Source organism: Proteus sp. G4415 (genome assembly GCF_963896075.1).
Taxonomy (GTDB): Bacteria; Pseudomonadota; Gammaproteobacteria; order Enterobacterales; family Enterobacteriaceae; genus Proteus; species Proteus mirabilis.
The window spans coordinates 1-57,671 of record NZ_CAWQOK010000135.1 but is presented as its reverse complement, the minus strand read 5'-3'; the positions used below and the strand labels follow the sequence as shown (position 1 = coordinate 57,671).

Genomic DNA, 57,671 nt, shown 5'->3' with positions numbered 1-57,671 from the left:
TTTTTCTTTAAATTTTAATATTCCACTAACAAATAGCTCTCAATCCTATCATTGGGTAAGCAATCAATTTGATTATCATCCAAACAATAAAGGTTATATAAATAGTACGACTATAGGTGGAAGTTTATTAGAACACTATCGCTTAGGCTATTCTATTAATTATCGACGGGATTTTAGCCACCCAAATGCTGGCTATCATACTTCAGTAAATACTCAGTATAAGGGGAGATATCAATCTTATTCTATTAATACAACTAAATCGTCTAATAATAAAACCAATTTAAGATTAGGGATTAATGGTGCAATAGTGTTACATCAAAGTGGAGTAACTTTGGCACCTGACTTAGGTAATACTTTTGCTATTGTAAATACGAATGGCATTGCCGGAATTAAAACTAATCGTTCTTCACAAGCCATTACAGACAATAACGGTAATTTAATATTACCGCACATCATGCCATATCGTAAAAATACTATTGGACTAAACATAAATTCGTTACCTGAGTTTAGTAATACTAAAACTCAAAGTAAAATCATCGTACCTACTTTAGGAGCGGTAGCAAAAATCAATTTCCCTATAAATAGGGGCTATAATGTTTTATTTACCTCAAATACACCAATTCCTTTTGCTGCCAATGTAATGGCATTTGATGATAATAATAATCTCATTTCTAGTGATTCTGTCTATGACCACAATAGAATATTCCTCTCCGGAATAAAAGAAAGCGGAACGGTACAAGTAAAATGGGGAGATACAGAGGAGCAACAATGTTTCTTCCATTATAACGTAAAAAATGAAAGTAAAAATAATTCAATTATTAAGAAACAAATTTATTGCCAATAATGAATAATTTTTATTCTTGAATATTTATGTAAGGTGTTTCTATGAAATCAATAAATATAACATTTTTAATTCCTCTACTATTACTATACTTCCCTTTTATTGCTTTATCTGATAATAGAAGAGGTAGTTTACCAGCGCCAATAAGTTGTAGCTTTGACATACCTAATAGCACTAAAGTTAGAAGTATACGTCCTGATTCTTTCCCTAGCAATTATGCAGGAACCTTAGCTAATGACAGATATTCTAAAAGAATTGCTATAGTTTTTAGTCTTTGTTCAGAAAAGAATACTAAAATAACTTTACGTATTGATAATACAAATATTGATTTTAATAATGGTTACCTTATCAACGATGTAACAGGCTCTGAAGCAAGTGATAATGTGACATTCCAATTAATTGATGATGAAAATAATCCTATTGATTTAAATCAGAAAAATACATTCACTAAAACTATTGATGAAAGTGGTACTGCTTATTTTAATTTCTTTATAAATTATGTCAAAAAAGATAATCTTCGCGCAAAGCCAGGGTATATATCTTCTCGTATTACGTTCATTGTGGAAGCAAAAGATCAGATTGTTGAAAATGATAATGAATTTGCGGGTGTAGAAAACAGAGTACTGTAGTGATAATAAGTATTATCACTATATCAACGCTATGAGAATAATTTAGTCTCTCTTTTATCGCTACTTGGGTAGTGGATATTATTTCTTAACCCACTGCCCATTAATTCCTTTAACAAACTCACCTGAATTGGCTCTTGCCACTAATTTTTCACCCGCTAAACGGGCAACAGATTCAGGAGTCACTTGATTGGTTTTAGCAATTTCAGCATATTTGGCTTTTCTGGCTTGATTGATTTCATTCACCAATATTTGAGCTTGCTTATGGTTTGGTTGTACTAACTCAACATAACCACTAAAAGTTTCCCCTACTAAGCCTTGCGCGCGCGCCTCATCAAGTGTTAAAGCAACGGCATTTGAACTAATCAATGCTGTGATTAATGCAAAACTAAAGAGATATTTTTTATAATTCATTATTCACCCCAGCGTTAGAATATAGCACTATTGTTTTTCAGCAAGTCTTCAACTTGGCGATCTATTTTGACATTAATTTCATGTTCAATCTTAACGTTCATATTAATGTTTATCGGTTTTTCCGGGGTAGCAACCTCTAATCGAATACATCCGGTAAGTGCTGATATGCCGATAGTGAAAATAACAAATAAAGATAATCTTTTTAAAAATAATAACATCATTCTGACTCACTCCCTAAATCGGATAGGCTCTTTTCTAACCACTCTTCCAATTGCGAACCAAATCGCAAGCTGCGCCATAACTGAAAAATATTTTCTTGATGGCGATAATTAAGATTTACTTGTCGCCGTTTGTCTTCTAATGGATTTTTCCCTTGGATTTCCGCTTCAAGCACTAATTCACCTAGGTTGCTTAAATTAACCCGCGTCCAAGAGCGACTAATCTCTAAATATCGTAACCATGCCATAGCGACACCGGCTGTCATATTGCTATCATCAATAGAGTCAACAAAATCTTTATCAAGCCTGAGGGTTAAGTACGATGAATTAGCCAGCCACCCATCTTTCACTATCCACTGATTATTATTGATAAAGAAAGGCAATTCGCCACTGACTTTACCTGATGCGGCAAATTGGGTCACCTTCAATAAAGTGAAAAGCCGACTTAACTCTAGATTGTCTAATGAGATAATCGCCGCTTCATGCTGTGGTAATGCTAATTTAGCCATAGAAATAGTGCCATCAAGCATAGCAACCTTGACATTAGATAAGACTAAAGGTTTTGCTTCTGTAATAGGGTAAAATCCTTGCAGATCGGCGGTAATGTCTGTCATTTCAAATAAATTATTGACGCGCTTAATCCGTAATTGCACTGGCTGCTTTACACCTAGTTGCCATTCATCACCGTTTAAACGCCAAGGTAAAATAAAATCGAGTCCTTCTAATACGCCATCTTTTAGCCACATGCTGCCTTGCTTAACTACTAAATGTCCACCAGCAACTAAACCTTGTTGAGGGGCAATAGAAAAGTCAGCTTGTGTATAAAATTCGCCATTATCTAATGTGATGCCTAATTTTTCTGGCAATAAAGATTGAAAGGCATTGATTGGTTGTGCAGGCCAACGCATCTGCCCTCTTAGCCTTTCACCATCCCAACGTGTATTAATCGTTATCGGTCCAATATTTGGCTTGGCATTGAGCTCGCCTTTCATATTAAAACGAAAAGGAGATTGACCTTTTACACTGGCAATAAAGTCAGCTCTATCTAAGAATCCCCCCGCAGGAAAATCGATTCGTTGACTGGTTAACTTCAATTTTCCTTCAAATAATGGGTTTTTATCGTCTCTTAACCAACGAAATGGCGTTAAGAGCGTCAATCTGGGTGCTAACATACTGGTATGCTGATAAGTTAAAACATCAAATCCGGTATTTAATGTCTCAAAACTCACCATGTTATCTACCCAAGAGCCAGTTCCAGCGATATCCCAACGCGCTTTTAATGGCAATAAATTGCCCTCTCCCCAATAACGCCATTGCCAATTGCCCTGATCAGGTAAGAAATCGGTCGAACGTCCAGCAAAATGGACCCGATAATCTCCCCAAATAGTATCTTCAGCTAACACAATCGCATTTAGGTGACCATTAAATCCTTTGGAAGATAATGTTGAGCCAGCCAGTGGTAAACGAGCATCTTTTACCGTCAGCGTTTCTGTTAATTGCCCTTTAAAGCGTAATAGTGAACCGGGCTGAAATTCGATAGTAGGATCTGTCAACATACCAGTCACTTTAACGGGAAGTTGTGCACTGGCTTGCATGAGATCTTTATTTACAATGCCTGTCAATTGAATAGGTATATCAGCATCTAACCAGTTAATCGCCGTTTCAGGTATCGTCATCACTAAATTCCCTTTCCCTGCATGCCCTTGCGTCATAACATTTAAGCGCGCAGTTAAGCGTAACCCCGTTAATCCTTGCTGCCACTGGGCAATGTTGATATTCACACCACCACGTAAGGGTTGATCAAGCCCAAACCATTCCCAACGCCCTTTTTCTATCGTGATATTTTCTGCAGTTACATTCCAAGGCAACACAGCTAACGCTTGCCCTCCACCTTGTTCAGCAATAGAAATGGTACCGCTATTCCCTTGCCATTGAGCAATAAAGACTAATGGGTAAGCATAATGGGATGTTAACAATGTTGTGCTGATAGAACCATTTTCTGGTAATGAATCAACATTAAGGGGTAACGCGATTTCAGCCGCCAGCTCTATCTGATTATCGTCAGGTAAATTAATCTTTAATTGTTTAATATCTAACCATTGATTATCACGGATCAGCGCTTGTATCTGCGTATTATCTCCCTGATAGCTGATTAATCGCCCATTTGTATCACTTTTAAGCTGAAAATGGCCGTTATAGCGCTGATTATCCATTAAAGAAACATGATTAATATCAACCGATAAGTGAGGAATAGTAGCTAATAACGCATGAATATCGAGAGGAACTGTTGCGGTTTCTTTTTTATCTGCAAAAGATAATTGTGAAAAACACCCTTCGTTAATAGTAAGTTGTTGACTATTAAATGATAGGCTATCAATTTGCTGTTTTTGATAGTTAAACGTAAATTGCTGCACATTAGCCAAGGTACAGCTATCACTTTTTAATGCGATATCATCAATAAAAACACCCCATTGTTGTAACCTTGGTTGTGTTAAAGAGAGTGAAACACCTTCAGGTAAATAGCTTTTAGCCACAACAGGTAACCAACGTGGAATGGTGAGCCACAAGGTCGTGCTAACTGCGCCGACACCCAGTAGTATCATCCCTGTCCATTTGATTGTTTTCTTTAACAACACCTCATTTTCCTTTTGATCACATTAACCACATTCCGAACATCCACTTTACCCATTAAATTGTTTATAATAATAGTATTAAATGCTTCTCTATTGGGGTTGGATAATTCTTGTTTTCTCACTCTCAAAATAAATTTTAATCGATAATAAGCGAGTACAGGATGAAAATTGTTTCCTATAGTACTAAACATTATGACCGCAAACACATGGAATGGGTCAATCAGCATAATGGATATCATTATGATATCGAATATTTTGACTTTAATTTGACTGAACAAACAGCAAAAAATGCCGTCGGCGCAGATGCAGTCTGTATCTTTGTTAATGATGATGCTAATCGTGCGGTATTACAAGAGCTTGCCAGTCTCAACATCCATATCCTTGCACTGCGTTGTGCGGGATTTAATAATGTTGACCTTAAGGCAGCGGCCGAATTAGGGATCACCGTAGTGCGTGTGCCGGCTTATTCCCCAGAAGCGATTGCTGAGCATACTGTTGGGATGATGCTCTCGTTAAATCGTCGTATTCACAGAGCCTACCAGCGTACCCGTGATGCAAACTTTTCCTTAGAAGGCTTAACTGGCTTTAATATGCATAATCGCACTGCAGGGATTATCGGTACGGGGAAAATTGGTCTAGCGACTTTACGCATACTAAAAGGCTTTGGTATGAAGCTATTGGCCTATGATCCTTATCCAAACCAAGCTGTATTAGATTTGGGTGCGGAATATGTTGACTTAGCGACTCTTTACGCAAATTCACATGTTATTTCGTTGCATTGCCCATTAACCGCAGAAAATCATCATTTATTAAATGAAAGTGCTTTTTCGCAAATGAAAGATGGCGTAATGATCATCAACACTAGCCGTGGGGCCTTAATTGATTCTGCAGCTGCTATTAATGCCTTAAAACAAGGTAAAATTGGCGCATTAGGCATGGATGTCTACGAAAATGAGCGCGATTTATTTTTTGAAGATAAATCAAATGATGTTATTCAAGATGACGTGTTCCGTCGCCTTTCCTCTTGCCATAACGTATTGTTTACCGGGCACCAAGCATTCTTAACTGAAGAAGCGTTAATTAGTATTAGTGAAACGACATTGCACAATATTAAAGAGGTTGCTGCAGGTATAACATCACCTAACGAAGTGAAAGCCTAAGTCTCTAAAAAACCCCTGTTAGTCACCTTTGAGTGGCTAAAGGGGTTTTATCTTATTCGTCTTGGTTAATGAATTAACAACATATTTATCTTCTTAGGTACATTTTTATCAAGCGTAAACCAACCCTTTTATGCATGCCTAGTATTTTCTTTCTCATCTACTTTAAATTGACAGACTAAGTTGGCAAGCTGATGAGCTTCATCATCCATATTGGCAGTAATAGTGGCAGACTCTTCCACAAGTGCCGCATTTTGTTGAGTCACGGTATCCATCTCACTTACGGCCATAGCAATTTGATTAATCCCCATACTTTGTTCATTAGAGGCTAAGGCAATCTGTTGCATAAAATCATTAACTTGACTAATGGTGGTCACAATTTCCGACATGGAGCGTCCTGCTTCGCTCACTTGTTGTGATCCAACCTGTACTTTATTTACCGAATGGGTAATAAGTTCATTGATCTCTTTGGCTGCCTCTGCACTACGACTAGCTAAGTTACGCACTTCGGCTGCAACAACGGTAAATCCGCGACCTTGTTCACCCGCTCTAGCCGCTTCAACCGCGGCATTCAATGAGAGAATATTGGTTTGATTGGCAATACTGTTAATGATGTCATTAATATCTGAGATCTTTTTTGCACTTTCAGAAATCGATGACATGGTTTCGATAACATTATCCATCACCTTTTCGCCGTTTTGTGCTGACGTTGTCGCTCTTAATGCCAACTGGCTAGCTTGGCGTGAGTTATCGGCATTTTTTTCAACCGTGGTTTTGATTTGCTCCATGCTTGCAACGGTTTGTTGTAGCGCACTAGCCTGCTCTTCAGTACGTGAGGAGAGGTCAGTATTACCTGTTGCTATTTCACTTGCACTGACGCTAATGGTGTTTACTGCATTTTTTACCGAAGCAATCATTTGACTTAATGAAACTTTCATTTTATTCATTTCATTAAATAGCTTACCAAATTCATTGTTACCGTGATTTTCCACTCGCATACTTAAATCGCCTTGGCTCATTTTACTAAAAATATTAATAAGCACTTTAATATTGCCGATAAAGCTATGAGAGAACCAACGTAAGATAATGATAAAGAGCATAATGACAATAATCGCTGTGACTAACGCCATTAGCATAATGCGCTGTTGTGAGGTTTTCGCAATATCAATATAATTATTCTCAATACCATTGGCGACGGCATAATATGTCATGGTGATCTCGTTGAGTTCATCCATTTTTTGACTAGCAGAGTGCGTAGTCAATTGTCCTTTACGTAATTTAGCTAAGGCATCGGTAAATATATCTAAAAGCTCATCAAAGCGTTTCGTCATATCATCAGCAACCTGACGCCCTTCCATGGTTAACTTTTCAGCATCCGCCCAACGGTGGATCTCTTCACGAGTGATTTTTATATATTCTTGAGTTTGATGAAGGTATTTAGCAGAAGGTTTTTCATTCACTCTTAACTGCCCATCCAAGCCATTAATATTCGCTCTGATCACCGCCATTTGATAACGCGCTTTTCCCATCAGCAACATTTGCTGACTTAAGTTATTTGATGAAACAAAGTTATGATAAGAGCGTGTTGAAGCATCATAACTAAAGTAAATAATGCTCATAATAAGTACAAATAAAATAGCCAGCATAACTTTAACGGTTTTTTCTATACTGATGTTTTTAAACATAATCATATTCCAGCAAAATATACAGCTTTGATTTTTCTGTATATTTGTAAGATATCAGAATGCACTCTTTAGTAAAAAAGAGTGCATTCCCTAGTGTTAACAAAATAAATTAAAGATTATTTTTTAGATTATAGAGACAGGTAAGAGACTGCTCACATTGATAATGTCGGTCATTTTTATCAAAAACTTTAGAGCATAGTGAAATCTATTTTTTATTTTTGAAATAAACATTTCATTTCACTGTCCACTAAGCAATTCGTTACATAATATTCCATTAGCATTATGATTTGATTGATAAAAAATTAAATGATTAATTATCTTTTAGAATGAACAGGATAGATTTTAAAGCATGACCAATTTATCATACAATATCAGTATTTATTTTATAAATTAAACTAATCATACTTTTTTATTTAAACAGAAAGAATTGTTGTTACTTTCTTAAAAAATAATGCTATTGCTTAATATTGTAGACATTAGGTTATTTAACTCAAATAGATTAACGATATTAAGAAAGATTACTTATTCTATTTTTAATTATTTTTTAGTTAGTTCAATTAAACTTATCTCTTTATTCAATCGCTATGTTTTGCTATTCAATAATACAGTGATAATTGAACAGAATTATTTGTTGATTGTTAATCTTTTGCACAATGCTTAGAGGTATTTTAATACCTCTTTATACCCTATGTTGATGACGCTGTGGTGATGCTTGTTTTACCCCGATTAAAAAATCAGCAAAAATAGCTTTAAAGTCACTACATGCCTCTTTCGGCAATGACGCTTCATTTTTTAGATTGATAGCAATATGAGTAATAAAACCATAAATTAAATTCACCACAATAGCCGGTGAATAAGCACAGATCTGTTTTTCAGCAAAGAGAATATCAACACAGTGTTGGATACGAGGAATAAGAATGTTGGCGTCAATCTCTTCCCACTCTTTCCAACCTAATACCGAGATAACTTCTTGTAAGGGAATTAACTCGTTTTTACACTGATAAATATGGTCAACACAAAGAGAGAAGAGCGCCGTTAGCTCTTGCCATTTATCATCATAAGTAGGCACTTCATCTAATTTTTGAACAGCATGCTTAACTTGCAGTAAATAGCACTCTCTCAAAAGGGCTTTTTTATTACTGAAGTGATGATAAAACGCCCCTTTAGTAACCCTTGCATAACGTGATATTTCATCAATGGAAACATCATAATAGCATTGATTTACAAAGAGATATTGCCCAGCTTCAAGTAAAGCTAAGCGTGTTTGTTCTGAATTCTCTTGTTGCCGTGATTTTAATTTCATGATAAAAAACCCATAAAACATACCATAAGTATGTAATAATATATGGGTATCAGTTTTGTGTAAACTGAACAAAATATCTTTTCAGGAAATCATCATGTCATCTCAGTTCAATGGACTTATCCCTTCCAATTCTTTATCTTCGTTTAATATAGAAGTGATTAAAGAACTTCTGCTCTGGATCGAGGTAAATCTAGAAAAGCCGTTATTACTTGATGATGTAGCGATAAAATCAGGTTATACAAAATGGCATTTGCAACGGGTGTTTAAGCAAGCAACGGGCTTAACATTAGCCTCTTATATTCGTGGTAGACGACTGACCAAAGCCGCCACTGAATTGCGCTTAACTAAACTTCCGGTATTAACTATCGCACTACGCTATCAATTTGATTCGCAGCAATCTTTTACACGCCGCTTTAAAGCTGTTTTTGGGGTTACTCCTTCGGAATACCGTAAAGTTGATGTGTTGTGTAGCGACAATTTTCAGCCACCCATCAATTTTGAAGTTACCGACCTCCCTATTCCAAATATTATCGAGCTACCTGAAAGCTTTCTTTATGTTATTCAATACCAATACTTTTGCTCTATCGAGGATATTGGCAAACTACATGAAGATATTCGTCATCAGTTTTGGAATGATTTTTTGTTGTACACAGATAAAAACTTTACGGAAAGTAGTGTGTTAATTTCTTATCAGCCAAATACATTACGTAAAGATAAGATCCAGATTGATTATGAAATTGGCCTAAACAATTTAGATCACTTTACCAGACCCCGTGGTTTTAGAAAAAAAGCGATTGCAGGCGGGCGTTATGTTCGTTTCCAATTTAAAGGCACGTTAGAAGAATATAAACAATTTGCCATCAAGATCTACTTTTATACTTTACCGGCTTTGGGGTTATGTCGTCGTTTAGGGCCAGATATTGAAAACTACATTTGTATAGAAACAGATAGCGACATTATGGAACTACCAAAAACACTGGAAATTGATTATTACGTTCCAATTCATTAATCAGTAATAAGTACTTAACGACTTGACTTTCAGTTTATTGATATGGCTAATTAACCGTCTTAATGGGTTATTTAGCCATTCTTCTCTCTCACCCTCCCTTGGTTAATAAGGTTGTTCTATGCGTATTTGTTCTTTGTTGCTCTGCACCACTTTCTTAGTATCATCAATAACATCAAGCTACGCAGAAATAAGCACACATAAACTGATTCGCCAAGATAATAGCGAACTGATTTATTATCTAGATAAACAAGCTGAACATAACAAAACACTGTTAGTTTTAATGCAAGGTTCTGACTGTAATAGCATAAAAAATAATACTTTTATTCAAGAAACCTTTGGTAGATGGCTACCGAGTAGTGATGTTTTAATGGTTGAAAAGTATGGTATTACAGCACAATTGACTTATTCCGACGATAATGGTGAAAGAGAAGATTGCCCTAAAAACTATAAACTACATGATAATCCTAACCAAAGACTTGCTGATTATTTAGCAGTGCTAGATAAATTATCCCCTAATTACACCAATATTGTATTACTTGGAGGAAGTGAAGGCGCAACAATGGTTCATTTAGTTGTTGCTGAACGTCATGATATTAGCGCTGCAATCGCATTAAATGGCGGTGGTCGTTTTTTCCTTGATGATGTACTGTACAATATACGCAATACAACACCTAAAGAGCATGTGGAAGAAGCAATAAATAGCTTTCAACAACTCGCTAATGCAATAATAACGAATCAAATTGGTGATGAGCAATTTGTTAGTGAACATAGCAAATTATGGTGGCAACAATATCTTGCTATTGATCTACTTGAGGTGATTAAGCGCAACACGCAAACTCCGGTATTAATTGTTCAAACATTAGATGATATCAATGTAGATATGGCTGCATTCCATCAATTATCTCAAGAGATAACGCAACCTAATGTGACATTTATTAAATATGATAAATTAAATCATGGTTTTTATAATCAACAAGGTGAGCGATTAACCGGAAAAGTCGTTCAAGATATACAGCAATGGTATGCGCAATATAATAAATAACATTCATCCTATCTTGACTTATTATATTAAGATAATTTTACGAGCTGATGATTAGGCCTATTTTATCATGCTTAATCTTTTATGCTGCGTTATCTTTCTGTTTCCCCTATTGGCTATTTAATATTGATTGACTGATAGTAGTGATAGAGAAAAGCAATTTATCATCACACCTTTATGCTCTTATACTTAAGTTAAATCTTGTTATCAGATCACTGATATGGAACAGGATCATTATACAATTAACCTTGTATAATAGTGATAACTTCTCTCTTCTAGATGTATAGGATCAGAATGAACAATAATCGCGCACTACTATGTCTGGAAAAAATTGGCTTTCAACTCGATAGCAAAATTATTCTAGATAATGTGACTTTCTCACTACAACCTTCTGAATTTAAATTGATTACAGGCCCTTCTGGCTGTGGAAAAAGTACGTTATTAAAAATCATTGCCTCTTTATTATCACCGACAAGTGGCACACTTTTCTTTGACGGAAAAGACTACTTAACCCTTTCTCCTGAACAATACCGACAACAAGTTTCGTATTGTACTCAAACCCCGATGTTATTTGGTGAAACGGTTTATGACAATCTTAAATTTCCTTATTTACTACGCAAAATCGCCGTTGATGAGAAGAAATTAGCGAAAGATTTAGATTACTTTAATTTGCCCAATGAGATTTTAAATAAAGGTATTAATGAACTTTCTGGTGGTGAAAAACAGCGTATCTCACTTATCCGTAACCTACAGTTTTTGCCTAAAGTGTTATTGCTTGATGAAATTACTAGTGCTCTTGATGAAGACAATAAAATAAAAGTCAATGAGCTTATCCATCATTACGTCAAAGAGCAAAAAATCGCTGCATTATGGGTAACTCACGATCAAAATGAAATCAAACATGCCGATGATGTGATCCACTTACCGAGTCATATGAACAATTAAGGTTAGGTTTACTTCCATTACCCCCTTAGTTTTAACTTTATTGAGCAGTGAGTAAATAAATTATTATGAACGAACATACAATCAGTAATGAATCTCTTATTTTTTCTCTGTTACTGGTCTTAGTGGCTATATTTATTAGCCGAAAAGAGAAACTTTCATTAGAGAAAGATATTATTTGGAGTACCGCCCGAGCGATAATTCAACTCTTTATTGTTGGCTACGTATTAACTTATATTTTCGACGTCGACCATATTATCCTTACATTTCTAATGGTCTTATTTATCTGTTATAACGCTGCCTATAATGCTAAAAAACGCAGTAAATACGTTAAAGATATTTTTATTATCTCGTTTGTCGCTATTACCACAGGGGCATTGCTCACCTTAAGTATTTTACTTTTTACTCATGCTATTGCCTTTACCCCTATCCAAATTATTCCTATTACCGGTATGATCGCGGGGAATGCAATGATTGCGACCGGACTTTGTTATAATCAGCTTGGGCAACGTTTTGAAAATCATCAACAACAGATCCAAGAAATGTTAAGTTTGGGGGCAACCCCTAAAATTGCTTCAATGGCTATTATTCGAGATAGTATTAAATCGTCGTTAATTCCGACCGTTGACGCAGCCAAGACAGTGGGGATTGTAAGCTTACCTGGAATGATGTCTGGATTAATTTTTGCCGGTGTTGATCCACTACAAGCGGTTAAATACCAAATTATGGTCACCTTTATGTTGATGGCAACCGCCAGTATTTCAACAATTATTGCTTGCTATTTAACCTATAAGAAATTCTTTAATCAACGCCATCAATTAATGACGTTTAATCAATAAAATAATGGCTCTCCCTCTGTGTAACACAAAGGGAGAGCGCAATATTAACCGCGTCCTTTGGGGCGATTAAGAATATGATCTTCCCAGTCTTCAACTTCCACTTCAGGAACAGCAATATATCTTACTGAGATATTACCTTGATGCATTTTTGCTTTATTACCTGCAATAAGGGGATGCCAATCCGCTAAAGGCTTCCCTTCTGCTAATAAGCGATAAGCACAAGTCATCGGTAACCATTCAAACGTCGGCAAATTATATCGCGTGAGTTTGATACAATCAGGCTCATAACGAAAACGATCTTCATAGTTACTGCATTGGCAGGTTTTAATATTTAACTGATTACAAGCGACGTTAGTAAAATAGATCTCATCAGTATCATCATCCATTAACTTGTGTAAACAGCACTGCCCACACCCGTCACATAACGATTCCCACTCATCATCACTCATTTCATCCAAAGTTTTTGTCTGCCAAAAAGCCTGTGTCATCTCTACGTTATTACCTTATTGCTCATCATATTATTAAATAACCCGTGTGGTCAGCTGATGTTCATTGACACTTAATACCAACATATCACCCGATGCTAAGGGACCGACACCTTCAGGTGTTCCCGTTAAAATAACATCACCTGGGCGAAGGGTAAAAAAGCGCGACATATAACTGATAAGGGGTAAAACAGGCGTTAGCATATCACGACTGTTGCCTTGCTGACGAATTTCACCATTAACTTTCAACATTAAGTCAACATTTTGGGGATCACCAAAAGAGTTCACCGGAATAAATCCCGACAAAGGCGCTGAACCATCAAACGCTTTACTTTTCTCCCAAGGTTGTCCCGCTTTTTTTAATTGACTTTGTAAATCACGTAAAGTGAGATCTAAACCAACACCAAAACCAGCAATAGCGCGATCAACCCTATCTTCATTGGCTTGTTTCAGTGGCTGACCAATTAATACCGCTAACTCTATTTCATGATGCACTGCCCCCATTTCTTTGGGGATCGCAATAGGTTGGCGAATATCACACATCGCCGTTTCTGGTTTAATAAAGATAACCGGCTCTTCAGAGCGCACCGAGCCCATCTCTTTTATGTGGTTTGCATAATTACTGCCCACACAAATCACTTTATTGACAGGAAAATCAAGCAACGAACCTTCCCAATCTCTATGTTGATACATAATATTTTCCTTATTAGGTAAATCGCTGTGTTTTATGTCACTGCTAACGTGATTTAGTGTTGAGTTGGCAGTGTATTTATTTTATTGGCAACGCCATCAGCCATCGTCACAATACTCAAAGCAAAAAAGTAAGAGCTATTCCAATGCATGATAGTACGGAAATTTTGGGTGACTAAATAACTTCTATGCAAATCATCATCAGGAATTATCAGCCATACCTTCATATCATCACTTAATTGGCTATTAGCGGGTAATTTCACCCCTAGCGCCTTCCATTGTGCGACCGTTTTTTGTTGCTCTGTTTTTATACCTTCCAACTGTTGATTAAAATTAGCAGGTAAACTGACTTGTTCCCCCCAAGGGAGATCGCGTTGCCATCCCTCGGTTGCTAAATAATTAGCGGCTGAAGCAAACGCATCTTCACGGCTATTCCATATATCAATATTGCCATCACCATTGCCATCAGCAGCGTAAGTCAAAAATGAAGATGGCATAAACTGTGTCTGCCCCATTGCGCCTGCCCAAGAGCCTTTTAAACGCTGGCCTACAGGTAAATGTCCATTTTCGATTATCTCAAGTGCGGCCATTAATTGGCGACTAAACAAGGCCTCACGGCGACCTTCAAAAGCTAATGTGGCCAGTGCTGAGATAACATCTTCTTTTCCTTGTACTCGACCAAAACCACTTTCTAATCCCCATAAGGCAACAATATAATTTGCAGGCACACCATATTGATTGCTGATCTGCGCTAGGGTTTGTTGGTTAGCTTGATAAAGTTTCGCCCCTTCTGCGATACGTCCTTTCGTCACCACTCGAGGTAAATACACATCTAAAGTAATTTTCTTTTCTGGCTGATTACGGTCTGACTTCACCACTCTGTCAATAAAGTGAATTTCCGAAAAGGCAAAATTGATAGTTTCAGGTTTATAACCCAATTCAGCCGCTTTTTGTTTTAAAGCATCTACATAAGCAGGAAATTGTGCAGGTGTCCGTGACTGTTTTGGAAAAGCCTGTTCAAGTGAGGCAACATCAATCTGTTTCCAGCGAGCCGGTGCTGATGTCGTAATATTGGCAATTTCACTTGTTACAGGTTTTTTTTCTGCACTCTTCTGATGGCTATCTGCACAAGCAGATAGCAAAACAGTAGAAACAATCACCGCGATGAACGAATATTTGAACATTTATGCTCCTTTTATCTCGATGATTTATTCAGTTTTTTCTGAATTTTTTAATTCATCTAAATAAGCATTTAACATACTTTCGACGGGAGGTGGCACTTGTAGATAAAAACCTTGGTCAGTCAACGCTTGTTTGACTTTTTCTATGTCTGCATTCGCTAAACGCTGTCTTTGCGCGAGATCTAGCAACATTGCAAACTGTGGTTCACCAAAACTTTGTAATAATTCCTCAGGAATTCGAGAGAAATCATCTTTTTTTTCGATGTATAAATAAGTTTGATCACGCTTGGTACTACGGTAAATTGCACAAATCATTTTCATTAAACTCTAATTATTAAAATAAGCGACTTGCCTGAATATTTTAGTAAATATAACATGCTTATATAATTTCGTAATATCGTCTCTGGTTTTTTGTGCCAGATTATAGAAAATTTACTGAGTCAGATAGATGTCAAACACGCCCATTGAGTTAAAAGGCAGTAATTTTACCCTCTCGGTACTTCATTTAAATGATGGATCACCGAAGGTTATTCGTCAGGCTATTTCAGATAAAATTGCCCAAGCGCCTCAATTTCTGAAAAATGCGCCTGTTGTTATCAATGTCTCTGCTATCGCAGATCAAACGATTGATTTTAAAAAACTGAGGCGAATAGTAGAAGATGCTGGCTTACGTGTTGTGGGAATTAGTGGTAGTCATGACGCTCAACAAAAAGAAGCGATAATTGCCGCACAGTTACCTATTCTAAATGAAGGTAAAATAACTAAGCCAGCAGCTCAGGCAAATAACGATAAAACGAATGAAGTACCGATAAATGTACGACAAAAAACCAAAATCATTCATACACCAGTGCGTTCAGGGCAACGTATTTACGCACCAAATAGCGATTTAGTCGTGTTAAGCAATGTCAGTGCTGGCGCTGAATTAATCGCAGACGGTAATGTACATATTTATGGTGTATTGCGTGGACGGGTTCTTGCCGGAGCATCAGGCGACCAAGAGAGCCATATTTTTTGTACACATTTATCTGCAGAACTAGTTTCCATTGCTGGTCAATATTGGCTAAGCGACCAAATTCCTACAGATTTTGTTGGCAAATCAGTCCAACTTAGTTTGCAAGAGAATGAATTAACAATCGAGAACTTAATTTAGAGCATCGACAAGGAATCACTCCATGGCACGCATTATTGTTGTTACGTCAGGTAAAGGTGGGGTTGGTAAAACAACTTCCAGCGCGGCCATTTCTACCGGCCTCGCTCAAAAAGGGCATAAAACGGTTGTTATCGACTTTGATATCGGGTTACGTAATCTTGACCTAATTATGGGTTGTGAGCGTAGAGTCGTTTATGACTTTGTTAATGTTATTCAAGGTGATGCTACTTTAAATCAAGCCCTGATTAAAGATAAACGTACAGAAAACCTTTATATCCTCCCGGCTTCACAAACAAGAGATAAAGACGCTTTAACCCGTGATGGTGTAGAGCAAGTGTTAGATGAACTGGATGAAATGGGTTTTGATTTTATTATTTGTGATTCACCTGCAGGGATTGAAAGTGGCGCACTTATGGCACTCTATTTTGCAGATGAAGCCATTATCACCACCAACCCAGAAGTCTCCTCTGTACGTGACTCAGACCGTATTTTAGGTATTTTAGCCTCTAAATCACGTCGCGCTGAACGAGGCGAAGATCCTATTAAAGAACATCTTCTATTAACACGCTATAATCCAGGCCGAGTAAGCCGTGGTGATATGTTAAGTATGGAAGATGTGCTAGAAATTTTATGTATTCCACTGCTGGGTGTTATTCCAGAAGATCAATCCGTTTTACGTTCATCAAACCAAGGTGAGCCTGTTATTCTTGATAGTGAATCTGATGCAGGTAAAGCTTATTTAGATACAGTAAATCGTTTATTAGGTGAAGAACATCCATTCCGTTTTATTGAAGAAGAGAAAAAAGGCTTCCTAAAACGCCTTTTTGGGGGGTAAAAGATGGCTTTATTAGATTTTTTTCTGTCGCGTAAAAAGTCGACAGCAAATATTGCCAAGGAGCGCCTACAAATTATCGTAGCAGAGCGTCGACGTGGCGATACTGAGCCAGCTTATTTACCTGATATGAAAAGAGATTTATTAGGTGTTATCTGTAAGTATGTGCAGATAGATCCCGATATGCTATCTGTTCAGTTTGAGCAGAAAGGCGATGATATCTCCGTACTAGAATTAAATGTGACATTACCTGAAAATGAAGAATCACCTAAGTGATCATATTTAATTCGCTGATATAAGCTAATGATCCACAGAGCCAGCTATAAACTATCACATATTTGCTTGGCTCTGTGTTTTTAATTATATATAAACTGGCTGAATACAAATGTGCAAATAGCGCTATATATTGTTGCTATTTTAAACATTCATTAATAATAAGTTGGAGTTGCTATTTATTGGATGATAGAAGGATGATAGAAACTCATATTGGGTTTGAGAAAATTTCAGGCTAAATAATTACTCTTTAGCCTGAATTAATATAACGTGATATTAAGGATATTGCGCCAAAATTGCAGTAATTTTTTCTGCTAATAATGCTTTACGCCAGCGTGAAAGCAATTCAGGCTCCCCTGTTTTAATTTTCCAGTGAATATTAAGCAATTGGTTTATTTGTCTTCTTGAGGCTAATAACTCGGGGTTATAACGCTGCCCTTCACTTACCTCTTGGATCACCGTTTTTATTGCTTTAAAGGCTTTTTTATAGTTAGGTTGTTCAATTAAATTGCCAATAGGCTCAGGACAATCTTCATCTTTGATCTGTTTGGCTTTAGCAACAAAATCCAACAAGCGACGGCCATGACAACGAATTTCTTGCCCCGATAGAGAAAGCGCATCTAATTCAGCAAGAGAGGTCGGTAAATAGCGTGCTACTGACCATAAATGCTCTTCCCTTACAACAAAATTTAATGCCATATCACGGGCTCTAGCTTGATTTAAACGCCATTCTGCCAACATTTTTAAGCATGCCAATTGTTGACCTCGTAATTGCCATGCATTACCAATATCGCGATAGGCAAGCTCTGGTGATACGGTCTCTTGGCGACGCTCGGCTATCATTTCGCACTCATCAACAATCGCGTCCATATAACCGGCTTCTTGTGCCTGTGCGATTAATTTCTTAGCTAGAGGTAACAAATAAAACACATCACCACTCGCATATTGGCACTGTTTTTCGGTTAATGGGCGTGCCAGCCAATCTGTTCGTGATTCACTTTTATCGAGAGCAATATGTTCATATTTTTCTACTAAGGTCGCAAAGCCACAAGAAATGGGATAGCCCAGAAAAGCGGCCACGACTTGGGTGTCTATCATGGGTGTCGGAACACAACCAAATTGATGAGAAAACACTTCAAGATCTTCACTTCCAGCATGCAAATATTTAAGGACTGCGGGATTAGTTAATAATTCAACAAAAGGAGTCCACTCAGTAATGGTCAGGGGATCAATAAGAGAGATCTGTTTCCCATCGTACATTTGGATAAGCCCCAAATGTGGGTAATAGGTGCGTATACGGACAAACTCTGTATCTAATGCAATTTGTGATACCTCAGACGCTGCTTTACAGACATCTTCTAGTGCTGTGTTTGTCGTGATAAATTGATAATTCAAAACAGGTTTCTCTTGTGTTTTTATGTCTAATGACTTTTTCGTAAAGACAAAAACGCCGGTATAAACCGGCGAATTTATCAAAGGTTATACTTTGTTGTATCAAGATCCAGTTGATGTTTTCAACTGTTTTTCTTCATTTCTTAATTCTCTGCGTAAAATTTTACCAACATTTGACTTAGGCAGCTCTTCTCGAAACTCAATAATCTTAGGTACTTTATAACCCGTTAAGTAACGGCGACAATGAGTTTTAAGTTCATCTTCTGTCAATGAGGGATCTTTTTTGACAACAAAGATTTTCACAGTCTCACCCGAGCTTTTACTCGGTACACCAATAGCTGCTGATTCTAAAACTTTCGGGTGCGCAGTAACCACTTCTTCAACTTCATTAGGATAGACATTAAATCCTGAAACCAAGATCATATCTTTTTTACGGTCAATGATGCGGATAAAGCCTTCATCATCCATTGTGGCAATATCACCTGTGGCAACCCATCCATCATGTAGTACTTCTGCTGTCGCATCAGGGCGATTCCAGTAGCCTTTCATGACCTGAGGGCCACGAACCCACATTTCACCGCCTTCTGTGCGAGACACTTCATTACCTTCATCATCCATAAATTTTACTTCCGTTGAAGGTACAGGAAGCCCAATACTACCACTGTATTTTTTCAGGTTATAAGGGTTACCTGTTACTAAAGGCGAACACTCAGTTAAACCATAACCTTCTAATAGATGCTTACCGGTTAATTCTTCCCACTCTTTCGCAACACTACTTTGTACGGGCATTCCGCCACCAACAGAAAGGTTGAGCTTAGAAAAATCAAGTTGACGAAACTCAGGATTATGTAGCCAAGCATTAAATAGTGTATTTACCCCGGTAATCGCCGTGACAGGATAACGCGATAACTCTTTAATAGTGCCTTTAACATCTCGTGGATTCGTTATCAGTAGGTTTTTCCCGCCAACTTCAATAAATAACAAGCAGTTCACGGTTAAAGCAAAAACGTGATACAAGGGTAAAGCGGTTACCACCAGCTCTTTCCCTACATTAAGTGCAGGAACATAAGCGGCTTTAGCTTGTTCTAGATTAGCCAACATATTACGATGAGTTAACATCGCGCCTTTCGCAATTCCTGTGGTACCACCAGTATATTGTAAGAAGGCTAAATCATCTCCAGTAATTTCTGGCTTAATATATTGCATTCGATAGCCTAAATGCATCGCTCGACGAAATGATATCGCGTCAGGCAAATTATATTTTGGGACTAATCGCTTGATATATTTAACCACAAAATCAACCAGTGTCGCTTTAGGACGAGATAGCTGATCTCCCATACGTGTTAAAATAACGTGTTTAATGCTGGTATTAAAGACGATTTTTTCCAGCGTATGGGCAAAGTTAGAAACAATGACAATAGCTGTGGCGCCACTATCATTAAGCTGATGTTCAAGCTCTCTTGGTGTGTAGAGTGGGTTTACATTGACCACTACCATACCGGCACGAAGAATGCCGAAAAGCGCTATAGGATATTGCAGTAAGTTAGGCATCATTAAGGCGACACGATCACCTTTTTTCAATCCTAAGCCATTTTGCAAATAAGCGGCAAAAGCACGGCTACGCTCTTCTAGTTTGCGGTAAGTCATGACCTCGCCCATATTGATAAAGGCGGGTTGATCTGCGTAATTTGCGACAGCGTTTTCAAGCATCTCTGCAAGAGATGCAAAACGGTCCGGGTCAATTTCAGCCGGAACATCTGCCGGATAACGTTTAAGCCAGACTTTTTCCAAAGTAGTACTCCTGATTAATCGCACTTCTTGGTTAATATTATGTTTCTTTTTAACAAAGTATTAACTCATCCTACCAGCACAAACAATTTTCTGTTGTGAAGATGCGAAGTGTATCACTAAATTTTTTCTTTTTATGTTTAACAAAAAAGAAGGCGGTCAAAACCGCCCTCTCTTTTGTTGTCTTCATCTTTAATAATTATATTAGATAATTGCCATCTAATATATTACAGGTATTGATTATACACCGTTTCAAACTCATAAAGGTAAAATATTATATCGTCATTAACAATTATTCTAGTTTATTACTCCAAAACGGGGACAACTTGGCCAGTACCATATGGATATGCCCCATAGCCACCATAGCCATAATTATACCAGTAAGGGGCATTACCATAGTATCCCCATGTCATAACAGGCGCAGGCATAATAACTTGTTGCGTTAATGTCCAGCGTTTCATTCCTGTAACATCGATACGTAAAAATGGATAAACGGCTTCACCCACTTTGCCTGTTTTTACACCTTTGATCGTACCCACTACCGTGACATACTGATTTTTATAATCTGTTGGATCTAAAAAATGAGTAACATTCGCATAAAGACGACCAACAGAAGGTTGCTGTAACTCAGGAGCCGCATCATAGTGAGAAAGTGGCATCACAGCAATTTCTAACTGGGTTGTTGAAGGTAGATTCTTAACCTCTATCACTCGCCCACCAAAACGACCTTCTTGACCGACATAAAGCTCCGGTGCCGCTAGAACTACATTTAAGTCAGTAACAGGAGTTGCTGTTGTCCCTTTAATAGATTCAGGTATAGAGACGCAGCCCGTTAGTAATAGAGCGCCAGATAAAAATAGCGCTTTACTTACCAAACGGTAGTTTAATTGTCTGTTCATAAACCACCTCTTTGTACGTCATTAAGTACGTTACACTCTAAGATAAGTATAGCGTCACTCTGTCACTTCTAACAGAAAATCGCTAACAATCTATTCCCGTCCTGGTAATTTTTTCCAAGTGACTTCATTACGTAAATAAACAGGCTCGGCCTCTTCTACTTTAGTTGCTTTCCCTTCATGCCATGCTGTAACGGCAAGTGGCAACATATCTTGTGCCGCAGGCAAAGTAATTTGCGTTTCAACCACGGTAAAAGGCAATGATAAAGCTAAATCAGGATAAGCTTGCCACCCCGTACCCGCAATTGCCCAGCGACCTGTGGTAGCTTGTAGCGTTTCGGCAAATTGTTCTGGTTTCATTACCGCTTCTGTTTCTTCACCAGACCAAATGCCAGCGTCATTACGCTGATATTGGGCACAGTAGATTTCCCCCATACGGGCATCAATGGCGACTAAAACTTGCTTAATGCCTGTTGTTCTAAAGACGCCTTCTGCCATGGTGGCAAGAGAAGAAATACCAATCAGTGGCAAATTAGCCCCTAGTGCGATACCTTGCGCAACACCGACACCAATGCGAACACCGGTAAAACTGCCCGGACCACGACCAAAAGCGAGGGCATCTAAGGATTGCAGTGATAAATTGGCTTCTTCTAAAGCACTTTTCACCATTGGTAAAATTTTTTGTGTATGTTCACGCGGTGAAATTTCAAAACGTGAAGCAACGACACCTTCATTCCAAACCGCAACAGTACAAGACTCAGTTGCGGTATCAATTGCTAAAATTCGCAGTGACACGCCATAACTCCGGCAGATTCAATAAGTAAAAAGAGAAAGAATAATATCATAATAGTATTCAACAGAATAAATACACATCATATGTAATCACTATTATGACTCCGACACTATTTCATTTCGTTGTGCCCGTTGGCTTAAAAAATAACTGGTTTTTTCTAATGAACGGGTTCGTGGTGATGGGGGCAAACTACTTAAAAACACTTCCCCATAAGGCCTTGAAACTAATCTATCATCACAAACAATAATGGCACCATAGTCATGTATATCGCGGATCAAACGCCCGACGCCTTGCTTTAGAGTGATCACCGCATCAGGGATTTGTACATCCCGAAATGCATCACCACCACGTAATTGACAATCTTCAATACGTGCTCTTAATAATGGATCGTCAGGTGCGGTAAAGGGTAATTTATCAATGATCACACAAGAAAGTGTATCTCCCCTGACATCCACCCCTTCCCAAAAACTTTGGGTCGCGACAAGTAACGCATTGCCTGAGGAAACAAATTTTTTCAATAATTGCGATTTCCCCATTTCGCCTTGCATTAACACGGGAAGTGGTAAGCTGGCTTTAAACTCTTCGGCTAATCCACGCATCATAGCGTGAGAGGTACAAAGAAAAAAACAACGCCCCTGATTTTTTAAGATCACAGGAGCCAGCATAGCGGCTAAACGCTTCGCGGTGTATGGTTGATTTAACGGAGGTAAATAACGTGGTACACAGAGCAACGTTTGATGTTGATAATCAAATGGGCTATTTAAAATTAATGTCGTGGCATTTTCCAGTCCTAATCTATCTGTGTAATAAGACATTTTTTCATCTACAGAGAGTGTTGCAGAAGTAAATATCCAACTACTTTTATGGGACTTAATCAGCTCACGAAATTTATCAGCAACCGAAAGTGGCGTGATCGCCAGTAAAAAATGACGACCATAGCTTTCAAACCAATAACTGTATCCGGCAATCGTCGTATCAATTAGGCGTTTTAAACGATTACGATAAAGTGTTGCCCGTTCAAACGCACTATCCAGTAATTGGCTACGCCCTAAAGAGAGCTTCATTACATCATAACTTAGCTCTAACGCATCATCTAAGAAGGTTAAATAGCGTTTGGTTTCCTTATTTTGTAATAGTTCCCTTAAGTTACCCCGAAAACCCGTATCACCTAAGCTAAGACGAAAATCTTGTACCATTTGAGTTAAACGGTCAGCACTTTTTTGCAGTTGCACTTGATCACGCACTTCAGTGCGATACGCCACAATCATATCTCGCGCTAGATCGAATAATTGACGACTAGTGAGCTGTTGACCGAAGTAGTGGCTCGCTATATCAGGAATTTGATGCGCCTCATCGAAGATCATTATCTCCGCATCGGGGATCAGCTCACCAAAACCAGTATCTTTTACTACCGTATCTGCCATAAAAAGGTGATGATTAACAACCACCACATCAGCGGCTAACGCATTTTTACGGGCACTTAATACATAACACTCTTTGTAGCGAGGACAATCACTGCCCAGACAATTATCATTAGTGCTAGTCACCAATGGCCATACTTTGCTATCTTCCGCCACACTATGACAGCGACTAATATCACCATCTTCTGTTTGCGTTGACCATTGGCGTACATGCATAACATCAGCAAGTACTTCTGCTTCTAAATCACCGCCACTGAGCATTTGCTGATCTAAACGTTCTAAACACAAATAATTAGAGCGACCTTTTAATAAAGCCGTTGTACCATCGTAGTCTAGCGCTTCTATTATGGTGGGGAGATCACGACTATACAGTTGATCTTGTAATGCCTTAGATCCGGTAGAGATGATAGTTTTTTTCCCAGAACGTAATGCAGGCACAAGATAGGCATAGGTTTTCCCTGTCCCGGTCCCCGCTTCTGCAATAAGCACACCTTGTTTATCAATAACCTCTGTTACTGATATCGCCATTTGTCGTTGAGCTTCACGGGGATGAAATCCAGGAACGCGTCGGGTTAAAATCCCGTTTTCTGCAAAATCGTCTGACACAGGCATACTCTTTTTATAAAATAAGACGTAAATTATGCCAGTGGATAGCTAAAAGTACCACCCACGTTGTTAATACAAAGGAGAATTTATCGTGACTATAAAACGTATCGATCCAGAGGACCGTTGGTCTGAAGCGGTTATTTATAATGATACTGTCTATTACACTGCAGTTCCTGAAAACTTATCAGGGGATATAATCGAACAAACTGCAGATACATTAGCAGCTATTGATGTGTTATTACAAAGAGTGGGATCAGATAAAAGTAAGATCCTTGATGCAACACTATTTTTAGCCGATAAAGCCGATTTTGCAGGTATGAATCAAGCATGGGATGCATGGGTTGCTAAAGGGAGCGCGCCAGTACGTTGTACCGTTCAGGCTCAACTCATGCATCCTGAATATAAAGTAGAAATTAAAATCATCGCTGCTCTCTAATTTTTTATTAGCACCCGCACATGCGGGTACTATTTTCTCTTATATGTCGGATCAGCTAATTCAATATAATAATTTGATAAATGATCATGCCCATAACACATACCAATATGACTGTTTGCCATAAAAGTTAAAAAAAACTCTAATGGCCCATAAAATTTTTGGCTCGTAAAATGACGTAACGTAAAAATAGTTATTTTTCTTAACGTATCGGGTAAATGGATTATTTTAATTTTTTTATCTAATGCGCTTCCTGCGAGTTCACATATTTGATTCAAAGATAGAATATCCGGTCCACCTACAGTGAATTCATTTATATTGGTTGTCATTTTCTCGACAATAAATTGCGCTAAATCTTTTCCAGAGATAGGATTTATTTTTTGTTCGCCATCACCAAATAAATAAACTTTACCCGATGCTGCCATCTGTAAAAAATCCCCCATATCGCTAAAATAGCCATTAGGTCTTACAATACAGTATGCTAAATTGGCTTGTTTTAATTTATCAACAAAGCGCTCCTTTGCTTGAAAAATCTTTAGATTTCGGTGTGTTTCGCCATCAATAGCCGAGATATAAATAAATTTATTAACCTTCGATTTAATCGCTTCTTCTAATAAATTGGCATTTGCCTGATAATCCACATCCATATAGGTTAACCCTTCTTTTTGCCGAGTGATCCCTACCGTTGATATCACGCAATCAATATTTTGAGCAATCAAAGAAAGTTGCTCTGGTTTTGTGATCTCGCCGATGAATATGTCATCAACATCCGCAAACTTTGTCGCTTGTTGATGATTTCTAACTAAAACACGTACCCAATATCCTTGTTTTTTTAATTCTTGAATTAAAAAACCACCCAAATATCCTGTTGCTCCCGCGACTAATATCCGTTTCATTTCAACTCCTTTCTTTTTTAATTATCATGAAAAGTAACATCAATGATAAATTAATAGCAACTGCGTTTAGCATAATAAATGCAATATACTCACCGTTGTTAGTGATAGATTCTATTGCATCTTCAAATTTCACTCTTTTTAGTGTTGAAATAGTAAGGCTATTTTTACTATAAATTTTGTTATTTTAAACACATCATTTTTAATAGATATTTATAGAAACAAAAAAGCTAAGTTTACAAGAAACTTAGCTTTTTTATTTAATATGCTTTACTTTGCTATGTAAAATAGAGTTAAGCGAATTTAATCATTATCATACCGACTAATAATAATATAATTCCACTCCATCCTTTATAATTTAGGCGTTGATTAAATAAGATCCACCCAGCGGCGATAGTGGCAATAATACCAAAAGCTCCCCATAGTGCGTAAGCAACAGAAAGCTCTATCCCCTTTACGGCCATTGCCAATGAGCTAAATGCGCCTAACACACAAAGCAATGACAATATTCCCAACCCCCAACGACTAAAACCGTTAGACATTTTCAAGAATATATTGGCCACGATTTCAAGCACAACAGCAAGAAGAAGAAAAGCGCCATGCCACCATTCAAATTGAGCTAACATATTAAGCCTCTTTAACATTAGAAGAAATTGGCTTATTAACTCCCTTTACCACAGTAGCAACCTGTTTGGCTTTTCCGGCAATATTTTTTACCGAATCGGTTGTTTTTTTAGCAACCGCCGATTTTTTAGTGCCTGACTTAATCAGAGTGATCCCCGCAATTAACATTGCTAAACCACCTAATTTTAATGCTGACAGTGATTCACCAAACCAAAGCACGCTAAATGTTGTAATAATGACAATTCCAATACCTTCCCACAGTGCATAAGCTACACCTAATGCCACTTTTTTTACGGCTATGGCTAAAAAGATATAGGAAGTGGCAATCATTAACCACATAACGATCATACCAGTGTAACCACCGCTGACACTGGCATACTTCATTGATAAAGTGCCGATCACTTCACAGATAATAGCTAAAACTAAAAATATCCAATAAATCATTTTTCATCTCTCATACACGTTTAAAGCACGCCTAAACGTTTCTTGCGCAGAAGATAGAGAATATGCAGATAGTCTTTCTGGCGGTATAAAACCGAACGTTAAGGCAACGTTATTTCCTGATATATCAGGAAGTAGGATGAGAAATTTCTATAATGCGCCACACCAGTAGTGTTCGCTGGATAAAATAGCAGAAAGGAATAACTTATAAGTAGAACGTTTAACTTTTACGCTTTTGGCGCTAGTCATGATTATTTATTCTTTCATCGCGCAGACCATCCGCACGATATACTCCGAACCCTCATATAATATGGATAAATGTTACATGATATTTCTATCATGCCGAATTATTTAAAGCAAGGATCTTCTGCAAAAATTTTTTAGGTAATTGATTGGTTTTATTTAGGTTTTAAGTTGAAGATTGCAATACACTGCATAGTTAATCAATTCTTAGCTGAACTTGTTATTAATTTATTCATTTATATCGCAGTAATCATGCTTAATAAAAAAACACCGCAAAACTCGACCTCTTATTTTACGGTGTTATTTATATTAGTTAGGGACTATATCTGACGATGAAATTCCCTACTCAATTTCATTCCAAGAGCGGCCATCACGAGTGATCATTGCAACAGATGCAACCGGCCCCCATGTTCCTGCTTGGTATGGCTTAGGTAATTCATTATCGCATTCCCATGCATTAATAATTGAATCGACCCATTTCCATGCTTCTTCTACTTCATCACGACGGACAAATAGCGCTTGAATACCCCGCATTGCCTCAAGCAACAACCGCTCATAAGCATCAGCTAAATGAGTTTGATTAAAAGTTTCGGAGAAACTTAAGTCTAATTTAGTAGTTTGTAAGCGGTGTTTATGATCAAGACCTGGTGCCTTATTTAGCACTTCAATATCAATACCTTCATCAGGCTGTAAACGGATAGTGAGTTTATTTTGTGGTAACTCTTGATAGGTTTCACTGAAAATATTCAGAGCTGGTTTTTTAAAATAGACCACCACTTCCGAGCATTTACTTGGCATACGCTTACCGGTTCTTAAATAGAAGGGTACACCCGCCCAACGCCAGTTATCAATATCAGCACGAATTGCAACAAAGGTCTCTGTATTACTGGCTTTATTTGCACCCTCTTCGTCTAGATAGCCCGGTACTTTTTTACCTTGTACAAAACCGGCCGTATATTGCCCACGAACCGTTTTTTCACGGACATTAGTCATATCAATACGACGTAATGAGCGCAGCACTTTCACTTTTTCTTGGCGGATACTATCAGCCGTTAAATCAGCAGGTGGTGACATGGCGATCATCGTCAAAATTTGTAATAGGTGATTTTGCACCATATCACGCATTTGACCCGCTTGATCGAAATACCCCCAACGTCCTTCAATACCAACTTCTTCTGCCACCGTAATTTGGACATGATCTATTGTTTTATTATCCCAATTATTAACAAATAAGGAGTTAGCAAAACGTAAGGCCAATAAGTTTAAGACGGTTTCTTTACCCAAGTAGTGGTCGATACGATAAATTTGACTCTCTTTAAAGTATTTCGCCACACTATCATTAATAGAAACTGAAGACGCTAAATCTGTTCCTAGTGGTTTTTCCATAACCACACGGTTTGGCTCTTTATTTAATTTAGCATGTCCCAAACCTTTACACATCGCACTGAAAGTACTTGGTGGCATTGCAAAATAGTAAATCGCCGGTAATTTGTCTTGTTTTAGATGTTTTGCTAACTCAATAAAGTGGTCAGTTTCATTGACATCAAGATTACAAAAATCGAGACGAGCACTTAAACGTTGCCAAATTTCAGGGTTAATCTCTTCTTTTAAAAAAGTTTGTAATGCTTCATGGGCAACATTTGTATAAGCAGCTACATCCCAATCAGCACGACCAACACCGATGATACGTGTATCAGGGTGAATATATCCTGCCTTTTCCAGTTGATAAAGTGATGGAATTAACTTACGACGGGCAAGATCCCCTTTAGTACCGAAGATAACCAGATCACAGGCCTGAGCAGTCGATATCGCTGCCATAGTACGTCTCCTCATGATGAGATTTTGTAATTTTGTTACATAATTTCGTATTAATGTACTCTTTTGGGTGTACGCAGTAAATACGCTTGCGTGTTTTAGTCTTTAACGCCCCTTACATCTTATTAACCACCGGTTTTTTATGTCTAGCTTTTTCTATTTCTATGTAAATTTACAACAGTTTTGTTAATTGTTTTCAGCTTTGAAAGTTAGACACAGGTCATACTTTGATGAAAAAAGCCCTTTTAAGGGGCTGTCAGCGATGTAAGTGCTGTTATATGCGTAGTATATTTTCATAAAACCGTTATAGATTTCTCCTTTTATTGAAATTGGCAAAGCCAAGGATCTGTATATTTAATGAATATATTGGAAAGGGTTCAGTCTAGTCTGGACATCTTGAGTAAATCAGAAAAAAAAGTGGCTGAGGTTGTTTTAACAACACCACAAACCGTGATCCATTCAAGTATCGCTCTTATGGCGAAAACAGCTGATGTTAGTGAGCCCACTGTAAATCGTTTTTGTCGACGCATGGCAACAAAAGGATTTCCAGATTTTAAGTTACAATTAGCACAAAGCATTGCCAATGGTACACCTTATGTCAATCGTAACATTGATGACTCCGATTCTGTCTCTGCTTATACCAATAAAATATTTGAATCTGCGATGGCGGGTTTAGAGACTGTCAAAAATAATCTCGATATTGCGGTTATTAATCGAGCTGTCGATATTCTTACTCAAGCAAGAAAAATCTCGTTTTTTGGTCTAGGTGCTTCTGCCGCCGTCGCACATGATGCCATGAATAAATTCTCACGTTTCAACATTCCCGTGACCTATTTTGATGATGTTATCATGCAACGAATGAGCTGTATAAATAGTATCGACGGTGATGTTGTGGTGATTGTGTCTCACACAGGTCGTACTAAAAATTTAGTCGAAATTGCTAAAATTGCACGTGAAAATGATGCATCAGTAATAGCGATTACCACTTCTGGCTCTTTATTAGCCGCCGAAGCAACGTTACCCATCTTACTTGATGTACCGGAAGATACCGATATCTACATGCCGATGATTTCTCGCCTTGCACAACTTACCGTTATTGATGTTCTGGCTACAGGGTTTATTTTACGCCGAGGGCCAAAATTTAGAGATAACTTGAAGCGTGTCAAAGAAGCATTACGCGATTCGCGCTTTGATAAGTAACCGTTTTAAATGAATTTGTTAGTATAGTCACATTTAGCAGTGTGCCCTTGACTAGATAACTTTTTGAAAAATGGTAGCATAACTGCGAGCTAACTCTCACATATGATGAAAACACCTAAGTATGTTACAATTAGCTTGAAGCGTTTCACTTAACATATTGGATAGAATGTTACTTACCTCCGTTTTATCCAATAGCCAATACCTTTCGTTCAAGGTCAACGGAGTAATGCATGTCCAGACGGCTCAGAAGAACAAAAATTGTTACCACCTTAGGCCCAGCAACAGATCGTGATAATAACCTAGAAAAAATCATTACTGCTGGTGCAAATGTTGTTCGATTAAATTTCTCTCATGGCTCTGCAGAAGATCATCTTGCTCGTGCTAATCGCACCCGTGAAATAGCAGCTAGACTTGGTCGCCATGTTGCTATTTTAGGCGATTTGCAGGGTCCGAAAATCCGTGTTTCGACATTTAAAGAAGGCAAAGTATTTCTTAATGTGGGAGACAAATTTCTCCTTGATGCCAATTTAGAAAAAGGCGAAGGCGACCAAACTAAAGTCGGTATTGACTATAAAGGGTTACCTGCCGATGTTGTTCCTGGCGATATCTTGCTACTTGATGATGGACGTGTTCAATTAAAAGTCCTTAAAGTCGAAGGCCTGAAAGTTTTCACTGAAGTGACTGTCGGTGGCCCATTATCTAATAATAAAGGGATCAATAAACTCGGTGGTGGTCTTTCTGCTGAAGCATTAACTGAAAAAGATAAACAAGATATTATTACTGCTGCCAAAATTGGTGTTGATTATCTTGCTGTCTCCTTCCCAAGAACAGGCGAAGATCTTAATTATGCACGTCGCTTAGCACGTGATGCAGGCTGCGAGTGCCAAATTGTCGCGAAAGTTGAACGTGCCGAAGCCGTTGCCAATGATGAAATTATCGATGAGATCATTCTCGCTTCTGATGTTGTCATGGTTGCCCGTGGTGATTTAGGCGTAGAAATTGGTGATCCTGAATTAGTCGGGGTACAGAAAAAACTCATCCGTCGTGCTCGTCAGCTAAATCGTGTTGTTATCACAGCCACTCAAATGATGGAATCGATGATAACTAACCCAATGCCAACTCGTGCAGAAGTCATGGACGTCGCCAATGCGGTATTAGATGGTACAGATGCCGTTATGTTATCGGCTGAAACAGCAGCAGGACAATATCCCGCTGAAACTGTAGCCGCAATGGCACAAGTCTGTTTAGGCGCGGAAAAAATGCCTGCGGCCAATGTATCAAAACACCGTTTAGATATGGTATTTGATAATGCTGAAGAAGCGATAGCCATGTCAACCATGTATGCAGCTAACCATATGAAAGGCGTTAATGCGATTATCGCTATGACTGAGTCCGGTCGTACTGCCCGTATGATGTCACGAATTAGCACCGGTTTACCTATTTTCTCTATGTCACGCCATGAGAAAACATTAAACCAAACTGCACTTTATCGAGGTGTTACGCCTGTTTATTGCAGTACTCATACTGACGGTATTGCTGCCGCTAATGAAGCTATTATGCGTTTATGTGAAAAAGGCTTTTTAGTTTCAGGTGATTTAGTCTTAGTCACGCAAGGTGACCAGATGGGCACGATCGGAAGTACCAATACTTGTCGTATCCTTACCGTAGAATAATCGTTCTTATTCTTTTATAGTAAAATAGCAAAATGGCAAAATGGCAAACGGGCACTTTAAATAGTGCCCGTTTTTTTATCTTCCTATTCGTTCACCAGCAATAGACTAGTCTAGGATATTCTCACGCGCATAAGGTTCTATTTCCCCCTCTTTACGCGTTTTTAATAGTTTTAAGATCCAAGTATATTGCTCTGGTGTTGGTGAGACTAACGCTTCTAGCTCTTCATTCATCCGACGCGCAATATAACGATCATCTTGCCCTTCTATATCATCCATCGGCTCACGGATAATAATCTTTAGTTGATGCGTTTTATGACAGTAAACAGGAAACAGTGGCACAATGGCCGCTCTGCATACTTTCATTAATCGGCCAATCGCCGGTAATGTGGCTTTATAGGTACCAAAAAAATCCACAAATTGACTATGCTCGGCACCATGATCTTGGTCAGGTAAATAATACCCCCAAAACCCTTGGCGCACCGTTGAAATAAAAGGTTTTATCCCCGCTTCGCGCGAGTGTAAACGTCCGCCGAAATGGTAACGTGCTTTATTCCATAAATAATCAGTCACCGGATCTTTTTGGTGGTGAAACATTGCTGCCATTTTTTGCCCTTTAGCAGCCAATAACATGGCAGGTACATCAACAGCCCATCCATGCGGTACCATAAAAATAACATTACGCCCTTGTGCTTTTAAGCGCTCTATAATCTCTATCCCTTCCCAAGAGGTACGCTGTAATGTGTGTTTAGCCCCTCTTAAACAAAGATCTGCAAGCATCACGAAAGACTGTGGCGCTGTTTCAAACATTTTATCAAGCACATCTTCTCGTTGTGCTTTATCCCAGTGAGGAAAACAATATCTTAAATTGATATCTGCACGACGTCTGGCACTTTTCGCTTTACGCCCAACAAAACGACCTATAGAAGCAAGGAGCGGATCACGCCATTTTACCGGCATATACGCTAATGCACACAATACGCCTGCACCAAACCAGGTTCCCCAATGACGAGGATGCAAATAGGCGCGGTGAAAAGTCGGTACATAACCCGCTTTACTATCTGTATCTTTTTCTTTATTCATCAGATAACTCGCTGAACTGACACCTCTAAATAGGCGTAAAAATCATTAAAACAAAAACGGATGATATCAATCATCCGCTTTTATGTCTTTAACTTCTTGTTTAATGTCAATTATCTAACGTTAATTGAGGCATGATCTCTTTTACTTTAGCTAAGTATTCACGCTTCTCTTTACCTGTTAGGCCATCTGCACGGGGTAATTTAGCTGTTAATGGATTAACCGCTTGTTGGTTGATCCATAATTCATAATGTAAGTGTGGCCCTGTGGAGCGCCCTGTATTTCCGGATAGTGCAATGCGATCACCTCGTTTTACACGTTGTCCCGGTTTGACTAACAGTTGGCGTAAGTGCATATAACGAGTGGTATATTGGCTACCATGACGGATAGCAATAAAATTACCTGCTGCACCACTGTATTTAGAGACAATGACTTCACCATCTCCTGTAGCTAAAACAGGCGTACCAACAGGCATAGCAAAATCAACCCCTTTATGCGGTGCAACACGGCCTGTGACAGGATTGATACGGCGAGGATTAAATTGAGAAGAGACTCTAAACTGTTTTACCGTTGGAAAACGCATAAAACCACGTTCTAAACCACCTGCTTGGCTATCATAGTAGCGGCCATCTTCAGCAAGAAAAGCATAGTAATCTTTACCACCACTTCGTAACCGCACACCAATAAGTTCGCTCTGTTCGGTACGACCATCTAAGACTTCACGAGAAAAAAGGGCTGAGAATTTATCACCACTTTGTAATTTTCTAAAGTCTAATTGCCATTGCAAAGCTTTAGTCACTGCGCGAGCTTCTGCGTTAGTTAAGCCAGCATTTGTTGCACTTGCAGAGAAACTACCACGGATAACCCCTGTGGTCACACTATTTTTCCATTCGCCTTTTTGGAACTCTTTTGCTTCAGTAAAACCTGTTTCCGTACGCGTATAAACACGAGTTTCTCGGCGAGAAACGCCCCAACTTAACTCTTGCAATAAACCATCATCATCAAGTTTCCAACTTATTGGTTGGCCTATTTTAAGGTTTCTGAGATCTTTATTTTGATTGGAGAGCGTTGCAATATCAGCTGAGTCGATACCAAATTGCGTTAATATCGAACTTAATGAATCTCCACTGGAGACAATATAAGTATGAGGAACCTGTGCCACTGCGGTGCTAGTATCGACACCATCATCAGCACCTACAAGTCCTTCATCTGTTAGCTGATCACTACTGTCGGTAATAATATCGTCGGTGTTTTCCCCTTGGGTTGTTAGGGGAGTCTGAATACTGATAGGAACTTCTCTGTTTTGTTCGGTGTGAAGCACAACTGGCCGCCATATTGCGACAGCCAGTGTTGCTGCAGTTAACGAACCAAGCATAATTTTATGTGGTAAGGGTAAATTTAAATATACCTGTGCAATGGATCTCGTCTTCTGCTGCACGTTCTTAATTCCTTATTGTGTTTCATTCAGGCAGCTCGCATATTGGTTAGCTAATTGGGTAAGGAATTTCACATAACTATCTTGAGTTAATGCAATCCCACTTCCTAGGGGATCTAATACCCCCATTTTAACTCCAGTGCCTTTCGCCACTGTCTCAATTACTGTCGGCCTAAATTGTGGCTCAGCAAAAATACATGTGGCTTTTTGCTCAACCAACTGTGTTCGTATTTGATGTAATTTCTGTGCACCTGGTTGTATTTCAGGGTTGATCGTAAAATGACCTAATGGCTTTAAATTATAATGTTTTTCGAAGTAGCCATAAGCATCATGAAAGACAAAATAACCCTTGTTTTTAACAGGCGACAGAATATTAACAAGATTTTTATCTGTTTGCTTGAGTTGTTCGCTGAATTTACTTAGGTTTACGTCCAGAAGTTCTTTTTTATCTGGATAGAGCGTCACTAACCTATCGTGGATCTGTTTTGCAGACGACAACGCAATCTCTGGTGATAACCAGATGTGCATATTATAATCACCATGAGAATGATGTTCGTGATTTTCCTCATGTTTATGCACATTGTCATTATCATCTTTCAATAAAAGCGACTTTATTTTGTCAGTTTCCGCTAAAGCCAGCTTATTTTTGTCACTAAGTCTATTTAATGGTCTATCTAAAAAGACTTCCATATCCGGCCCAACCCATACCATTAAATCTGCTGAGGTGATTTTGCGTAAATCCGAAGGTTTTAATGCATAATCATGTGGCGATGCCCCATCAGGTAATAAAACTTCTGTTGGCGTTACACCATCAGCAATTGCTGCCGCAATAAACCCTATCGGCCTAATTGAAGCAACAACATCTGCCTGAACAGATGAACTAAATGAGGCTATCATAGCAGTCACTAAACATGATTTAATTAAAAAACCATGCGCAAATTTGTTGTTTTTATGTAACATAGGCAAAATTCTCGTGAAACGTCATTGGAAATGTTATATTATAACGTTTCAATGATTCTGCAAGTGCTAATTTTATGTCTGACTTAATTCGTTTAAAATCGGTTGGTGTCTCTTTTGGTGAAAGCGTTATTCTAAAAGATATCTCTTTTAATCTAAAAGCAGGCCGTATTCTTACCTTACTTGGCCCTAATGGTGCGGGTAAGTCAACGATTATTCGTTTGGTTTTAGGGTTGTTGGCTCCCTCTTCTGGAAAGATTGAACGTCAACATAGTTTACGTATTGGCTATGTACCTCAAAAACTCTATCTCGATCCAACTATGCCATTGACAGTCAAGCGGTTTATGACCTTAAAACCGGGTGTTAAAGATAAAGATATTTTACCTGCTTTAGAACGAGTCAATGCAGCAAAATTAATAAACGCCCCTATGCAAAAATTATCAGGGGGTGAATCACAACGTGTTTTACTCGCCCGAGCTTTACTTAATCAACCACAACTGTTAGTTCTAGATGAACCCACTCAAGGGGTTGATGTAAATGGTCAATTAGCCCTCTATGATTTAATTAATCAGCTTCGCAATGAATTAGGCTGCGCAATTTTAATGGTGTCACATGACTTACATCTGGTTATGGCTAAAACAGATGAAGTGCTCTGTTTAAATGGTCATATCTGCTGCTCAGGTACACCAGATGTGGTTTCTTCTCACCCTGAATTTATAGCTATGTTTGGTAGTCGTGGTGCTGAACAACTGGGTATTTATCGTCATCATCACCAACATAATAAGGAGTGTCATCATGATTGAGTTGCTGTTACCGGGCTGGATCGCCGGTATGCTCTTAGCGATGGCCGCAGGTCCATTAGGCTCCTTTGTTGTTTGGCGCAGAATGTCCTATTTTGGCGATACCCTCGCCCACGCCTCTTTATTGGGGGTCGCTTTTGGCCTGCTGTTTAATATAGAGCCTTTTTATGCCGTTATTGCCGTAACTTTGCTGTTAGCTATTTTATTAGTTTGGTTAGAACTAAAGCCTCAACTTTCTGTTGATACCTTGTTAGGTATCATGGCTCATAGCGCCCTTTCTTTAGGGCTTGTTGTCGTCAGTTTAATGGCCAATGTTCGTGTTGATTTAATGGCGTATCTCTTTGGTGATTTACTCTCCGTTAATTACCAAGATGTGATCAGTATTTTTATTGGTGTCGTTATTGTTTTATTAGTGATTATCCGTTCATGGCGTCCACTTCTTTCAATGACTATTAATCAAGATATGGCTTTTGTCGATGGTGTGAATATTAAACGCGAACGTTTAAAATTGATGATGATCACCGCATTAACAATTGGGTTGGCAATGAAATTTGTTGGTGCACTTATCATTACGTCACTATTGATTATTCCCGCAGCAACAGCGCGCCGTTTTTCACGTTCACCAGAACAGATGGCAGTGATTGCCGTCGCTGTAGGTATGTTTGCTATCACTGGGGGATTAACTTTCTCTGCATTCTATGACACCCCTGCAGGCCCATCAGTAGTATTAGCCGCCAGTAGTTTATTTGTATTGAGCTTGCTTGTACCAGCAAAGCAGTAGTTATTTAGCATTTATCTTATAAACAACAAAATAGCCTTTGCTAATTTATAGCAAGGGCTATTTTTTAATAGAAAATGCGCGAATATGTTTATTAAGGTGCTTCCATAATGCGATTAAAGTGACGATAAGCATGATTTGTGGCTACACGACCACGGGGGGTGCGTTGAATAAAACCTTGCTGAATTAAATAAGGCTCTAATACATCTTCGATAGTTTCACGCTCTTCACCAATAGCTGCCGCAAGATTATCAAGCCCTACGGGGCCACCCATAAATTTATCAATAATGGCAAAGAGCAGTTTTCGGTCAAGATAGTCAAAACCGGCAGCATCAACATTAAGCATATCGAGTGCTTTAGACGCGATATCTTCATCAATTTCACCATTACCTTTGACTTGAGCAAAGTCTCTTACTCGGCGTAATAAGCGGTTAGTAATACGCGGTGTACCTCGTGAACGCATAGCAATTTGTCGCGCCCCTTCTGCGGTTATTTCTAACCCCATAAAGCTGGCACTACGTGCAACAATATGCTGTAAGTCATCGACATTATAGAATTCAAGGCGTTGTACAATACCAAAACGATCACGTAATGGAGAGGTTAACGATCCCGCTCGGGTCGTCGCCCCAACTAAAGTAAATGGCGGTAAGTCGATTTTAATGGAGCGTGCTGCCGGCCCTTCACCAATCATAATATCAAGTTGATAATCTTCCATTGCCGGATAGAGTATTTCTTCAACAACGGGCGAGAGTCGATGAATTTCATCAATAAACAGTACATCATGAGGCTCAAGATTGGTTAGCATAGCGGCAAGATCGCCAGCTTTCTCTAATACAGGCCCTGAGGTTGTACGTAAATTAACGCCCATCTCATTGGCAATAATATTAGCCAGCGTGGTTTTACCAAGCCCCGGCGGGCCAAAGATAAGTAAGTGATCTAAGGCATCATGACGTAGTTTAGCCGCCTGAATAAAGATTTCCATCTGTTCACGAACTTGTGGTTGTCCCACATATTCAGCAAGCAGCTTAGGACGAATAGCCCTATCGATAATTTCTTCTTCAGGTTGTTGTATATCTGCTGAAATCAGGCGATCTGCTTCAATCACAATCAATTACTCCTAAATCGCTGCGCGTAATGCTTCTTTGATAAGTGTTTCACTATCAGCACCCGCCGTTGCTACCCGACTAATCATCTTGGCAGCTTCTTGTGGTTTATAACCTAAGGCAATTAAGGCAGCGGAAGCTTCTGCTTCAATATCTGCAGCAGATGGCGCTTTCGATGATGCACTGGCTGGTAGCTCAATATCGCCGTTTTGTTCAAATAGATCGCCATTAAGCCCTTTGAAGCGATCTTTCATTTCAACCACTAATCGTTCTGCGGTTTTTTTACCGACTCCCGGTAATTTAACTAATGAGGAGATGGATTCATTTTCAATTGCGGTGACAAATTGGCGTGCAGACATTCCTGATAAAATAGCCAGTGCTAGCTTAGGCCCTACACCATTGACTTTTATCAATTCACGAAACAATGCCCGTTCTTGTTTTTGATTAAAACCATATAGTAATTGCGCATCTTCACGAACAATAAATTGTGTGTAGATAATCGCCTCTTGACCAATATCAGGTAACTCATAAAAACAGGTCATAGGCATATTTATTTCATAACCCACCCCATTACCCGCTTCGATCAGCACCACTGGTGGCTGTTTTTCAAGAATAACGCCTCTAATACGTCCTATCACCCTAACGCCTCCGCAAAAATATTGACGCCAAATTTATAACATAAAAAAAGCTGGACGTATATCCAGCCTGCGAAAAACTAATCTGTTTTACCAACAGATAGCCTATCTTAATCTTCCTCGCGTTAAAACAAGACGCGGATCACCTACACGCAATAAGTTTTGATTAAAGTGACAGTGTGTAATCGCAATCGCTAGCGCATCTGCAGCATCTGCCTGTGGCGCTGCAGATAGTTTTAAGATTGAGCGTACCATATGTTGTACTTGGCTTTTATCGGCTCCCCCTGTTCCTACCACACTCTGTTTTACTTGACGTGCCGCATATTCAAATACGGGAAGATCATTATTGACTGCTGCTAAAATCGCCACACCTCTTGCTTGGCCTAATTTTAATGCCGAGTCTGCATTTTTTGCCATAAAGACTTGTTCAACAGAAAATACATCGGGTGAAAATTGAGTGATGATTTCACTGACTCCCGCATAAATGCGTTTCAGTCGGCTTGGTAGATCAGGAACCTGTGTACGAATACATCCGCTTCCTAAATAGATAAGTTGTCGCCCTTGTTGGCGAATTACGCCATATCCCGTGACACGAGAGCCAGGGTCAATACCTAAAATAATAGCCATAACAATTCCTATGGCGGATAAGGTCGATGGCGAGAGAAAAGAGCAAATACGCTTGCTCTGCTCTTCTCTTCGCACTATTCAACGCAGTGTAAAACACCACTATTGGCCGTTATCGTGATACCAATTACAGAATATCTTCCAGTTGTTTTGCAACTTCATCAGAGATATCACCGTTGTGATACACTTCTTGCACATCGTCGCTATCTTCTAGCATATCGATAAGGCGCATTAATTTTGGTGCGGTATCAATATCAAGCTCTGCTTTTGTTGATGGGATCATGGAAACTTCCGCTGATTCAGCGACAAAACCCGCAGCATCCATGGCATCTTTTACTTCACCGAAAGCTTCAGGGGTTGTGTAAACGTCAATAGCACCATCATCATAAGTTTCAACGTCTTCTGCACCCGCTTCTAGTGCGGCTTCCATGACGGCATCTTCGTCAACACCCGGTGCATAAGAGATAACACCTTTTTTGGTAAAGAGATAAGATACCGAACCGTCCGTTCCTAAGTTACCACCTGTTTTGGTGAAGGCATGGCGAACATCGGAAACAGTACGGTTACGATTATCACTTAAACATTCAACCATAACAGCAGTACCACCAGGGCCGTAGCCTTCATAAATGATGGTTTCCATATTATCGTTTTCATCATTTCCCGCACCGCGAGCAATTGCGCGGTTTAGTGTGTCACGAGTCATGTTGTTAGATAATGCTTTATCAACTGCCGCACGTAAACGTGGGTTAGTTGCAGGATCACCACCACCTAAACGTGCTGCTGTAACTAATTCACGAATAATTTTAGTGAAAATCTTACCGCGTTTCGCATCTTGCGCTGCTTTACGGTGTTTAGTATTGGCCCATTTACTATGACCTGCCATGAAAATATCTCCAAACGTGGTCTAATAATTAAATAACAAATTCTTCAATCGCTTGCTGATTGCTGGCTGACTTAGTTAATTTTGCCGCCAGTGGCGCATCTAACCATTGGTATTGCGTATGCTCAGTCAGTTCAATTTCCCGTTCAGAGGGAAGTGCTAACATAAACCAATGTTCCTGACAATGTGTCACATTAGGCGCATAACGATGGCGAAAGTGTGCGAATATCTCAAAAATAATTGAACGATGGCAATCCACCAGCTCAAGATTTTCTTTTATGATATCAATTCCTACTTCTTCCTGCACTTCTCGTAATGCGGCCTGATAAGGTGTTTCGCCCTCTTCAAGGCTCCCTGTCACAGATTGCCAGAAATCAGGATCATCTCGACGCTTCAGCATAAGCACCCGCTTAGTCTGTTTGGCATAGATAACAACTAAAACACATACTGGGTGCTTATATTTCATCATTTACTCGTTATCTGTGCTAACTTCTTTTTCTGTCACTTGAATAGCCAGCTCTTTTAACGCGTCTTCATTTGCAAAACTTGGTGCATTGGTCATTAAGCAAGCCGCTGCCGTGGTTTTCGGGAACGCGATAACATCACGGATATTATCTGTTCCTGTTAATAACATCACTAAGCGGTCTAAACCAAATGCTAACCCTGCATGCGGTGGTGTACCAAATTTTAGCGCATCTAATAAGAAACCGAATTTCTCACGTTGCTCATCCGGAGTAATACCTAAAATGCTAAATACCGCTTGTTGCATTTCATTACGATGGATACGCACTGAGCCACCACCAACTTCATAACCGTTAATGACCATATCATAGGCATTAGCTACAGCGCCTACAGGATGTGCGGTTAGCTCTGCCGGTGTGAGATCTTTTGGTGAAGTAAATGGATGGTGCATTGCACTTAGGCTGCCGGTATCTTCATCTTCTTCAAACATTGGGAAATCAATAACCCACAGTGGTTTCCATGCGTTAAGATCAGTTAGTTCCAGATCACGACCGACTTTCAGGCGCAACGCTCCCATAGCATCACTCATGGTACCTTGACGACCCGCACCAAAGAAAATTAAGTCGCCATCTGTTGCATTTGTTGCCGCTAAGATGCTGTTAACCACATCATTAGTCAGGAATTTAGCAATAGGGCTTTGTACCCCTTCGATACCTTTTGCCTTTTCATTGACTTTCATCCACGCTAGGCCTTTGGCACCATAAATACTGACAAATTGAGTATATTCGTCGATATTTTTACGAGTTAACGATGCACCACCCGGTACATGTAACGCGATAACACGACATTTTTCATCATTAGCCGCTTGTGCAAAGACGCTAAACTCAACATTTTTCACTAAATCAGCAATATCGATGAGTTCCATTGGGTTACGTAGGTCTGGTTTATCAGAGCCGTAACGACGCATAGCCTCTGCAAAGGTCATGACAGGGAATGCCCCTAAATCAACATTCAGGATATCTAGCCACAATGCGTGGATCATGCGCTCCATCACTTCACGCACTTGTTCTGCGGTCATGAAAGAGGTTTCAACATCGATTTGGGTAAATTCAGGTTGGCGATCAGCACGTAAATCTTCATCACGGAAACATTTTACGATTTGATAATAGCGATCAAAACCAGACATCATTAACAGCTGTTTGAAAAGCTGTGGTGATTGAGGTAATGCGTAGAATTTACCTTTATGAACACGACTTGGTACTAAATAGTCACGCGCACCTTCTGGCGTTGCTTTAGTTAGCATTGGCGTTTCTACATCAAGGAACCCTTCACCATCCATAAAGCGACGAACAAAACTTGTGATTTTCGCACGAGTTTTTAGGCGTTGTGACATTTCAGGGCGACGTAAATCTAAATAACGATAAGTTAAACGACGCTCTTCTGTATTCGTTTGGTTGCTATCTAAAGGTAGCGCTTCAGAACGGTTAAAAATAGACAGCGATTCTGCCGCTAGTTCAATTTCACCTGTTGCCATATTTTTATTAACTTGGCTATCAGGGCGAGCACGTACTGTTCCTGTGACTTGAATACAAAATTCATTACGCAGTTCTGAAGCCTGTGAAAATGCCTCTTTCTGCTCTGGGTCAAAAAAGACCTGAACGATACCTTCACGATCTCGCATATCAATAAAGATAAGTCCACCTAAGTCACGGCGGCGGTTAACCCAACCACAAAGAGTCACTTTTTGGCCCACATGGGCGCTATTCAACTGCCCACAATAATTAGTACGCATACAATATCCTTTTACTCAGCTTGTTGTGCTTTCTGCTGCGGAAATTTTGGCAATAGTCTTTTTCGAGTAGTGTCAAAAAAAAAGGCAGACATTATAACGAAAATTCTTCCCGACGATAAGAGTATAGACCTAGATTATATGATACATCTTTTCAAGGATTTGCTAATCCCAAAATAATTAATTAATAATAATTATTTATAGCGACATAAATCGCTTTGAGGTTTATCATTAAATTCGCCGTTTTTTTAGTTTTGGCAATGGAGAAAAGATGGTTAGCTCGCTTTATATCGTATTGGGCGCACTATTATTGATTAAATTGTCCCTAAATGTTGTAAAACTTAGAACACAATATCGAGTTGCATACGGTGATGGTGGTTTTTATGAGTTACAAACCGCTATTCGCGTCCATGGTAATGCAGTGGAATACATCCCTATTTCTATGATTTTATTACTTATCATGGAAATGAATGGCGCCTTTGTTTGGATGGTACATATTTGTGGCTCCATTTTAATAGCCGGTCGTCTTCTTCACTCTTACGGGTTGAAACACCGCGAGATACGCTGGCGTCGCTCTGGTATGGCCGCAACCTATTTATCAATGGTCTTAATGATCCTTGCTAATATTTACTTCCTTCCTTGGATACAAATTTTTTCCTTCTACTATTAATACCACAAGGAAAATATGATCATCCATGATCACAATAGACATCCTTGCTGTTGAGTCTAATAACGGCAAGGTATCGAAAAGGTTTACCTGTTTTTCTAATTTATTTCTAAATAATGCAACTTTGTGAGCAACGTCGCTTCTGGTAGAATACCCGCTTCTTTTATTCTTTAAGTCTATTTTAGTTATGTCTAATTCAAAATCAGCACCACAAGACAACTTATTTGCGACACCTATTGCTAATCTTGGTGACTGGCGCTTTGATGAAAAAGTCGCTGAAGTGTTCCCTGATATGATCAAACGCTCAGTGCCCGGTTACTCCAATATTATTTCCATGATAGGCATGTTAGCGGGTCGTTTTGTCACCCCTCATAGCCAAGTTTATGACTTAGGATGTTCGTTAGGTGCTGCTACCCTTTCTATGCGTCGTAATATCGATGTAGCGGGATGTAAAATTATTGGTGTTGATAATTCACCTGCGATGGTTGAGCGTTGTCAACGTCATATTGATGCTTATAAAGCAGCAACACCCGTTGAAATTATTGAAGGCGATATCCTTGATATTGACATTAATAATGCCTCAATGGTTGTCCTTAATTTCACCTTACAATTTTTAGCCCCTGATAATCGCCAAAGATTATTAAATCGAATTTACCAAGGGTTAAATCCTGGTGGGGTTTTAGTGTTATCAGAAAAATTCAGTTTTCAAGATAAACAAATTGGTGAATTACTGTTTAATATGCACCACGACTTTAAACGTGCTAATGGCTACAGTGAATTAGAGATTAGTCAAAAACGTAGTATGTTAGAAAATGTGATGCTCACTGATCCTGTTGAAACACATAAATCACGCTTACATCAAGCAGGTTTTCCTCATGCTGAAGTTTGGTTCCAATGTTTTAATTTTGGCTCTCTGTTAGCCATCAAAGGCGAATAATCATGATAAATTTTAGCTCATTTTATCAACATATTGCGCAAGATGAACGGTTATTTCATTGGCTTGATACGCTGCCGGCACAATTATCAGAATGGCGCGCCCATGCTTTACATGGCCATTTTGCTTCATGGGAAAGAATGCTGGAAAACTTACCTGAGATTACGCCCTCTGAACTTAATTTAAAGCAAGGTGTTATCGCCAATAAAACCCCAGCATTAAGTACCGGTGAACAACTTGGTTTAACGAATATTCTAAAAGCGTTAATGCCATGGCGCAAAGGCCCTTTTTCTCTTTATGGTGTCAATATTGATACTGAATGGCGTTCAGACTGGAAATGGGATCGCGTATTGCCCCATCTTTCGCCTCTTAAAGGCCGATTAGTTTTAGATGTTGGTTGTGGCAGTGGTTATCATATGTGGCGGATGCTTGGTGAAGGGGCTGATTTTGTTGTCGGTATCGATCCCACTCAGCTCTTTTTATGCCAATTTGAAGCAGTCAGAAAATTATTAGGTAACGATCAGCGTGCCCATTTAATTCCTGTCGGCATTGAACAAATGCCAGAACTAAATGCTTTTGATACGGTATTTTCAATGGGGGTTCTTTACCACCGTCGTTCACCACTTGATCATCTTTGGCAATTGAAAAATCAGCTCGTTTCTGGTGGTGAATTAGTATTAGAGAGTCTTGTGATTGATGGTGATGAATTCCAATGTTTAATTCCTGGTGAGCGTTATGCACAGATGCGTAATGTGTACTTTATACCGTCAGCCAAAATGCTCAAAGTATGGTTAGAAAAATGCGGTTTTAAAGATGTACGCATTGTTGATGAAAATGTCACATCACTCGAAGAGCAACGTAAAACGGATTGGATGGTGAGTGATTCATTAGAAGCATTCTTAGATCCTCTCGATCACACCAAAACCGTTGAAGGCTATCCAGCTCCTAAACGGGCAATTTTAATTGCGACTAAACCTTAATTAACCACGAGTCATTTCTATAAGAAGGGTATTTATCAATAATACCCTTTTTATAACCTGTTGGTTTTATTTTCTGTTTATATAAAATCCCCGTGTCTATAAACAATAAATTTTATTTGAGTATTGATTAAGGTTTTTTTGTCATTATAATTCTTCATGATTTTATCTTTTTTCTCCCCAAGAGGTACTTCCCTACAATGAACTAAATTCTGCCAGAAAATTCTCTCAATACCGTTTTGGTATCCATTTTCTGTTACTGGCAGACACTCGTTTATTGCTCTATAAACTCAATTAAGATCATTGCTGTCTGCCACCTATTTTTTAGGAGGCTTAATTATGACGATCGCCTGTCAATTTTCTCAGCTTAATATTGAATTCAATCAAGAAGCGCTTTTCCCACCGCTGACTCATTCACTGGCTTGCCAAAGAAATGCTTTAATTGGTCAGAACGGTAAAGGAAAATCGGTGCTGTTAAAATTGTTAGCACAAAAACTATTGCCTTCATCAGGCCATATCATGTGGCGTATGCCTTTTATTCATGTCGATCAGCTTACTCGCCTAACAGGTAACACCATTGCTGATGCTTTAGGTATAGATACTTTTTTTCAAGCATTTAAACGGGTTGATAACGGCAGTGCTTCATTAGAAGATTTTGAGTTACTTGAAGATAAGTGGCATTTGCCCATGACTTGGCAAAATTTACTTCATTCAGCACAACTGCCGGTTTCACTTGATACACCTATTCCCCACTTAAGTGGTGGTGAGCAAACGCGTTTAGCATTATGTCAGGCTTTTTTACATGACGATCATTTTCTATTATTAGATGAACCAGATAACCATCTAGATCATCAAGGTCAGCAATGGCTCGTTGAACAATTAATGCAGCATAAATCAGGTGTATTATTTATTAGCCATAATCGACATTTATTATCTTATGCTGAAAATATATTTGAACTGAGTGAAAAAGGCTTACAAGAATATGGCGGTAATTATTCGCTTTATGAAACACAAAAAAATGCGCAAATAGCCTCAATCGAAGCTGCAAATGAGCGTATCAATAGTCAAATAAAACAGGAAAAACGCCAACAACATGTAACATTACAAAAAGCATTACAGCGACGTAAACAAGGTGAAAAGATAAGAAACAGCGGCTCTCAATCACTGTTACTTCTTGATATGCAAACCAATCGAGCTGAGAAAAAACAGTCATCAATAGCTAAACGACATCAGCGCGTTATGGATGATATGCAGTCACAAAAACAACAGTTAGAACAAGAGTTAACTCATATTCATCAGCAAAAATTAATATTAAACTATCAAGGTGATGGCCAACGGTTAAATGTATTTGCCACAGAGCTTGTTTTACCTTTTGGCAAGCAAACTCCCTACTCCTTTTCCGCTTATGGTGGTGAACATTGGTATATACAAGGTAAAAATGGCAGCGGTAAGTCAACCTTATTAAAATGTTTAATGGGCAAGCTATCCCCGTTATCCGGCGAATATCGTCTCAACCCAAATTATTGCTATCTTGATCAACATTTAACTTTATTAGATAAATCATTACCCGTTGCTGAAGCGTTATATCAATATCAGCCATTAATGACCATTGAGCAGTGGCGCACAAAACTGGGTATGTTACGTATTCGAGGTAACAAGTCTTTATTTCCTTTAGGAACACTCAGTGGCGGTGAGCAATTAAAAGCAACACTATTAGCATTAATTTATAGTCCTCAACCCCCTGCCGTTTTATTATTAGATGAACCAGATAATTATTTAGATTTAGACTCTAAACAATTATTGGAAAATTTATTATCTCAATATCAAGGAACATTATTATTAATCTCTCACGATGAAGATTTTGTTAAACAATGTGGTATAACAAATACATTATTACTCTAATAGCAACATACCAAACTAATTAACCCCCACGTTAAAACAGTATAGACGCTAGAAGCAATAAAAAATTTTAGCGTCTTTACTACTAATAATCTTTTTATTTTTAATCTTAACGATAAATATTATTAGCAGTTTCTATTGTTTTATTTTATTTTTTGGATATTTATTTTTAACAGTCTGTTAATTATAAAACTTAACTCAATAAACACTATTTCAATATTATTCTCCACTGTGAGGAATTTTATAATATAAAAAGCAGTAAAACATTTGCTAACTTTAATCTTTAACTTATTCATTATTAATGAGGATCTATTTTAATTTTTATCAAATTATTGTTAGCCAAATGGAGAAAACTTTATGTTAAAACATTATTTATTAGCCATTATTATAGGGTGCAGTATATTTCCTGCCTTCTCTGCCACTATGCCATCAAAGCAAGATAATAGTCCCGCGCCAGCAGCAAAATGGAATTGCTGGGGAAGAAAAGAAGTGAATATGTCTAATCGAAATATCAATAATAAATCGGTCAGTTTAAAGTTAAGTACTGATATTTGTGATAGAAAAGATCTAAGACCATTATTTATCGATGTTTATCTACACAAGATATCCTTTAAAGGGGCGAAATACGATGGGATAACTATTGATATTATCGCCAATGCCACTCATAAATTAACAGGGAAAACACAAGAAATAAGATCAACAGAAAATATTAATAACATAGATGAACATGTGCAGAGATTGCAGTTTAGCGCAGTGCGCTCGGGGGATTATAACGTAGATATAAAACAGATATGGCTTATTTTTAGGGATCATGGTAAAGCAGTAGGTTCATTTCAGATAACAGGGGATAATGCTCGTAATGGCGAGGCTTATATCGAATCTCATATCACCTATAATGCAATGCTTTCTCTCATTGAGAATGCAAAATCAGAAACATTAACAACTGGAAAACCAAGTCATATCGTTTTTGGTGGTCATTATGAAATTCCAATGAATGCAGGCTCAGGAACCTATACATTAGCCAATAACGGCAATCTACTGATTATTCCTAGGATCCATGAAAAAGAAAAATACCTTATTCCTCATCTATTAGGTGATACTCATCAAGGCGAGGCAGCCCGCTGCGAAGGTAATACAAATGCTAAAACACAGGATGGCACTTCACAGACTGCGGAGCTTTATACCCCAGAACAGGCATGGAACAAACTAGATAAACCGTTAGTGGCTTTAAATGCAAACTATTTTGATGTTCGTCCTCAACTCAATAACACCACTTGGCAGAGTAATCTTTGCTCAGTACCATTAGGGATATATTACGATAATATCGCGCAAGGGCCCACTCATGGTACTCATAACGAGCCCAATCAGTTTTTTGCAGGGCCTAATTACTTTATCAATAACAATAATGAGCAAATCGCATTAGATGCACTGTTTTGGGTGTTAGATCAAACATCTAGGATAGATATCTACTATAGCAAAAAAGTATCTGATCCTGCGATTGAACTGTATGCCAATGAACTCTCTTTATCAGGATATCACTTTATTGCTATATCAGGCTCCGGTTTACCTGTTCGCGGATTAACACCGCTTCCTACCCCTGATTCTGGCGATTCAGAGACAACCCGACTCGCAATGGGTGCCGATGATAACAATAGCCTTATTTATATTTTCCAAGGTGGTAGTTATAGAGAGGGAATAAGCCGCAATGATCTGCATCATTTATATTATGGCCTTAGCATTGCGCAATCTATGGAGTTAGATGGCGGTGGTTCAGCTGCGCTGGCTTTAAAGGCAGATGAATTCACAGTGAGAGGTGATACAAGGCCTGATTCATCTTGTAACGAAGCAGGTTTGTGGTGCTCTTTGATAACACAACCTGACGGAAAACATCGCCCCGTTCCATCTTGGATTGGTCTGGCTATTAATAATCTAGCTATTGGTCAATAAGTTTAATAAAGGGAGTGAAACACTATCACTCCCTTTCGATATATAAAAGATTATATTAATTAACAGATGTTGTATAAATACTCATAATGTCCTTCATTGCCCCCACCACATCTTCATCCACACAATAATGGGTAAATTCATCCACTTCGCTGTCTGAACTCATGGTGACCCCCGCTTTACGATAATTCATTGTCGAGGGTGCTTGTTTGCCCGCTGAGCTATGGATCTCTTGTAATCCCGAGTCTAAAAATTTCTGAATATTACTTAAACGAACTCCCGCCCCCGCCATGATAATCGGCCCTTGGGTTTTTTCATTCAGTGTTCTTAATAGAGGTAAGCCTAATTCAGCATTAGCTTGCTGACCTGAAGTTAAAATACGAGCAACACCTAATTGAGTCAGCTGATCTAACGCTAGCAATGGATTAATACACATATCAAAAGCGCGATGAAACGTAATGGCTAAAGGCCCTGCTAATTCCATCAAAATCGCCATTTTAGGTAAATCAATGTGACCTTCTTCATTTAATATACCAACCACAGCACCGGAAAACCCCATATCACGGATCATACTGATATCGTTTTTCATCGCAGCAAAATCGGCTTGGCTATAACAAAAATCACCACCACGCGGACGAATAATAGGATGAACGGGGATACGAACGAGATCTATGACTTGTTTTAATATTCCATAACTCGGTGTTACACCCCCTTCTGACGGGCTTGTACACAGCTCAATTCTATCAGCCCCCGAACGTTCTGCGATCAGTGCGCATTCTGCACCAAAGCAGCAAATCTCCAGTTTTGCCATACCACCCCTCTCTATCCTTAATACAGAAAGCAATTAGAAAATAACGATATTTCTCAGCAACTACTATCAGTAATTGTTAATAATAGTTGTCGAATATCGTTACTCATTCAATTCCAATATCAGAATTTTGTGCTGATACAAGCAATTTATTTTCTAAAAATGTTGTTCAACACTCACTTTCTACAATTTTCAGTAAGGAATATGGGTGATACTTTATGGTAACGATACCATCGGTTATGGCAACGGTTGGATTAGGTAAACGTTCTTTTTCAGCTTTAGGTTCACTTATTTTAATTTTAATCCCTTCAGGTAAAGGATGGGGTAATAATGTCATCACCTTTTCAACTAATTTTTCAGGGGCAACATTTATTACCTGTTCAATATGTTCCCAACCTTGATATTGGTATTTTTTATCTGTTGGATAAGGTAACTCAACAATAGATATTTGCTGGCCTAACAGTGTTAAAGGTGAGGCTAGCTTAAAGAGATAAATAGGTCGCCCATTAATCATATTATCTGAAATACACTCGCCACATTGACTTAAGCCATTACGCCACTGTTCTGCTAACGCCAAATCGTGACAACGTAACGATATATGATCGGTTTGATAAGCATCAAGGTCGAGGGATAGTTTATTCGCCAGTAGAGTTAAATTTTTTGCAAATAGAGGAAGCTCTTGCGTTAAGTTATTTAAGAAAGGAATTGCGGAAAAAAGCACCATGATAAGTAACCTAAGAGAAAAAACAGAGAAAAACCCTTAAAGATAAGGCGCAGATAGTAGCATGTTCTAGCTAGAATATGTTATAAATTCAAGGTTAAATTCATATTCTTTATAAAAACCTGTCTGGCTAATGTCGTCAGGTTTTATTTTCTCAATAATTTAAGGTAACCCGGTGAATATTCAGGCTTTTCTTTCAGAAAAAATCAGTATGGCGATGAGCGCTGCTGGCGCCCCTGCTGATAGCGAACCACTTGTCCGTCAGTCAGCTAAAGTGCAATTTGGTGACTATCAGGCGAATGGTGTCATGGGAGCGGCAAAAAAAATGGGTATCCCACCCCGACAACTCGCAGAAAAAATTCTGGAACACCTTGATATCACAGATATTGCAGATAAAGTTGAAATAGCAGGCCCTGGTTTTATCAATATCTTCTTATCACCCGTTTGGGTTGCACAACAAGCTGAATTCGCATTAGCGGATGAGCACCTTAATATTACCAAGGTAACCCCTGAAACGATTGTGATTGACTACTCATCACCTAACGTTGCAAAGCAAATGCATGTGGGTCACTTGCGTTCAACCATTATTGGTGATGCCAGCGCACGTACTCTCTCTTTTTTAGGTCATAATGTTATTCGCGCTAATCACCTTGGTGATTGGGGTACGCAATTCGGTATGCTGATTGCTTATTTAGAGAAAAAGCAAAATGAAAATGCCGCAGATATGGCATTAGCGGATCTCGAAGAGTTCTATCGTGAAGCTAAGAAATGTTATGACGAAGATGAAGTATTCGCTGAACGTGCCCGTAATTATGTCGTTAGACTACAAGGTGGTGATGAATACTGTCGTACTATGTGGCGCAAGCTTGTCGATATCACAATGCAACAAAATCAGCTAACTTATCAACGCCTTAATGTCACTTTAACTGAAGATGATATTATGGGTGAAAGTCTTTATAACCCAATGTTGCCGGGTATTGTTGCTGATCTTAAAGCAAAAGGTCTTGCTGTTGAAAGTGAAGGCGCTACTGTTGTTTTCCTTGATGAATATAAAAACAAGGAAGGCGAACCAATGGGAGTCATTATTCAGAAAAAAGATGGTGGTTACCTTTATACAACAACGGATATTGCCTGTGCTAAATATCGCCATGAACAATTACATGCAAACCGCGTATTATATTACATCGACTCACGTCAACATCAGCATTTAATGCAGGCTTGGACTATCGTCCGTAAAGCAGGCTATATTCCTGATAGTATGTCACTCGAACACCATATGTTTGGCATGATGTTAGGTAAAGATGGGCGTCCATTTAAAACGCGCTCGGGTGGCACAGTACGTTTAACTGACTTACTCGATGAGGCTCATGAAAGAGCATTAACATTAATTCGCGAAAAAAATCCTGATATGGATGAAGAGGAATTAAATAATATTGCTCGTGTAGTGGGCATTGGTGCTGTTAAATACGCAGATTTATCAAAAAACAGAACCACCGATTATATTTTCGATTGGGATCTGATGTTAAGTTTTGAAGGTAATACTGCACCTTATATGCAATATGCCTATACTCGTGTTGCCTCTATCTTTAAACGTGCAGAAATAGATGAAAGCGCATTAACCCAGCCTATCTCATTAACACAGCCTCATGAAAAACAACTGGCACTACGTTTAGTACAGTTTGATGAGACTATCACGCAGGTTGCACGTGAAGGTACACCTCATGTGATGTGTGCATACTTATATGATTTAGCGCAGTCCTTCTCAGGTTTTTACGAGAACTGCCCTATTCTATCGGCCGAAGATGACAATGTACGCCAAAGCCGTCTTAAGCTAGCACGTTTAACAGCAAGAACCTTAAAGCAAGGCTTAGAGACTTTAGGTATTGAAACTGTCGATAGAATGTAATTAAGCCATTATATTTATCTAAAAAAACCGATGGTGAAATCACCATCGGTTTTTCATTATAGAAACTTAATAGATAGAAACTTAATAGCGAATTGATTAACCGTTACTATCTTAACTAACAATAAACCATGCCTTCACTAGTCTTCATTAGCCGTGATCACATCCTCACAGAGAAGACCAGAAACATCTTTAACATCAATCCAACCATCAACACTGTCTATTGGCTTATCTGGGCTGTATAAGCGCTGATCAACATCTTTTGCCGTAAAGCTGACTTGTTCATTAGTTTTATTAAATACGCCGACACAGTTAACAGGTGTCAGTTGAGAGGTTTTGATTTTTCCATCTGCAGTGCAACCAGCAAGAAATAATGTGGCTAATGATACCGAAAGGATAATGGCCTTTTTCATAATCGCTCCTAAAACACACTTTATTTTTTAGTGTGATAAAATACTCGTTAAATGATTATTTAGTAGTTTTTATTCTACATATTCAACGGTTATAACGCTTGATAGCTTAGTTAATTATAATAAATTAGATAGAAAATAATTTGCGTTATAGAGCTATTAATAGAAAAAATAAAGAAAGGTATTCAAGAATAAGAAAAGAGAGGGAAAAACAGAAAACAAAGACGGGAGAAATGAAAAAACCACTATCAGGTTTTAGACCTAAAATGAGTAGTTATAACTACTTACCAATCACAGATCCAAAATAAATTTCATTATTAACACAATCTACTGTTCACTGCTTATCCCTAGCAATCGCATTATCTATCCGAAGCGCAGACAAAATAGATATGATTGCTTTCAGTAGTACTGAACGATAACAAGCAAATAACTTTACAGTCACTGTTAATCTACCTGAATGAAAAAATAATAATATGTCTCAAATCAAAGAATTCAAATGTTTTAAAATATAGCTCAACATTTTGAAATATTCGTAATATCTCATCATTTAGTAAGAAATATTTAACAGATGTGTCAATTTTTAAACCTAAACAACACAAGAGAGTTTATCTAAAAAAAGATAATTTGTCAAAGCGTAAGTTGCTAGAAAATAGCGTCTATTTTTTTACTTTATGTAAAATATTACTTAAAGTACACAATTTGTCTAAACCCATCACCTTTAAAATATGTTAAGTTTTTCTTATTAATTAATGGTTAAATATGGGCTAATATAGGCAAAAAATGGAAAATTTATTTATTTGACAGAAAAAAAATTAATAAAAAAATAAATGTTTATCTCTTGTTTTCCTTCACGACTATTCGCTAGAAAATTTAATCATGTATTTTATTGCGTAAATTACATGGTATAAATGTGATCTAGATAACAATATTTTTTGTCTAAAATAAGAGAAAAACACTAACTATAGGTGATGTTAAATAGTGGTAATAAATAGACAACGCCCCACTTTGTTACACTCAGTGGGGCGCCAGTTTGACAATAAAATTATAATGCGCGTAGAGAAAAATGTTTCGGTCTAAATCCAACAGCATATAAAGTGACAAAATAACTTGCGGCACCTGCCACAACAACAAGTAATAAACGTAAAATACGCATTAGCATATTCCCTTGTTGCCAATCAGGCATCACCCATAGCATGCCGACTAATACAGCACTCATCACAGCTAACGCAATAGCAAGTTTTAATAAAAAGATAGGCCAACCCGCTAATGGTTGATAAATATCTTGTTTACGGATTTGCCAAAATAGCATTCCTGCATTAAAACAAGCGGCTAATCCAATCGAAAGAGCCAGTCCCACATGCTTTAAACTCCCAACAAAAGCAAGGTTCATTAATTGAGTCAAAATAAGCGTTGCAATGGCAATTTTAACCGGGGTTTTAATATCTTGGCGAGAATAAAAGCCCGGTGCTAATATTTTTATAATAATTAACCCCATTAACCCAATGCAATACGCCACTAATGCTTGTTGAGTCATTAGAGCATCATGCCCATTAAAATTACCATATTGAAATAACGAAATGGTTAAAGGGCCTGATAATAAAGCCAAACCCAAGGTACAAGGTAAAGCCAATAAAAAACAAAGCCTTAATCCCCAATCCATTAATTTCTGATATTCTTGTGTGTTGCCGCTGGCAAAACTTTTAGATAATGAAGGTAATAGAATTGTTCCTAATGCCACCCCTAACACACCAGTAGGAAGTTCCATTAGGCGATCGGCGTAATACATCCAAGAGACTGAGCCAGACACCAAGAATGAGGCAAAAATAGTATTGATGATCAGCGAAATTTGGCTGACAGAAACCCCTAAAATAGCGGGTCCCATCAATTTAATAACACGCCACACTCCGCTATTTTTAAACGAGATCCGCGGTAATACCAACATCCCTATTTTTTTCAGATGCGGAAGTTGATACCCCAACTGTAAAATTCCTCCTGCTAAAACAGCCCAAGCAAGCGCCATAATAGGTGGATCACAATAAGGAGCAACAACGAGAGCAAAAAAGATCATACTCACGTTTAACAACGTAGGTGCAAAAGCTGGAACAGAAAAGCGATTCCAAGTATTTAAAATAGACCCTGTTAATGATGCTAATGAAATTAATAAAATATAGGGAAAGGTGATTTTCAATAGATCCGTTGTGAGTTGGAATTTATCCGCTGAATCAGCAAAACCGGGTGCCGTAATATAAATAACCCACGGTGCGGCAACTATCCCTATTACTGTGACAATCGCTAAGATCAACGTCAGCATTCCCGATACATAAGCAATAAAGGTACGAGTTGCCTCTTCTCCCTGTTGACTTTTATACTCAGCTAAAATAGGAACAAATGCCTGTGAAAATGCGCCTTCGGCAAAAATGCGTCGCAATAGATTAGGTAGTTTAAAAGCAACAAAAAAAGCATCGGTTGCCATACCTGCGCCAAAAATACGCGCAATAATCGCATCACGAATAAAGCCCAGTACTCGTGAAAACATCGTCATCGAACTCACTGCAGCCAGTGATTTAAGTAAATTCATAGTTCATTCTAGTGTTTGTTGTGGTAAGGAATAAAAAGAAAGAGACTATACTCCGTCTCTCACACTGAAAAATCAATCATCAACTTGCTAGGAATACACTTAACTGTTTTTTTGATCAAAAAATAGTTCACCTTAGTCAAAAAACTCAATATTTTAATGTATATTCGCCATTATCCTTTGGGAAAAGGACGAGTTGTTAATGCGGTAAGTACATGATCACGCCATTCTTGATTTATCTGCAGATAATTTTTAGCGTAACCTTCTCGTTCAAAGCCATGTTTAGCCAATAAATTACCACTGCGTAAATTATGAGGCATATAATTTGCCATAATACGATGCATTCCTTGTTGACGTTGCATAAAGCGTAATGTTTCATGCAATGCTTCTGACATATAGCCTTGCCCTTGCCACTTCTCACCGACTGAATAACCTAAAAAGCAGGCATTAAAAGCACCACGCATGACATTGCTGTAATTAGCGACCCCAATGACTTCATCTTCTTTTGGCGTCAATAATAGAAAATGAAAAGCACTCTCTTGGCGATGCAATTCATTTATATAAAGTAAGCGGTGCTCCCACCCTGAAGGTAAATAGTGCGATTTATCTCTTACTGGCTCCCAAGGGATCAAGAAATGGCGGTTTAGTGTATAGTAATTAGCTAACTTCTCTGCATCTCTTTCATAAGCTAAGCGAACGATCATTCTTTTCGTTTCAAAACGAACTTTAGGGATCCCACTACGATAACCAAACATATCAGTCCTGTTGTATTTTTGATTAATCTTATTCTGAAGTAATCCTACTATTTCTAGCATTATCATCAATAAAAAAATATCATCTATAATAAGCTATCAATTAATAAAATTAACAGACAGAATAGATAAACAAAGCTCTGTCTTTGCCCTCCCTTTTATTTATTTTAAATCATTTGTTTAACTTATGGTGAATAATGGCACTGGTAACACAAGCTCGCACCTTGGGGAAATACTTTCTCCTCCTTGACAATATGCTGGTTGTTTTAGGATTTTTTGTCGTATTCCCTTTAATATCAATTCGGTTTGTTGAGCAATTAGGCTGGGCGGGTGTGATTGTCGGCTTTGCCCTTGGGTTAAGACAACTTGTTCAGCAAGGCTTAGGTATTTTTGGCGGTGCCATCGCCGACCGATTTGGTGCTAAGCCGATGATTATTACCGGTATGCTATTACGTGCTCTTGGCTTTGCATTAATGGCTTTAGCGGATAAACCTTGGATCCTTTGGTTATCTTGTATTTTATCTGCACTCGGTGGCACTTTATTTGATCCGCCAAGAACTGCCCTCGTGATAAAATTAACTCGCCCTTATGAACGGGGTCGGTTTTATTCTTTATTATTAATGCAAGATAGTGCGGGTGCCGTTATTGGGGCTTTAATTGGCAGTTGGTTACTCCTTTATGATTTCCATTTAGTTTGTTGGGTTGGCGCTGGCATATTCGTTCTTGCGGCTATTTTTAATGCTTGGTTACTACCTGCCTATCGTATATCAACCACGAGAACACCGATAAAAGAAGGGCTAAAACGCGTTATTCTTGATAAACGTTTTGTTCAGTATGTTCTTACTCTTACGGGATATTTTGTACTATCGGTACAAGTTATGCTGATGTTTCCGATCGTTGTTAATGAAATTGCCGGCACCCCTAGCGCAGTAAAATGGATGTATGCAATTGAAGCTTTATTATCATTAACACTGCTTTATCCTATTGCCCGTTGGAGTGAAAAACATTTTCGCCTAGAACAACGCTTAATGGCAGGATTATTTTTGATGAGTATCAGTATGTTTCCTGTGGGGATCACCCACTCATTACATGCCATATTTCTTATTATCACCCTATTTTACCTAGGCACTATTACCGCAGAGCCTGCTCGAGAAACATTAAGTGCCTCTTTAGCAGATCCTCGTGCTCGAGGCAGTTATATGGGTTTTAGTCGATTAGGGTTAGCTTTTGGTGGCGCGATTGGCTATACCGGAGGGGGATGGATGTATGATATTGGCAAACAACTTGAACTGCCTGAACTACCTTGGTTTTTATTAGGCTCAATAGGGTTTATCACCCTTTACGCACTACATCGACAATTTAATCGTAAAAAAATTGAAACAGCCATGCTTACCCCATAGAGATCAGGTACACTTAGCGTGTTTACCATCAAGGAGTGTGTATGAAAGCTATTTTTTTGACTGCTTTATTTGTATTAACTAGTTTAGTGACTGGCTGTGATCAAATCAGACAATTTGATGTCAGTGAAAAGGTAATTAATGACTATCTGAGTCAAAAATCGGGATTACAAAAACACATTGGGGAAGACGGTGTTGTTTCTGCCGATATCACATTAAGTGATTTAGCGATCCAAATTGGTCGTACTGAGCCTGGAAAAGTGAGCTTTTCTGGTAGTGCTTCTCTTAAAATTGATTCTTTGTTTGGCAAAACTGGCGCGAATGTGAATTTAACTTTATCAGGCCAACCCTTTTATCAAGCAGAGCTTGGGGCGATATATATCAAGTCAATGAAAATTGATAGCTATAAAGTGTCTCCTGAAAAAATGGAGCCGGTTGTAATGGCATTAAAACCTTACTTAGATACGACTATTGCGACTTATTTTGATAATCAGCCTGTTTATGTGCTCAACCCTGAAAAAAATAGTGCAGAAGCGGCTGCCTTTAAATTAGCAAAAGGGATTGAAGTTAAACCGGGTAAGTTTGTGATCCAACTTTAATCACAAAATG

General features: G+C 38.5%; 55 protein-coding genes (1 of these 55 running past the window's edge). 23 read left to right on the top strand and 32 right to left on the bottom strand.

Features of this window, described 5'->3' with window-relative positions; translation table 11 throughout:
* Positions 1–844 carry the 3' portion of a fimbria/pilus outer membrane usher protein gene (locus AACU95_RS14610; protein ID WP_004242806.1) on the top strand. Its footprint begins 1,571 nt before the window's first position, so 844 of the gene's 2,415 nt are visible here — the last part of the coding sequence; the start codon falls outside the window, past its left edge; its stop codon occupies positions 842–844.
* Positions 845–885: 41 nt separating this feature from the next.
* Positions 886–1,470, top strand: a complete 585-nt coding sequence (locus AACU95_RS14605) for a fimbrial protein (protein ID WP_004242805.1) — start codon at positions 886–888, stop codon at positions 1,468–1,470.
* A gap of 78 nt (positions 1,471–1,548) precedes the next feature.
* Here AACU95_RS14605 and AACU95_RS14600 read toward each other — a convergent pair whose 3' ends face one another.
* The 3 genes from AACU95_RS14600 to AACU95_RS14590 are packed head-to-tail and all read right to left on the bottom strand — an operon-like array spanning position 1,549 to position 4,735.
* The gene (locus tag AACU95_RS14600; RefSeq protein ID WP_004248000.1) at positions 1,549–1,881 is read right to left on the bottom strand and encodes a YdbL family protein; all 333 of its coding nucleotides are present in this window, start codon (positions 1,879–1,881) and stop codon (positions 1,549–1,551) included.
* Positions 1,882–1,895: 14 nt separating this feature from the next.
* Positions 1,896–2,102, bottom strand: a complete 207-nt coding sequence (locus AACU95_RS14595; RefSeq protein WP_036908037.1) for a YnbE family lipoprotein — start codon at positions 2,100–2,102, stop codon at positions 1,896–1,898.
* Positions 2,099–4,735, bottom strand: a complete 2,637-nt coding sequence (locus AACU95_RS14590; protein ID WP_004242802.1) for a YdbH family protein — start codon at positions 4,733–4,735, stop codon at positions 2,099–2,101. The genes AACU95_RS14595 and AACU95_RS14590 overlap by 4 nt, the downstream gene beginning before the upstream one ends.
* Before the next feature lie 158 nt (positions 4,736–4,893).
* Here AACU95_RS14590 and AACU95_RS14585 point away from each other — a divergent pair, with 158 nt between their 5' ends.
* Complete coding sequence (locus AACU95_RS14585; RefSeq protein ID WP_004247998.1) at positions 4,894–5,892, top strand: 2-hydroxyacid dehydrogenase; 999 nt, start codon at positions 4,894–4,896, stop codon at positions 5,890–5,892.
* A gap of 128 nt (positions 5,893–6,020) precedes the next feature.
* On the opposite strand, the gene AACU95_RS14580 is transcribed toward AACU95_RS14585, so the two are convergent.
* Both AACU95_RS14580 and AACU95_RS14575 read right to left on the bottom strand, forming a co-directional pair.
* Entirely contained in the window at positions 6,021–7,574 is a 1,554-nt protein-coding gene (locus AACU95_RS14580) for a methyl-accepting chemotaxis protein (RefSeq protein ID WP_049197433.1), read from the bottom strand.
* Positions 7,575–8,253: 679 nt separating this feature from the next.
* A complete protein-coding gene (locus AACU95_RS14575) occupies positions 8,254–8,877 on the bottom strand; it encodes a TetR family transcriptional regulator (protein ID WP_004247996.1) in 624 nt (207 codons plus the stop codon).
* Positions 8,878–8,971: 94 nt separating this feature from the next.
* Here AACU95_RS14575 and AACU95_RS14570 point away from each other — a divergent pair, with 94 nt between their 5' ends.
* The 4 genes from AACU95_RS14570 to fetB all read left to right on the top strand — a co-directional run bounded on the left by AACU95_RS14570 (position 8,972) and on the right by fetB (position 12,706).
* Entirely contained in the window at positions 8,972–9,886 is a 915-nt protein-coding gene (locus AACU95_RS14570) for a helix-turn-helix domain-containing protein (protein WP_004242792.1), read from the top strand.
* A 118-nt stretch (positions 9,887–10,004) separates the two neighbouring features.
* The gene (locus AACU95_RS14565) at positions 10,005–10,928 is read left to right on the top strand and encodes an alpha/beta hydrolase family protein (protein WP_004242791.1); all 924 of its coding nucleotides are present in this window, start codon (positions 10,005–10,007) and stop codon (positions 10,926–10,928) included.
* Between the two features lie 291 nt (positions 10,929–11,219).
* Positions 11,220–11,870 carry an iron efflux ABC transporter ATP-binding subunit FetA gene (gene fetA / locus AACU95_RS14560; RefSeq protein WP_004242790.1) on the top strand — a complete coding sequence of 217 codons (651 nt, stop codon included), beginning with the start codon at positions 11,220–11,222 and terminating at the stop codon, positions 11,868–11,870.
* A 65-nt stretch (positions 11,871–11,935) separates the two neighbouring features.
* Positions 11,936–12,706, top strand: a complete 771-nt coding sequence (gene fetB / locus AACU95_RS14555; protein WP_004242789.1) for an iron efflux ABC transporter permease subunit FetB — start codon at positions 11,936–11,938, stop codon at positions 12,704–12,706.
* A gap of 44 nt (positions 12,707–12,750) precedes the next feature.
* Here the strand turns inward: fetB and AACU95_RS14550 are convergent, their stop codons facing one another.
* The 4 genes from AACU95_RS14550 to AACU95_RS14535 are packed head-to-tail and all read right to left on the bottom strand — an operon-like array spanning position 12,751 to position 15,377.
* Positions 12,751–13,194 carry a YcgN family cysteine cluster protein gene (locus AACU95_RS14550; RefSeq protein WP_004242788.1) on the bottom strand — a complete coding sequence of 148 codons (444 nt, stop codon included), beginning with the start codon at positions 13,192–13,194 and terminating at the stop codon, positions 12,751–12,753.
* Between the two features lie 33 nt (positions 13,195–13,227).
* Positions 13,228–13,884 carry a fumarylacetoacetate hydrolase family protein gene (locus AACU95_RS14545; protein WP_004242786.1) on the bottom strand — a complete coding sequence of 219 codons (657 nt, stop codon included), beginning with the start codon at positions 13,882–13,884 and terminating at the stop codon, positions 13,228–13,230.
* Between the two features lie 53 nt (positions 13,885–13,937).
* The gene (locus tag AACU95_RS14540; protein ID WP_141191969.1) at positions 13,938–15,065 is read right to left on the bottom strand and encodes a lytic murein transglycosylase; all 1,128 of its coding nucleotides are present in this window, start codon (positions 15,063–15,065) and stop codon (positions 13,938–13,940) included.
* 24 nt (positions 15,066–15,089) lie between these two features.
* Complete coding sequence (locus AACU95_RS14535) at positions 15,090–15,377, bottom strand: YcgL domain-containing protein (RefSeq protein ID WP_004247993.1); 288 nt, start codon at positions 15,375–15,377, stop codon at positions 15,090–15,092.
* A gap of 133 nt (positions 15,378–15,510) precedes the next feature.
* On the opposite strand from AACU95_RS14535, the gene minC reads away from it, so the two are divergent.
* Genes minC through minE form a run of 3 tightly spaced genes read left to right on the top strand, consistent with a single transcriptional unit; the run spans position 15,511 to position 17,320 of the window.
* Positions 15,511–16,212 (top strand): septum site-determining protein MinC, encoded by a 702-nt coding sequence (gene minC, locus AACU95_RS14530; RefSeq protein ID WP_004242783.1) that lies wholly within the window; start codon positions 15,511–15,513, stop codon positions 16,210–16,212.
* 22 nt (positions 16,213–16,234) lie between these two features.
* Complete coding sequence (gene minD / locus AACU95_RS14525) at positions 16,235–17,047, top strand: septum site-determining protein MinD (protein WP_004242782.1); 813 nt, start codon at positions 16,235–16,237, stop codon at positions 17,045–17,047.
* Positions 17,048–17,050: 3 nt separating this feature from the next.
* Positions 17,051–17,320 (top strand): cell division topological specificity factor MinE, encoded by a 270-nt coding sequence (minE, locus tag AACU95_RS14520; RefSeq protein ID WP_004242781.1) that lies wholly within the window; start codon positions 17,051–17,053, stop codon positions 17,318–17,320.
* A 273-nt stretch (positions 17,321–17,593) separates the two neighbouring features.
* Here minE and rnd read toward each other — a convergent pair whose 3' ends face one another.
* From rnd to AACU95_RS14495, 5 genes are all read right to left on the bottom strand, one after another.
* A complete protein-coding gene (gene rnd / locus AACU95_RS14515; RefSeq protein WP_004247992.1) occupies positions 17,594–18,712 on the bottom strand; it encodes a ribonuclease D in 1,119 nt (372 codons plus the stop codon).
* 99 nt (positions 18,713–18,811) lie between these two features.
* The gene (gene fadD, locus AACU95_RS14510; RefSeq protein WP_004242778.1) at positions 18,812–20,500 is read right to left on the bottom strand and encodes a long-chain-fatty-acid--CoA ligase FadD; all 1,689 of its coding nucleotides are present in this window, start codon (positions 20,498–20,500) and stop codon (positions 18,812–18,814) included.
* 302 nt (positions 20,501–20,802) lie between these two features.
* Complete coding sequence (locus AACU95_RS14505) at positions 20,803–21,396, bottom strand: Slp family lipoprotein (RefSeq protein ID WP_012367885.1); 594 nt, start codon at positions 21,394–21,396, stop codon at positions 20,803–20,805.
* A 90-nt stretch (positions 21,397–21,486) separates the two neighbouring features.
* On the bottom strand, positions 21,487–22,188 hold the full coding sequence (tsaB, locus tag AACU95_RS14500; protein ID WP_004242775.1) for a tRNA (adenosine(37)-N6)-threonylcarbamoyltransferase complex dimerization subunit type 1 TsaB: 702 nt from the start codon (positions 22,186–22,188) through the stop codon (positions 21,487–21,489).
* A 93-nt stretch (positions 22,189–22,281) separates the two neighbouring features.
* Entirely contained in the window at positions 22,282–24,219 is a 1,938-nt protein-coding gene (locus AACU95_RS14495; RefSeq protein ID WP_012367884.1) for an ATP-dependent DNA helicase, read from the bottom strand.
* An 85-nt stretch (positions 24,220–24,304) separates the two neighbouring features.
* Here AACU95_RS14495 and AACU95_RS14490 point away from each other — a divergent pair, with 85 nt between their 5' ends.
* Positions 24,305–24,649, top strand: coding sequence for a RidA family protein (locus AACU95_RS14490; RefSeq protein ID WP_004242773.1), 345 nt, complete (start codon positions 24,305–24,307; stop codon positions 24,647–24,649).
* Positions 24,650–24,678: 29 nt separating this feature from the next.
* On the opposite strand, the gene AACU95_RS14485 is transcribed toward AACU95_RS14490, so the two are convergent.
* The 4 genes from AACU95_RS14485 to zwf all read right to left on the bottom strand — a co-directional run bounded on the left by AACU95_RS14485 (position 24,679) and on the right by zwf (position 28,665).
* Positions 24,679–25,542 (bottom strand): SDR family oxidoreductase, encoded by an 864-nt coding sequence (locus AACU95_RS14485; RefSeq protein WP_012367883.1) that lies wholly within the window; start codon positions 25,540–25,542, stop codon positions 24,679–24,681.
* Between the two features lie 290 nt (positions 25,543–25,832).
* Entirely contained in the window at positions 25,833–26,165 is a 333-nt protein-coding gene (gene mdtI, locus AACU95_RS14480; protein WP_004247986.1) for a multidrug/spermidine efflux SMR transporter subunit MdtI, read from the bottom strand.
* Position 26,166: 1 nt separating this feature from the next.
* Positions 26,167–26,607, bottom strand: coding sequence for a multidrug/spermidine efflux SMR transporter subunit MdtJ (gene mdtJ, locus AACU95_RS14475; RefSeq protein ID WP_004242769.1), 441 nt, complete (start codon positions 26,605–26,607; stop codon positions 26,167–26,169).
* A gap of 582 nt (positions 26,608–27,189) precedes the next feature.
* Positions 27,190–28,665 (bottom strand): glucose-6-phosphate dehydrogenase, encoded by a 1,476-nt coding sequence (gene zwf / locus AACU95_RS14470; protein WP_004242768.1) that lies wholly within the window; start codon positions 28,663–28,665, stop codon positions 27,190–27,192.
* 354 nt (positions 28,666–29,019) lie between these two features.
* Between zwf and AACU95_RS14465 the strand changes: the two genes are divergently transcribed.
* Positions 29,020–29,862 carry a MurR/RpiR family transcriptional regulator gene (locus tag AACU95_RS14465; RefSeq protein ID WP_004242767.1) on the top strand — a complete coding sequence of 281 codons (843 nt, stop codon included), beginning with the start codon at positions 29,020–29,022 and terminating at the stop codon, positions 29,860–29,862.
* A 230-nt stretch (positions 29,863–30,092) separates the two neighbouring features.
* The gene (gene pyk, locus AACU95_RS14460; protein ID WP_004242765.1) at positions 30,093–31,535 is read left to right on the top strand and encodes a pyruvate kinase; all 1,443 of its coding nucleotides are present in this window, start codon (positions 30,093–30,095) and stop codon (positions 31,533–31,535) included.
* 105 nt (positions 31,536–31,640) lie between these two features.
* Here the strand turns inward: pyk and lpxM are convergent, their stop codons facing one another.
* The 3 genes from lpxM to znuA form a co-directional block, all read right to left on the bottom strand.
* Positions 31,641–32,615, bottom strand: coding sequence for a lauroyl-Kdo(2)-lipid IV(A) myristoyltransferase (gene lpxM, locus AACU95_RS14455; protein ID WP_004242762.1), 975 nt, complete (start codon positions 32,613–32,615; stop codon positions 31,641–31,643).
* Positions 32,616–32,721: 106 nt separating this feature from the next.
* On the bottom strand, positions 32,722–34,050 hold the full coding sequence (gene mepM, locus AACU95_RS14450; protein WP_141191968.1) for a murein DD-endopeptidase MepM: 1,329 nt from the start codon (positions 34,048–34,050) through the stop codon (positions 32,722–32,724).
* Between the two features lie 12 nt (positions 34,051–34,062).
* Positions 34,063–35,007: a zinc ABC transporter substrate-binding protein ZnuA gene (gene znuA / locus AACU95_RS14445; protein ID WP_004242757.1), complete on the bottom strand. Its 945-nt coding sequence runs from the start codon at positions 35,005–35,007 to the stop codon at positions 34,063–34,065.
* Positions 35,008–35,081: 74 nt separating this feature from the next.
* Here znuA and znuC point away from each other — a divergent pair, with 74 nt between their 5' ends.
* Complete coding sequence (gene znuC / locus AACU95_RS14440) at positions 35,082–35,807, top strand: zinc ABC transporter ATP-binding protein ZnuC (RefSeq protein ID WP_004242756.1); 726 nt, start codon at positions 35,082–35,084, stop codon at positions 35,805–35,807.
* Positions 35,800–36,585 (top strand): zinc ABC transporter permease subunit ZnuB, encoded by a 786-nt coding sequence (znuB, locus tag AACU95_RS14435; protein ID WP_004242754.1) that lies wholly within the window; start codon positions 35,800–35,802, stop codon positions 36,583–36,585. The genes znuC and znuB overlap by 8 nt, the downstream gene beginning before the upstream one ends.
* Positions 36,586–36,676: 91 nt before the next feature.
* Here the strand turns inward: znuB and ruvB are convergent, their stop codons facing one another.
* The 6 genes from ruvB to aspS all read right to left on the bottom strand — a co-directional run bounded on the left by ruvB (position 36,677) and on the right by aspS (position 42,078).
* Positions 36,677–37,687 carry a Holliday junction branch migration DNA helicase RuvB gene (gene ruvB / locus AACU95_RS14430; protein WP_004242732.1) on the bottom strand — a complete coding sequence of 337 codons (1,011 nt, stop codon included), beginning with the start codon at positions 37,685–37,687 and terminating at the stop codon, positions 36,677–36,679.
* 12 nt (positions 37,688–37,699) lie between these two features.
* Entirely contained in the window at positions 37,700–38,323 is a 624-nt protein-coding gene (gene ruvA, locus AACU95_RS14425; protein WP_004242731.1) for a Holliday junction branch migration protein RuvA, read from the bottom strand.
* A 102-nt stretch (positions 38,324–38,425) separates the two neighbouring features.
* A complete protein-coding gene (ruvC, locus tag AACU95_RS14420; protein WP_004242730.1) occupies positions 38,426–38,947 on the bottom strand; it encodes a crossover junction endodeoxyribonuclease RuvC in 522 nt (173 codons plus the stop codon).
* Between the two features lie 124 nt (positions 38,948–39,071).
* Positions 39,072–39,827: a YebC/PmpR family DNA-binding transcriptional regulator gene (locus tag AACU95_RS14415; RefSeq protein ID WP_004242729.1), complete on the bottom strand. Its 756-nt coding sequence runs from the start codon at positions 39,825–39,827 to the stop codon at positions 39,072–39,074.
* Positions 39,828–39,855: 28 nt separating this feature from the next.
* Positions 39,856–40,290 (bottom strand): dihydroneopterin triphosphate diphosphatase, encoded by a 435-nt coding sequence (gene nudB / locus AACU95_RS14410; RefSeq protein ID WP_004247981.1) that lies wholly within the window; start codon positions 40,288–40,290, stop codon positions 39,856–39,858.
* A gap of 3 nt (positions 40,291–40,293) precedes the next feature.
* Positions 40,294–42,078 (bottom strand): aspartate--tRNA ligase, encoded by a 1,785-nt coding sequence (gene aspS / locus AACU95_RS14405; protein WP_017628154.1) that lies wholly within the window; start codon positions 42,076–42,078, stop codon positions 40,294–40,296.
* A 268-nt stretch (positions 42,079–42,346) separates the two neighbouring features.
* Here aspS and AACU95_RS14400 point away from each other — a divergent pair, with 268 nt between their 5' ends.
* From AACU95_RS14400 to AACU95_RS14380, 5 genes are all read left to right on the top strand, one after another.
* Positions 42,347–42,745 (top strand): MAPEG family protein, encoded by a 399-nt coding sequence (locus AACU95_RS14400; protein WP_004242719.1) that lies wholly within the window; start codon positions 42,347–42,349, stop codon positions 42,743–42,745.
* 184 nt (positions 42,746–42,929) lie between these two features.
* Positions 42,930–43,679: a carboxy-S-adenosyl-L-methionine synthase CmoA gene (gene cmoA, locus AACU95_RS14395; RefSeq protein WP_004242718.1), complete on the top strand. Its 750-nt coding sequence runs from the start codon at positions 42,930–42,932 to the stop codon at positions 43,677–43,679.
* 2 nt (positions 43,680–43,681) lie between these two features.
* The gene (cmoB, locus tag AACU95_RS14390; RefSeq protein WP_036894847.1) at positions 43,682–44,656 is read left to right on the top strand and encodes a tRNA 5-methoxyuridine(34)/uridine 5-oxyacetic acid(34) synthase CmoB; all 975 of its coding nucleotides are present in this window, start codon (positions 43,682–43,684) and stop codon (positions 44,654–44,656) included.
* Between the two features lie 336 nt (positions 44,657–44,992).
* Positions 44,993–46,555, top strand: coding sequence for an ATP-binding cassette domain-containing protein (locus AACU95_RS14385; RefSeq protein WP_161737102.1), 1,563 nt, complete (start codon positions 44,993–44,995; stop codon positions 46,553–46,555).
* Positions 46,556–46,909: 354 nt separating this feature from the next.
* On the top strand, positions 46,910–48,499 hold the full coding sequence (locus AACU95_RS14380; RefSeq protein WP_141191965.1) for a phosphodiester glycosidase family protein: 1,590 nt from the start codon (positions 46,910–46,912) through the stop codon (positions 48,497–48,499).
* Positions 48,500–48,554: 55 nt separating this feature from the next.
* On the opposite strand, the gene cutC is transcribed toward AACU95_RS14380, so the two are convergent.
* Positions 48,555–49,307, bottom strand: a complete 753-nt coding sequence (gene cutC, locus AACU95_RS14375; protein ID WP_004242710.1) for a copper homeostasis protein CutC — start codon at positions 49,305–49,307, stop codon at positions 48,555–48,557.
* Between the two features lie 166 nt (positions 49,308–49,473).
* A complete protein-coding gene (locus tag AACU95_RS14370) occupies positions 49,474–50,028 on the bottom strand; it encodes a VOC family protein (RefSeq protein WP_004242708.1) in 555 nt (184 codons plus the stop codon).
* A gap of 172 nt (positions 50,029–50,200) precedes the next feature.
* Between AACU95_RS14370 and argS the strand changes: the two genes are divergently transcribed.
* On the top strand, positions 50,201–51,931 hold the full coding sequence (gene argS, locus AACU95_RS14365; RefSeq protein WP_004242704.1) for an arginine--tRNA ligase: 1,731 nt from the start codon (positions 50,201–50,203) through the stop codon (positions 51,929–51,931).
* A 137-nt stretch (positions 51,932–52,068) separates the two neighbouring features.
* Here argS and AACU95_RS14360 read toward each other — a convergent pair whose 3' ends face one another.
* The 3 genes from AACU95_RS14360 to rimJ form a co-directional block, all read right to left on the bottom strand.
* Positions 52,069–52,341 carry a hypothetical protein gene (locus tag AACU95_RS14360; protein ID WP_004247976.1) on the bottom strand — a complete coding sequence of 91 codons (273 nt, stop codon included), beginning with the start codon at positions 52,339–52,341 and terminating at the stop codon, positions 52,069–52,071.
* Positions 52,342–53,380: 1,039 nt separating this feature from the next.
* Positions 53,381–54,916, bottom strand: coding sequence for a murein biosynthesis integral membrane protein MurJ (gene murJ, locus AACU95_RS14355; RefSeq protein WP_004242702.1), 1,536 nt, complete (start codon positions 54,914–54,916; stop codon positions 53,381–53,383).
* Positions 54,917–55,086: 170 nt separating this feature from the next.
* Complete coding sequence (gene rimJ, locus AACU95_RS14350; RefSeq protein WP_004251376.1) at positions 55,087–55,668, bottom strand: ribosomal protein S5-alanine N-acetyltransferase; 582 nt, start codon at positions 55,666–55,668, stop codon at positions 55,087–55,089.
* A gap of 194 nt (positions 55,669–55,862) precedes the next feature.
* Here rimJ and mdtH point away from each other — a divergent pair, with 194 nt between their 5' ends.
* Both mdtH and AACU95_RS14340 read left to right on the top strand, forming a co-directional pair.
* Complete coding sequence (gene mdtH, locus AACU95_RS14345; RefSeq protein ID WP_012367855.1) at positions 55,863–57,065, top strand: multidrug efflux MFS transporter MdtH; 1,203 nt, start codon at positions 55,863–55,865, stop codon at positions 57,063–57,065.
* 41 nt (positions 57,066–57,106) lie between these two features.
* Complete coding sequence (locus tag AACU95_RS14340; protein WP_004247972.1) at positions 57,107–57,661, top strand: lipoprotein; 555 nt, start codon at positions 57,107–57,109, stop codon at positions 57,659–57,661.
* Positions 57,662–57,671 lie beyond the last annotated feature (10 nt).

Bases quoted from the DNA above. Each gene is read 5' to 3' on its own strand.
- AACU95_RS14605 (WP_004242805.1), top strand. From the start codon at position 886: ATGAAATCAATAAATATAACATTTTTAATTCCTCTACTATTACTATAC.
- AACU95_RS14600 (WP_004248000.1), bottom strand. From the start codon at position 1,881: ATGAATTATAAAAAATATCTCTTTAGTTTTGCATTAATCACAGCATTG.
- AACU95_RS14595 (WP_036908037.1), bottom strand. From the start codon at position 2,102: ATGATGTTATTATTTTTAAAAAGATTATCTTTATTTGTTATTTTCACT.
- AACU95_RS14585 (WP_004247998.1), top strand. From the start codon at position 4,894: ATGAAAATTGTTTCCTATAGTACTAAACATTATGACCGCAAACACATG.
- AACU95_RS14580 (WP_049197433.1), bottom strand. From the start codon at position 7,574: ATGTTTAAAAACATCAGTATAGAAAAAACCGTTAAAGTTATGCTGGCT.
- AACU95_RS14575 (WP_004247996.1), bottom strand. From the start codon at position 8,877: ATGAAATTAAAATCACGGCAACAAGAGAATTCAGAACAAACACGCTTA.
- AACU95_RS14570 (WP_004242792.1), top strand. From the start codon at position 8,972: ATGTCATCTCAGTTCAATGGACTTATCCCTTCCAATTCTTTATCTTCG.
- AACU95_RS14565 (WP_004242791.1), top strand. From the start codon at position 10,005: ATGCGTATTTGTTCTTTGTTGCTCTGCACCACTTTCTTAGTATCATCA.
- fetA (WP_004242790.1), top strand. From the start codon at position 11,220: ATGAACAATAATCGCGCACTACTATGTCTGGAAAAAATTGGCTTTCAA.
- fetB (WP_004242789.1), top strand. From the start codon at position 11,936: ATGAACGAACATACAATCAGTAATGAATCTCTTATTTTTTCTCTGTTA.
- AACU95_RS14550 (WP_004242788.1), bottom strand. From the start codon at position 13,194: ATGACACAGGCTTTTTGGCAGACAAAAACTTTGGATGAAATGAGTGAT.
- AACU95_RS14545 (WP_004242786.1), bottom strand. From the start codon at position 13,884: ATGTATCAACATAGAGATTGGGAAGGTTCGTTGCTTGATTTTCCTGTC.
- AACU95_RS14540 (WP_141191969.1), bottom strand. From the start codon at position 15,065: ATGTTCAAATATTCGTTCATCGCGGTGATTGTTTCTACTGTTTTGCTA.
- AACU95_RS14535 (WP_004247993.1), bottom strand. From the start codon at position 15,377: ATGATTTGTGCAATTTACCGTAGTACCAAGCGTGATCAAACTTATTTA.
- minC (WP_004242783.1), top strand. From the start codon at position 15,511: ATGTCAAACACGCCCATTGAGTTAAAAGGCAGTAATTTTACCCTCTCG.
- minD (WP_004242782.1), top strand. From the start codon at position 16,235: ATGGCACGCATTATTGTTGTTACGTCAGGTAAAGGTGGGGTTGGTAAA.
- minE (WP_004242781.1), top strand. From the start codon at position 17,051: ATGGCTTTATTAGATTTTTTTCTGTCGCGTAAAAAGTCGACAGCAAAT.
- AACU95_RS14505 (WP_012367885.1), bottom strand. From the start codon at position 21,396: ATGAACAGACAATTAAACTACCGTTTGGTAAGTAAAGCGCTATTTTTA.
- AACU95_RS14495 (WP_012367884.1), bottom strand. From the start codon at position 24,219: ATGCCTGTGTCAGACGATTTTGCAGAAAACGGGATTTTAACCCGACGC.
- AACU95_RS14485 (WP_012367883.1), bottom strand. From the start codon at position 25,542: ATGAAACGGATATTAGTCGCGGGAGCAACAGGATATTTGGGTGGTTTT.
- mdtI (WP_004247986.1), bottom strand. From the start codon at position 26,165: ATGTTAGCTCAATTTGAATGGTGGCATGGCGCTTTTCTTCTTCTTGCT.
- mdtJ (WP_004242769.1), bottom strand. From the start codon at position 26,607: ATGATTTATTGGATATTTTTAGTTTTAGCTATTATCTGTGAAGTGATC.
- zwf (WP_004242768.1), bottom strand. From the start codon at position 28,665: ATGGCAGCGATATCGACTGCTCAGGCCTGTGATCTGGTTATCTTCGGT.
- AACU95_RS14465 (WP_004242767.1), top strand. From the start codon at position 29,020: ATGAATATATTGGAAAGGGTTCAGTCTAGTCTGGACATCTTGAGTAAA.
- pyk (WP_004242765.1), top strand. From the start codon at position 30,093: ATGTCCAGACGGCTCAGAAGAACAAAAATTGTTACCACCTTAGGCCCA.
- lpxM (WP_004242762.1), bottom strand. From the start codon at position 32,615: ATGAATAAAGAAAAAGATACAGATAGTAAAGCGGGTTATGTACCGACT.
- znuA (WP_004242757.1), bottom strand. From the start codon at position 35,007: ATGTTACATAAAAACAACAAATTTGCGCATGGTTTTTTAATTAAATCA.
- znuC (WP_004242756.1), top strand. From the start codon at position 35,082: ATGTCTGACTTAATTCGTTTAAAATCGGTTGGTGTCTCTTTTGGTGAA.
- znuB (WP_004242754.1), top strand. From the start codon at position 35,800: ATGATTGAGTTGCTGTTACCGGGCTGGATCGCCGGTATGCTCTTAGCG.
- ruvC (WP_004242730.1), bottom strand. From the start codon at position 38,947: ATGGCTATTATTTTAGGTATTGACCCTGGCTCTCGTGTCACGGGATAT.
- AACU95_RS14415 (WP_004242729.1), bottom strand. From the start codon at position 39,827: ATGGCAGGTCATAGTAAATGGGCCAATACTAAACACCGTAAAGCAGCG.
- nudB (WP_004247981.1), bottom strand. From the start codon at position 40,290: ATGAAATATAAGCACCCAGTATGTGTTTTAGTTGTTATCTATGCCAAA.
- aspS (WP_017628154.1), bottom strand. From the start codon at position 42,078: ATGCGTACTAATTATTGTGGGCAGTTGAATAGCGCCCATGTGGGCCAA.
- AACU95_RS14400 (WP_004242719.1), top strand. From the start codon at position 42,347: ATGGTTAGCTCGCTTTATATCGTATTGGGCGCACTATTATTGATTAAA.
- cmoA (WP_004242718.1), top strand. From the start codon at position 42,930: ATGTCTAATTCAAAATCAGCACCACAAGACAACTTATTTGCGACACCT.
- cmoB (WP_036894847.1), top strand. From the start codon at position 43,682: ATGATAAATTTTAGCTCATTTTATCAACATATTGCGCAAGATGAACGG.
- AACU95_RS14385 (WP_161737102.1), top strand. From the start codon at position 44,993: ATGACGATCGCCTGTCAATTTTCTCAGCTTAATATTGAATTCAATCAA.
- AACU95_RS14380 (WP_141191965.1), top strand. From the start codon at position 46,910: ATGTTAAAACATTATTTATTAGCCATTATTATAGGGTGCAGTATATTT.
- cutC (WP_004242710.1), bottom strand. From the start codon at position 49,307: ATGGCAAAACTGGAGATTTGCTGCTTTGGTGCAGAATGCGCACTGATC.
- AACU95_RS14370 (WP_004242708.1), bottom strand. From the start codon at position 50,028: ATGGTGCTTTTTTCCGCAATTCCTTTCTTAAATAACTTAACGCAAGAG.
- AACU95_RS14360 (WP_004247976.1), bottom strand. From the start codon at position 52,341: ATGAAAAAGGCCATTATCCTTTCGGTATCATTAGCCACATTATTTCTT.
- murJ (WP_004242702.1), bottom strand. From the start codon at position 54,916: ATGAATTTACTTAAATCACTGGCTGCAGTGAGTTCGATGACGATGTTT.
- rimJ (WP_004251376.1), bottom strand. From the start codon at position 55,668: ATGTTTGGTTATCGTAGTGGGATCCCTAAAGTTCGTTTTGAAACGAAA.
- mdtH (WP_012367855.1), top strand. From the start codon at position 55,863: ATGGCACTGGTAACACAAGCTCGCACCTTGGGGAAATACTTTCTCCTC.
- AACU95_RS14340 (WP_004247972.1), top strand. From the start codon at position 57,107: ATGAAAGCTATTTTTTTGACTGCTTTATTTGTATTAACTAGTTTAGTG.